Origin of the sequence: Anaerococcus vaginimassiliensis (assembly GCF_900626155.1) — a bacterium.
In the GTDB taxonomy this organism is placed as follows: domain Bacteria; phylum Bacillota; class Clostridia; order Tissierellales; family Peptoniphilaceae; genus Anaerococcus; species Anaerococcus vaginimassiliensis.
On sequence record NZ_LR130844.1, the window covers coordinates 1,567,623 to 1,625,293 of the forward strand.

Genomic DNA, 57,671 nt, shown 5'->3' on the forward strand with positions numbered 1-57,671 from the left:
CCGCCTGTAGATGAACCGTTATAGAAAACTATAGCCAATCCTAAACTCATTGTTATCGCACCAAATATAATATTGATTATTTTATCATTAGTTAAAATAACATTAGGAAAAACTCTCTCGAAGATAATTATAAACACGGATAAAATTAAGGAGGCAAATATGGATTTTTTAGCAAAATCAAACCCTAAAATTACAACACCCAAAGACATTATAAGGACGTTTAAAACTGCATTTGCAACACCTACCGAAAGCACTGGAAAGATATTTGATAGGACTACAGAAAATCCAGATACACCACCTGCTGCTATATCATGCTGTATCAAGAAAAAATATAAACCAGCAGAAATTAAAAAGGATCCGAAAAAAATCCATATATATTTCTTCATTTTATTCCTCCACTATCTATAGTAAAATGTTATCATAAATTAACTAGATATTCAATTTTAATAATATAAAAAGATGCCTAAGGAATCCTTAAGCATCTTTCGTACTATTGAGCCCAGCTAGGTATCAATTGATTAAAGTTATCATACATCTGCATGATAGCATCAATTTCATTTTCTTCTAGATTATGATCCTTTTCATGATCCTTCAAAACCTTATTGTAAAGTAAAATATAAGCTTGATATAAGCTTAAAAGTCTATAAAACTTTCTAGTTGGCTTATTATAATCAAAATATCCTTCTAGTACGCCTCTAGCAAAATCCGGATATTTTATTGCTAACTTATTTATATCTACAAAATCAAATACTCCATCTCCGTATATAATCTCTTTTACGGCTCTCAAATCGAGTTTATTTTCATCATATACTCTGATATTTTTTTCATTTATCTTGCCATAGATAAGATTTATTGGTGTATTTTTTGTAAGATGAATATTAGCTTCAATATAATCTATTAGGATATAGTCAGAATCTCCTATATTTTCAGATAAGCCATGGATATAGAAAAGATAGTTAGCTTTAGTTAAAAATTTCTTCTCCCAATCTACTGGTTCAGTTATTCTAGTTTGGTGTATATTTTTTAATATCTTACCAAAGCTTTCACCTATCCTAAAAGAATTTTCACAATTTGCTTTATCTAAAAACTCTTCTAACGATATTTCTTTTCTATATTCAAAAATTTTATAAGACTTATTTATATCTGGTAGTATCCCCTCTTCATAAATTAATAGAGGATCTAGACCAATTTTATCCAGACGATCTTGGATAAATTTCTCATTTGATATATTCTCATGATCATCCATATCATATAGTGACACAACATAATAATTTTCGTCAGTTGTTGTAACTTTTAATTTATTTTTAGAAATTTTTTCAACAGTTTTAATAATTTCTTTGTTAGAAAAAAAATCTGTATGTTTTAGGAAACCATAATCATCTTTCATTTTATTTATGCTCTTTTACAAGACTTTCTACTTCTTCAGTCGATTCGCAATCTATTGCTTTAGCAGCAAATTCAGATTCTTTATTTTGATCTGAGTTTATAATTGTATCTTTGATTTCTGCAATTTTAGCAGATGAACCAGAAAACTCATCTAAACCTAATCCCAATAATAGCTTAGTAGCTTCTGTATCTGAAGCAAAGGCTCCACACATACCTGTCCATTTGCCAGCTTCATGAGAAATATCAATAATATGTTTGATTGCTCTAAGGACAGCAGGGTTGTAATTTGAATATAAATCAGCTATATTTTCATTTCCTCTATCTACTGCCAAAGTATATTGAGTTAAGTCATTTGTTCCTATAGAGAAGAAGTCAGCGTATTTGATAAACTTGTCTGCCATGATTATTGAAGCAGAAGTTTCTACCATTATTCCGACATCGAGATCTTTATTGTAAGATATGCCTTCTTGGTCAAGCTCTTTTTTAATCTCTTCGATCATGTTTCTAGCTTCTTTAAGCTCATTTATATTTACTACAAATGGAATCATTATTTTTAGATTACCAAAAGCAGACGCTCTAACCAAAGCTCTAAGTTGATCTTTAAACATTTCTTTTTTATCTAAGCAAAGTCTAATAGCTCTGTATCCTAAAAATGGATTTTCTTCTTTAGGGAAATCAAAGTAATCAAGACCCTTATCTCCACCAATATCAAGAGTTCTAATAATTAGCGGTTTATCTCCAAGCATTTGTGTGGCTTCTTTATATACTTCGAATTGTTTTTCTTCGCTAGGAAATTCCGAACTTTGCATATATAAAAATTCAGTTCTAAATAATCCTACCCCATCACAACCATTTTCTATGGCAATTTTAAGGTCTTCTAAGTTACCAATATTAGCTGAAACTTCTATTTTCTTTCCATCTTTTGTAACAGCTTCTTTATCTTTTATTAGTTTAAGTCTTTCTTTCTTTTCTTTTTGTTCCTTGATTAGGGCAGTGTAATTGTCAATCTCTTCTTGGCTAGGATTTACAATTAATAAACCTTCATTTCCGTCAAGAATAGCTTTTTCTCCACCTTTGATTTTTGTAGAAATATCTCCAATACCAACAAGCGCAGGCATATCAAGGGTTTGAGCTATTATTGATGTGTGGCTAGTTTTACCACCTAGATCTGTTGCAAACCCAACTACGGCTTCTTTGTCCATATTTGAAGTATCTGATGGAGTCAATTCTTTTGAAATAACAATACTATTTTTATCAAGGTGAGCTAAATCTTTTGGTGTGATTTTCTTTAGCTTATACATTACTTGTAAGCCAATATCTTTATAATCGCTTGCACGCTCTCTAAGATAATCATCATCGATTTGACTCATTATCTCAACCATTTCTTTGATTGTTTCATCCAAAGCTAATTCAGAATTTTTAAGTTCATTTTTTATTTTTGATTCTATTGTATCTGTAAAATATGGGTCAGACAATAATTCAGTGTGAGCAGCTGCTATATTTTTTTGAGCTTCGCTTGCTCCTTCATTATTTGAAAGTTGGTCTATATAGGCATTTATAGAATCTTTTACCTTCTTAAACTCATCATCTGCTTCTTCTTCCCTTATTTTCCTATCATCAACTACTACTTCTTCTCTAGAAAATAGATATAAATTACCAATGGCAAGTCCTCCACTAGCTTTTATTCCTTCATATCTTTCAGTCATTATTAATTACTCCTTATTTTAAAAAAAGGATACTGTTAAGTATCCTTCTATTCAATCGTATTATTCAGATAAGTTATTGACAAATTCAACAAGTTCATCTGCAAATTTTTCTTCATCTTCACCTTCAACAACTAAAGTTATTTCAGTTCCTTTAGCTATTCCTAGGCTCATTACGTTGAAGATTGATTTAGCATTTGCTTCTTTGCCGTCTTTTATTATCTTAACCTCACCTGGGTAATTTTTAACGAATTGTACTAATGATGCAGCTGGTCTTGCGTGTAGGCCAGTTTCATTAGCTACTACTACTTTTCTTTCTGCCATATTCATGCCTCCTATTTTATTCTTATACTATTATTTTACTATATTTTTATAAATAAACAATAAGCTCTTAGCCTGCTATTATTTGATAGCCTTTGTAGATTCCCTTTTAATAATTTGACCGTCTATTATCCAATCATCTTCGAGAATATCCTCTTCTTCCTTGATTCTTTTAATCAAAGCTCTAATTGAAATTGCACCAATATCGTAATAAGGTATTGAAACTGTGCTTAGTTTTGGTCTATAAATACTTGCTATACTAGAATCACCAAATCCTGCTACAGATAAATCATCTGGTACAGAAATATTATTATCAATACAATAATTGATAAATCCGATAGCGACATTATCATTTACACAAGTTACAGCTGTTATGCCTTCTTTTTTGACGAAATGATACACTTTCTCACCAATATTATAGCCATCATCTGAACTAATGCCATCTGTTTCAATGATATAAGATTTTTTTTCATTATTAGAAATAGCTTCTCTATATCCATTTAGCATATTTTCATTTAAAATGTTATTTTCAGAATGGTTTATATATAAGATCTTTTCGTGTCCATCATCTATCAAACTCTCGACAAGTCTTTTAGCTTCTTCCTTGTAATCAACTTTTACGGATTTAACATTCTTGTATGTATGGTATTTATCAAGAAGTACAAAAGGAATTCTTCTATCCCTAAGTTTAACTAAAACTTCAGGAGAAATATTTTCAGTTATGATAACTAGACCTTCTACTTGCTTAGTAGCTAAAAAATCTATTGAATTTTCTAAAGCTTCTTCATCACCATATGAGCTAGATAGTAAAATATCGTACTTGTAAACTCTTCCTATTTCCTCTATACCTCTTATAAGTTGAGCCATATATTCTATACCTATGTCTTCAACTATAACACCCACTAGGTTTGACTTTCTCATTACAAGAGATCTAGCAAGTTCATTAGGTTTAAAGTCAAGTTTATTAATCGCATCAAGAACTTTTTTTCTAGCTTCTGGGCTAACTGGCTTTGAATTGTTCATAACTCTTGATACAGTTGATATAGATACTCCAGCAAGTTTTGCTACATCCTTTATTGTTGGTTGACCCATTTTCCCTCCTTTATCAATTATTATATTTTTATAAAATAATTAAGGCCATCAAATGATGACCTTAATCTTATCTACCTGATATTACATTTCTAGCTATATCAATTACATCCATAATTAATGTTGAGTAATCTGTAATAGAGGCAACTCCTGCTCCTAATGTATCAACACTATCAACAGCTGTTACTCCGACATAGTTTACAGTATCTCTAATATCGTCTGTTATGCTATTTACATTTGTCATAGTGTCATTAGCCTTAGCTATTGCCATCTTCAAATTAGGATCAGATGCTATTGTATTAACATTTGCTACAAGTGTATTTGCTTGATCTGCAAGCTCAGGCAACTTGTTTATTACTTGATCAAGATTAGTTGAATTCTTATCAAGTACTCCTTGGATTTTTTGTATTAGTGAATTTACATTCTTTAGTAGAAGAATCAAAAACACTAAAGCTACAATCCCTAGGATTGTTAATATTACATTTCCAAGAAGATTAAAGTTAATGGTTACCATTTAAATCTCCTTAGTTTTTCTTAGCTTTTTTATCTTCTTCTTTTACTTCTTTAGCTGTTTCTTTTGCTTCTTTTTTAGCTTCCTTAGCGCCTTCTTTTACATCATCAGCAGCTTTTTCAGCATCTTTCTTTACATCTTTTCCTGTTTCTTCAGCAACCTTTTTAGTTTCTTTAGCACCTTCTTTTACGATATCTTTTACATCGCTTGCTCCATCTTTTAAATTAGTTGCTGCAGATTTTGTAGCTTCTTTTACATTTTCTCCAGTTTCTTTAACAATCTCTGTTCCGTATTCGAAACCGTCTTTGATTGGTTGTAGATCTGTGTATGCTCTATACCTTAAATCTTCATAGCCATCTTTAGCAGTATCTACGGCATTGATAGCTCCATCTTTTACAGTATCTACTGTATCATTGAAAGCATCAACTATATCTTCTCTAGTTTCTTTTCCTGATTTTGGTGCTAATAATACTCCTGCAGTCACACCTAGTAGTGTTCCAAGAATTGCTCCTTGAGCTCTCATTCTGCTATCGTGATTTTTAGCTTTCCAAATTTCATATTTTACTTCTCTTTTTTTAGCTTTTGCTCTTTCTTCAATGTAATCTGATATTGACATATATACTCCTTTGTTATTTTTATCTTAGATTATTTATACCCATAACAACTAAAATAAAACTTATTTAAAAATAAATCCCAAGGGGGCCCTATTTTTAATACCTTCCCGTATGTGAAGGTGGGCAAGCTGTCTAAAATCTCTGACTTCCACTCTTTGGAGGCTTGTCATCGAAGTTAGAACTCCGCAATCCCTTATAGTAGTTGTAGGTTTAAATTTGGACCAAACACCTTAGGATGATTTTATTATATAATATGAAAAGGATTTATGCAAATTATATTGTTTTCATCATTCATCCCTAAAGCTTATGAAATTAGGATAATCAACTAGTTTGATGTTTTCCTCATCCTTGAAATTCCTAAATGATAACTTATATGAGTGAAGTAAAAATCTATCAAGATTTTTGTCTGACCCATAAAGTTTATCTCCAAATATTGGGTAGCCTAATGATGATAAACTTGCTCTTATTTGATGAGTCTTTCCTGTTAAAATTTGGCATTCCACAATAGTTCTATATTCAAGCAATTTCAATGATTTAAATATTGTTTTTGCTGTTTTGCCATCTTCACTAACTACATAAGATTTCGACTTTTCGTCATAGGCAAATTTTTCTTCGTACAACATATCTAAATCAGCATTAGGACCTACTATAGCAATATATTTCTTAATCATTTCATTATTTTCAATCTGTTTTTGATAAAAGGCATGAGCGTATTTATTTTTAGCTACTAGTATTAGCCCCGATGTATCCATATCTAACCTATTCACAAATCTAACTTTAGAATTTATGTTATTACTTTTAAAATAATAAGCTATATAATTTGCAAGACTTATTTGTCCTTTGGAGTTTACCGTAATATTTGGATCTTTACTGATAACCAAAGTATCCCTATCTTCATATATTATTTTCAAATTCCCTCTGACAGGCTCGTAGTCAATATTTTCATCTCTTATTATTACGAAAAGTTTATCTCCCGTCTTTAAATTTTTAGATTTTTCAGATAATTGATTATTTAATAAAAAACCTTCAGATAATATCTCTTCTATGCTTCTTTTAGAATATCCTTTGCTAAGAAGAAATTTTCTTACGGTTGTTTTTTCTGATAATTCATATTTTATATATCTCATTTTGAAACCTCTATGTTATAATATAGATATTATATGAGAGGTGGATTAAATGACAAATAAAGTTAATGTTTTTAAAAATAAATCAAAATTTTCTAAATCAGTATTTCAAAAATCTAAGAAGATAATGCAAAAATACGGATATACTTTTACTAATTCCTATGAAGATGATGCTGTATTAAACTTAGTTATAGGCGGCGATGGAACTTTTTTAAATGCAGTTCATTTGTCTAATTTTTCTGATATACCTTTTATTGGCATCAATACAGGACATTTGGGTTTTTACCAAGAAGTAGAAGTTAATATGATTGAAAATTTTATAAAATCTTTTGATAATAAAGACTATAGAATAGAAAATCTATCTATTTTAGAAGCTAGAATTAACAATAAAATCATTAATTCTATAAATGAAGTTGTAGTAAAGAGTGATAGAAATCAAATTATTAGATTAAAAGTATTTATTGATGGCAATTTCATAGAGGCATATTCTGGAGATGGATTAATTATATCAACCCCTCATGGTTCAACTGCTTACAACTTATCTGCAGGAGGCGCTATTCTCCACCAATCTTTAAACGGTTTTCAATTAACTCCAATAGCACCTGTATATTCAAATATGAATAAGTCTCTAAGGTGTCCTGTAGTACTTCCGAATGATGCTACAATTGATATAAATATTTCTAAAAGAGATAATTACCATACAGTTTTTATCTTTGATGGAAAAGAATATTCGAGCAAGGACTATAAGATAAGAATTGGTGTTTCTGATAGGAAAATAAAAAAACTTATTCTCAATAAAAATCACTACTGGACTAATATCAAGAATAAGTTAATGTAGTTTAATCTAAATTTACGTTTTCGTAAATGTCACTTATAATATCTCTCGCTATTGGAGCAGCTGTTTCTCCACCTGTATCATCACTATCTTCAACTACAAGTGCAATAGCAAGCTTTGGATTATATGCTGGCGCAAAACCTACAAACCATGCATCTAAGAGGCCATTGTTCTTGTCAGCTGTTCCAGTTTTTCCGGCAACTTGGATAGAATCCAAGTAAGCCTTGCTGCCAGTTCCTTCATTAACAACTGCAACCATTAGATCTCTAATATAGTTAGCATCTTCTGTGCTTGTAACTTCAGATAAAACTTCACTCTTTTTCTCTTCAATGATTTTACCATCCTCATCTACGACTTTTCTAACAAGTCTTGGCTTCATCATCTTTCCTTCATTTGCAATACTTGATGCAATCATTGCCATATGAAGTGGTGTAATTTCTGTCTTACCATAGCCAAAACCAGTCATAGCTAAGTCAACTTTATTAAGATCATCAAATGGTATTTTGGCATTATTTTTATCTAAATCAAAAGGATAATCCTTGTTTATCATAAACTTTTCTGCTAATTTTTTGAATTCTTCTTTTCCTAAATTATTTGTTTTAGATGCAAAATAAGTATTTACTGAATTTACAAAGGCCGACCTTAGATTAACCATTCCATACACTTGATCAGCAAAGTTTTTTATATCATAACCTTGTATTGTTTCAACTCCAGTATCATTATAAGAAGTATCCATTCCACTGGAAAGAATCCCTGTAGCTGTAACTATCTTAAAAGTGGATCCTGGTCTATATGAACCAGAGGTTGCCCTATTTACAAGAGGAGCATCTTCATTTTCTATCAGATATCCCCAATCTTCATCTAGTGAATTAGGATCAAAAGTAGGATTTGAAACTAGCGCTAATATATCTCCTGTGGTTGGGTCAATAACAACACAAGAACCTTTTATATCTTTCATATGATTATAAACAATATCTTGGATATTTTGATCCATCGTAAGTTCAACATCATAACCAGTATCATTCTTGACTACCATTTTTCTAAAATTAGAAAAGCCATCACCACTTAAGGCAAGTAGTTGTTTGTTATAAGTTTTTTCTATACCTGTTTTTCCATAAGTCTTAGATGAATAGCCTGTAATAGATGATGATACTGCGCCATAATTATAAACCCTGTATTGGGTTCCATCATAATCAGTTTCATTATAAGCTAGGATATTTCCGTTTCTATCTAATATATCTCCTCTTTTGATATGATCTTCATTAACCCAAAGTCTCCTGTTATGAGAGTCATTTTCTATATCTGCTCTTCTAAAAAGTTGGAAATAGACTAGATACAAGGCAAGTGTCATAAATAACGCTACAAAAAACACCATAACGAAAACCAATCTTTTATTAATTGTCGTCTTTGATAGAATATTTAATTGGTTATTTTCCTCAAGCCTGTTCTTTTCTTCAAGCTTTTTTATCCTATCTATTAGGCTTTCTCCATCTTTTCTTTTCTTACTAGTATCTTTATCATTCTTCATTTATTTCATCACCATATTTAACTTCCTCACCACAATATTGTAGGCAACCTAACAAGATAAATCCCGCTATCATGGATGATCCTCCTTGGCTTATGAAAGGTAAAGTAACACCTGTTAGGGGAATTAACTTTAAAACTCCACCCAAAATAATAAATGTTTGTAGAGCAAATAATATACCAATCACAAAAGCTAAGATAGAATAAAATTTATCTTTTTGTATCAAAGAGATTTTAATAGCCCTATAAACAAGGATCATAAACAAGAGTACAACAGCAATACCCATAAATATACCCATTTCCTCGCAAATAGCTGAGAATATAAAGTCTGATTCTGCTACTGGGATATAGTCTGGTCTGCCTAAACCTATACCGCTGCCAAATAATCCACCGCTTGCCATAGCAAACAAGGCTTGAGTTATCTGATATCCTGTAACATCTATATCTGACCAAGGATCCTTCCATGTTGCTACTCTTACCCTTACGTGACTAAATAGAAAATATGCCACTATTGAGCCTAATATCATGGCAAGCATATTTAATATTATGAGTTTTCTATCCTTATCATAAACAAATTGACTAAGAATCATTGTTCCAAAAAATATTAGAGCAGTTCCCAAATCTTTTTGTAAGAATAAGAATCCTATAAATATATACACTACTAAATTCATGTAATACTTACCAAATGGCTTTTTCGCATATTCGTTATAATGAGTATAAAAGCTTGCTATATAAAATGCTAGTGGTACTTTTATAAACTCTGAAGGTTGGATACTAATATTACCTATAAATATCCAGTTCTTGGCTCCTCCAAGGTATGACCCAAATACTAAAGTTATAAGAAATAGCAAGACAGAAATTCCAAAATATACTTTTGACAATTTATGCCAAGATTGATTTGACCTAAGAATTAAATATGTTACAAAAAACATAAGTAATCCAAACAAATAATACTGTAATTGCCTCTTTCCTAGAGCTGGATCAAGCCTATATATAATAGCTACCCCTATTGAAAATAGCATATTTACAATCATTAATAAAATAACGTCTGACTTACTAATCTTTCTTAGAATCATTGTTGAAACAATAGTTGATACTAAAAGTACCAAATAAGTTATAAAATCTGTTGTTTCTATACTTTCTATATTATAAATCAGTGCTAGAGATAAAGACAAAAACTCGAACATCAAAAGCAAAAATACTGCCTTTCTTTGAGATCTTTGTCTATTTACCACTAAATTTTTGAGCCTATTCATCTTCATCACCTTGGATAAACAGGAACTTCAAAGTTCCTATATTTATTAAGTCGTTTGACTTTAGCTCTATCGCATCTTCTATCTTTTCCCTATTAAGAAAAGTTCCATTAGCTGACTTTAAATCTTCTATAAAATATATCCCTTCATCTTCCACAATTCTCGCATGAAACTTTGATAGAAATTTATCTTTGATACAAATGCTATTCCTATCATCTCTGCCTATTGTATTGTCTGATGCTAGAAAATAGAATTCTTGCACATCAAAGGAAAATTTGTCGTCAACATTCAATAATTTTAGATATGTATCTGATTTTGATTCTTTTTTGAGGGTTGTTCTTACATCATAATATATTATTCTAATTATAGAATATATAAAGTAAAATACTATAAATACAAAAATATACTTTAATATTGTTGATAATAATTGATATAAAGTTAAACTTCCAAATACATTAACTGAAAATATTTTATCTATAACATTAAAAAAACCTTCCATTTTTTACTCCTTTTGATATATGTTATTTCATTTTTAGTAAAAGTGCAAGTATTTTAGAAAAGTAAAGAAAAAAGCTGCCAAATGGCAGCTTTAGAAAATAACTTTATTCGATAGAATCAATTATATCTTGCATAAATTTATTTATTTTTACAAGTTTGTCTTTAGATTCATCCATATCTTTGCCTATAGCATTGATATAAATTTTGATTTTTGGCTCTGTACCAGAAGGTCTAATAGCAAACCAAGAATCATCTTCTAAATAATATTTCAAAACATTAGATTTTGGAAGACCTGTATCATCATCTTGATAGTCTATTATATTTTTAACATTATAGTCGCATACTTCCTTGATAGGATTATTTCTAACTTGAGTCATGATTCTAGAAATTCTTTCTTGACCATCAAGTCCTTCAAGAACTATAGAAACAACCTCATTAGAATAGTAGCCATATTCATTAAATAACTCATCTATAACATCTAATAGACTCTTTCCTTGAGATTTATAATAAGCAGCCATTTCTGTAATCATCATTGCAGAGTTAACTGCGTCTTTATCTCTAACAAAATCTTTATAGTTGTAACCTATACTTTCCTCAAAGCCAAAAACAAATTTTCCGCTCTTATTTTCATCTAATTCGTTTGCAACAGCATAAATGTTTTTAAATCCTGTTAGTACATCATAAACCTTAACACCATATTTGTTAGCTATTGGTTTTACAAGGTCTGTTGATACTAGCGATTTAACAACCGCTGCATTTTCTGGAAGCTCTCCATTATCTTTTAGAGCTCCTAATATATAGTTTGTTAACAATGATCCAATTAGGTTTCCTGTCAAGAACTTATAATTTCCATCTTTATCTCTGACTTCTACAGCACATCTATCTGAGTCTGGATCAGTAGCAAGAAGCAGATCTGCTCCTACTTCTTTTCCTAAATTTTCAGAATATTTAAAGGCTTTTGGATCTTCTGGGTTAGGATATCCAACTGTTGTGAAGTCTGGATCTGGATTTTCTTGTTCTTTAACTACATTAATATTCTTAAATCCTCTTTCATCAAGAATTCTTCTTACCAATTTATTTCCTGCACCATTTAAAGGAGTATAAACTACGTTTATATCTTTATCAATTCCTTCATCATTTATAGTGCAGTCTAGTATTTCTTTGATGTAATCTTCTATTAGCTTGTCATCTACATATTCTATAATGCCATCTTTGAGACCTTCTTCAAAGTCAACTCTTGGAATTTCGAAAAAGTCTGGGTGCTCAGCAATGTGACCTAATATTTTATCAGCTGTTTCATCTAGAATTTGACTTCCTTCGTGATTGTATGCTTTGTAACCATTGTATTCTCTTGGATTGTGGCTTGCTGTTACCATTACACCAGCAACATTTCCTAGTTTTCTTATAGTGTAAGAACAAACTGGTGTTGGTTGGATTTCTTTATGAATGTAGACTTTGATTCCATTAGCTGCAAATACTTCAGCAGCAATTTTTGCAAATTCTTCTGACATATGTCTAACATCATAAGCTATGGCAACGCCTTTATTTTTAGCTTCTTCGCCACCTTCAGCTATAGTATCAGCAAAACCTTGAGTTGCTTGAGCTACATTGTAGATATTCATTCTGTTTGTACCTGCGCCAAGCTTACCACGTAGTCCTGCTGTACCAAATTTAAGGGATTGGTGGAATCTATCTTTTATCTCTTCCTCATCATCCTTAATGCTTAATAGATCTTTCTTAGTTTCTTCGTCGAATCTATCATCTTCAAGCCACTTTTTATAAGTATCTTTATAGTCCATTTCTTTCTCCTAACTTATACACATTTACCGATCTTTCTTCTAAAATTAATCCTTGATCATTATCTACTTCTACTTCATTTATACCCTTTTTAGAGAATATATTTATTAATTTATAAGCCTTCTTTGAAAAGAGCTTATCTAATTTATTTTTGTCTATATTTGATCTATGACTATTGGCATTAATCGCCACCAAGTAAATTTGGTCTTCATCTTCTAATTTATATAGTATTTTGCTATCATCAATATCATCCATAAAAGTCAACGCTCTCCTAATATCTTTAGGATGTATATATCTTAATACTTTCATGGATTTTCTAAGTTCTATAAGGTCTCTAGTGTATGTGAAAATATCGTAATTTTCAAGTTTTTTATCCCATTTTATAGAATTGATTTTTAGGGGTGATCTATATGAATTTGCTTCATTATTCTTTGTTTGGTTAAACTCATTTCCCTCGTAAATAAAAGGCTTTCCAAAAGATAGAAATATTATACTAAGAGCCATTTTCACATAATCATCTATATTTGTTTCTCGATTTAAAGAAATAGCAAGTTTGTCGTATAAAATCAAGTTATCGTGACAGTTGAAATAATTAATTGATTCACTCGCCTTATCAGCAAAGCCATATCTTTTATTGTCATAAGCTATTGATCCAGCTATTCCTGTTTCAATAGCAGTTTTTTTAGAAAATACTCCTTGGATATATCCTCTTTCATAACCATTGACATCTCCTTTTATAGCATCTCTAAAATCGTCATTGAAAACACCAAAACCGTTTGATCTTTGTGATCCTTTTAAAATTTGCTTATCCAAAGGCAAAGGAGATGAAAAAGCCATCCAAGGTTCCCCATAGATTATTATGTTAGGATTTATTTTACTTAGCTCTTTTAGGGCGATTTTTATAGTATCAATATCTACCAAGGCCATTAAATCAAATCTAAATCCATCTATCTTGTATTCTTTCACCCAATGGATCAAAGAATCTACTATCAATTTCCTTACAAATGCTTTTTCGCTACATACTTCATTGCCAACTCCAGATCCATTAGCAAAACTACCGTCCTCATTTCTTCTATGATAATATCCTTTGGCAAGGGTATCCAAATTAGAATCATATGATTTAAAGGTATGATTATAGACCACATCCATTATTACAGAAATATTATTTTCATGAAATGATTTAACCATTTCTTTAACTTCCACTATTCTTGATAGTGGATTGTAGGGATCTGTTGAATATGAGCCTTCTGGGGCGAAGTACAGTTCTGGATCGTAACCCCAATTATAGTTATCATCATCGAAGAAGTGGCCATTATCTTCATCAACAGAGATAAAATCATAAATTGGCAAAAGCTGAACATGAGTTACACCCAATTCTTTTATATTATCTAGTCCAGTCTTTCTTTCTTTATACTTTGTTCCACCTTCTGTCAGTCCTAAGAATTTACCTCTATTTACGACACCACTTGTTTGATCAGCGGTGTAATTTTTAACTGACATTTCATATATTATAGCATCTTCTTCTTTATTTTCTGTAAGAGCTTGCTCTCTAAAGCCAACAGGGTCTGTCTTTGTCATATCAACTACGACAGAACTTATACTGTTAATTGACGATGTAAATGAATACGGATCTGTAACTTCATATTTACCATCTACCAGATAATTATAGAAATATCCTTCATAATCGCCTTGAAGAGTTATCTCACAAATTCCTATATCATTCCTTATCATTTCGTAGGAATCTTTTCTTGTTTTTTTATAATTATCAGTTATCAATAGCTCTACTGTATCAGCATATGGAGCAAAAACTCTAAATGTTGTCTTATCCTTGCTATAGATAGCTCCTAGTTTTTCATTTTTTATTTCATCATAACTGAGTGTTTCTATTCTTTTTCTATAGGATATTTTTGTATCAGTCATCTATACCATTCCTTATAATTTTATTATCTAATCTAAAATTATTAGCCCATAGTATATTATCGATTTCATTTCTGACCCAATTTTCTTTATCTAAATAATCAAGTTCTCTCTTATTTCTCGTTTCTATTAGATTATTAAGATCTTTAAATATTCTAAACGAGTCATTATACATCATTATTTGGTCATACATCTGTTTAAAATCGTATGGGAAATTTTCATAACTTTCTCTTATTAGATTTTCTACTGTGTATTTTACCATATCATTTGAATAGTAGAAATCATTCGCATTGTATAAATCATTTACATTAGATTTTACAATATCATCATAAGACTCACCTATGGTGTAGAATGAATTATCTCCTTCAATATTCTGACTTATGCCGCCCCTACTCGTTACAATATTTGACATATTGAAAGCTGCATTTAACATATTAAAATCCTGATTATCTAAAGTAGATAATGTTAGGTTGTTATATACGTCTAAAGATTTAAGGATTATTTTTGACTTATGAATATCTATATCTTCAATAAATACTATTTTTATCTTTTCTCTGATTATTTTATCCTTATCTATCATTTTCTTTAATGCTAAAATGAATTTGATAGTTTCCTTTGCCATGAAATATCCTTCATTGGCTTTTCCAGAGAAAATGTATGTGGTAGAAACATCTCTTAGGTTAGCATTTGTTTTAAGTAAATAATATCTGTAGGCAATTGCTAAAGCATTTAGAATTTGCCTTTTTCCTTCATGAAAGATTGATAACTGAACATCAAAGATTGAATATGGATTAATAGGTTCATTAGAAAGCTCAATTAGTTTCTTTTTATTAATAAATTTAGCTTCTTCTACTTTATCTATAAAGTAATTATTATCTTTTAGGTCATTTAACTTATTTATCTGATCATAAGAACTAGAATCAATTCCAAATTCCTTAAATACTTCCATTAATTGAATATTGTTTTTATCTAAATATAACAACCTATCAGTTCCAAAATTTGTATACGATAGAGTTCTCTTAGATGATCTATTATTTTTCAGAATTTTGGATAGATAAATGTATTCATTAGACAAGGCCATATTGATGTTTTTAAACATAACATAGCCATTTTTTATAAGAACTGAATCAATATTATCTAATTTCAATGCTTCTTGAATATTTAGTATAGTATCTAATATATCAGGATTTACCCTCTTTACCATTTCTACAGGGTAGGCTTCTAGGCTATCATCAGTTATAGAAAATGCAATGTGTTCGAATACACTTCTAGTAATATCTATAGACTTTCTAATATCTAAATTAAAGTCTCTAGTTAAAATTCTTATAAATTCAATTAGAGCAAGAGTAGGATGGATATCATTTACTATTATCTTTATCCTCTTATCAATTTTATCTATAGAACAATATCTATTCTTATATCTTTTGAAAATATCCCTAACAGCACTAGCTGAATAAAAATATTCTTGCTTTAATCTCAAAAGTTTTCCATCATAGGAAGAATCATCTAAATATAAAAATTGGTTTATAGAACTTGTAGAAATATATTCGTCGTAGGCTTTTAAAATATCTCCCCTAGCAAAGTCACTATAGCTAACGGCCTTTGTAGGTTCTGATTGGAACAGTCTAAGGCTAGTGACAAAATCAGCTTTATTACTTAAAATTGGGATATCATAAGCTATTGACTTATGTTTTCGTCCATCTATATTTATTTCATAAGAAAATCCCTTTTTGTGCTCCCAATTGTTACCTTCTTCAAGCCAATATTCTGAATATTCAACTTGCCTACCATCTACAATCTTCTGCTTCAAATCTCCATTTTCGTAGCGTAGAGCATAGGCAACAGATCTAATATTTTTATTAGCAAGCTCACTTATTAAATAACTTGAACCTATACCAATATCTCCAAGCCCTAAATTAGCTTCTTTTTCAAAATCAATTATCTCATCATAGGAAAATCCAATCTTATCTAAAGTTTCCCTAACTTCTTTCTCTTTTCCTAATCTAGCTATATTCCTTTCGATAAATTTACCTGGCAAGTATTCAAAGCTTAATACGTATACTTCAAAATCATCATCGTTTGACTTGCTATAAACCCACTTCTTGCCGATATCTTCCATCAAGGCTCTACAGAGACAATCATATACTTCGTTTATTCTTGCATTTTTTATATCTTTAGCATAAAAAGAATACAAAAATATTTGTATTCTTTCTAGTAAATTTGTTTCATTATTAGTTTGCTTTAATTTCATTGTATAAATCTAAATATCTTTCGCCTGATTTTTCCCAATCATTGTTCTCATTCATTGCATTTACAACGAGTTTTTCGTAAGCATCTTTGTCTTCTTTGTAAATCTTAAGAGCATTTTTGATGCAGAATAGAAGCTCATGGGCATTTATATTGGCAAAAGAAAATCCAGTTCCTTCTCCTGTAAATTCATTATAGGCTGTAACGGTATCTTTTAGTCCTCCAGCCTCTCTTACTATAGGTAAAGATCCATATCTCATTGCGATTAGCTGACTTATACCACAAGGCTCTGACACACTAGGCATCAAGTAAAAGTCGCTTGCTGCGTATATCTTGTGGCTTTCTTCTCCACTATAGTACATTCTTGCAGCTAATTTGTCAGGATATTTCCATTCAAAATACTTAAACATCTCCTCGTAAGTATAATCGCCAGTTCCTAATACAACGAATTGTATATCTTCTTGTAATAATTCATCTAAGATATATCTAACTAAGTCAAGACCTTTCATTTCTGTAAGTCTTGAACATATTCCAATTAATGGAACATCACTTCTTTCTGGTAGACCATAAGCTTTTTGTAATTCTAACTTATTATCTTTTTTCTTATCTATAGAATTGACATCGTAATTTTCCACTAACAACCCATCTGTTTTAGGATTCCATATATCAAAATCAATACCATTTACTATCCCTGAAAGTTTATTAGAATACTTTCTAATAATACCATCTAACCCTTCTCCATAGAATGGATATTGTATTTCTCTAGCATAATTCTCAGAGACTGTATTTACAGCGGTTGCATGAATAATTCCACCTTTAACAAAGTTAATTGCTTCATAGTATTTTAAGTCATTTTCGTTAAAGTAAGATCCATCAAGTCCTGCAAGTCTTAGGTTGTCCGCACCAAATACTCCTTGATATTTTAGGTTATGGATGGTAAACAAGGTTCTGATATCTTCGAAATATGAGTCGCCTTTTCTAAAATCATTGACAAAAACATTTACCATTGCAGTATGCCAATCATTAGAATGAATAATATCTGGCTTAAAATTAATTTCTTTACCTAATAGGGTACAAGCCTTGGAGAAAAATATAAATCTTTCGGCATCGTCGTCGAATCCATATGATCCATCACGATTAAAATATTCCATATTATCTATAAAATAGAAAATAACTCCGTCCCATTTTAAGTAATAGACACCAGCATACTGATGCTTCCAATCCAAGTCCACATAAAACTCGGTGACTTTTTCCATTTTTTGTTTATATTTATCATCAATTGATTTATACAAAGGTAAAACAACTCTACAGTCAACTCCCTTTTTTACAAGTTCTTTAGGTAAGGCCCCAGCAACATCTGCAAGACCTCCTGTTTTTATAAATGGAACTGCTTCACCAGTTAGAAAAAGAACGTTCATTCTAAATTCCTTTCTCTAGTTTTTCATTCTTGCTTGTTACAAATGGATGAGATCTATTACCAAACAATCTGGTATCCTTGTCTATAAATGTTCTCTTGTCTGTTATTGCATAGTTTAAGATTGCTCCATCAGATATAACTGTATCTTGAAAAACTATTGAATTTTTGACAACAGCACCTTTTCCTATGGAAACTCCTCTAAATATGATAGAGTTTTCTACTTCACCTCTGATGATAGAACCGTTCGCAATCAAAGAATTTTTTACGTTAGATTCTTTTGTATATGATGTTGAAGGCTCATCTTTTGATTTAGTATAAACTAGACCGTCTTCATAAAACAGTTGATTGAAGTCATCCTTTTTAAGTAATTTCATATTAGCTTCAAAGAAAGAATTGATATCAGAAATAATTTCAAATTCTTTGTTATGTCTATAAAAGTCAATATTCATGTCTCCTGCAAATGAGAAGATTGCATTTAGTAAAGACATTTGGGAGTTCTTTTCCATGGCAGTTCTTAAGATTCTCAAGAACATATCCCTTTTAATCATGATTGATCCTAAAAATAGGTCAATCTCATTTGATAAGCCTAAGTTTAGACCAACTGAGCATGGCTTACCATTTTCATCTGAAGATATAATTCTTCTATTTAGATAATATCCATCTCTATCTTCTGTCTTTGTTGAAAATATTAAACAATCAAGATCATTTGATTCCATTGTTTCCTTAGCATCAGTTATATCAACTTTATTGATATACATAGGATTTTTGATATAGATATAATCTGAAGGATGATCTTCAAAGTATCTGATAGTATCATAATATGTTTCTATTTCACTTAGATTTCCCTTAGAATTATAACTTGGAGAGTTGATTAAAAGTCCGCCATTTCTTCTATTTAGCTCCCAACTTTTTCCATTACCAATATGGTCTAAGGTTGATCTTAACATTCTATCTGCATACAAGACCACTCTTGATATATCATGGTTTGAAATATTTGATAAAGAAAAATCGATTAACCTATATCTTCCACCAAATGGTAACATATAGTCTGGTCTATTCTTGCATAAAGCTCCATAATTTCTTTCTTCAAATTCTGAACTATATATTAAAGCTACAATACTAGGCATATTATTCCTCCTCGATACCTTCAGTACTTACTAGATAAACCTTGCTATCATCCTCTTTACCAATACTTTCAGTAATCTCCATATCAGATGCAACTACACAGTTGTATAGTTTTACTCCGCTTTTTACCTTAACTCCATTTAGTAAAACAGAATTATAAACTTCTGCACCTTCTTCTATCTCGACACTTGAAAATAGTACAGAGTTAGATACTGATCCATCAATAACGCACGCTTCATTTACCAATGAATCACTTAATTGACCAGTCTTACTTACTCTGTGAGGTGGAAGATTTAAAGAAGCTGTATAGATTTTCCAATTTTCATCATAAATATTAAGCTCGTTTGATGGATCTATCAAGTCAAGATTTGCTTGCCAGAAACTTCTTACAGTTCCAACATCCTTCCAATAACCATCAAACTTATAAACAAAGAGTTTTAAATCTTCAGCTAGCATTTTAGGAATAATGTCCTTACCAAAATCGTTAGAAGAATCTTTATTCTTGCTATCTTCAATCAACTCTCTTCTTAGAACTTGCCAGTTAAATATATATATTCCCATTGAAGCTAGGTTAGACTTTGGATGTTCTGGTTTTTCTTCAAATTCTACTATTTTGCCATTTTCATCGGTATTCATAATTCCAAACCTAGATGCTTCGTCCCAATCTACTTCCATTACAGCAATTGTAGCATCAGCTCCATTTTTCTTATGAACATCCAATAGTTCCCTATAGTCCATTTTATAGATATGATCTCCTGAAAGGATAAGAACATATTCAGGATTTACTTCATCGAGGTAATTAATATTTTCGTAGATAGCTGAAGCAGTTCCTTCAAACCATCTTCCACCTTCTTCTGTATAATATGGGGTAAGAATTCTAAGTCCACCAAAGTTTCTGTCATAATCCCAAGGTGCTCCTATACCAAGGTGTTGATTTAGTAATTGAGGTTTATATTGAGTTAGAACTCCTATATCTTTGATATCTGAATTTGTCGCATTACTCAAAGCAAAATCTATTATTTTATACTTTCCACCGAAAGGCACAACAGGTTTTGCCATATCTCTAGTTAAGGCTTTAAGTCTTGACCCTTGTCCTCCAGCTAATAACATAGCTGCAATTTTATTAGAATTTCTCATAATTCCTCCTTAAATAAGAAATTTATTACTTACTAAATGTATACCCATTTATATATACAGAAACCTTTTCTTGTATATATTTTATCTAATATTTATAATTTTGACAAGCTAATCAATAGAAGTATAATGCATGAGCGGGGATGACTTGGTTTCGACGTGGTTGAGGAGTCTTTAGCTGCAAGTCGTATGCAAAAACGTAAATTGGCAATTAAATATAAACGCAAACAACAATAGCGAAGCAAACTTCGCACTAGCTGCCTAAGAATAGGCCAGCAATGAATATCGGGCTCGTCGCAAGTTTGATATTCGTTTCATAATCAAGCGACAACTATTGTATGTAAGCTTTGCCATACAATCAGTAGAATGAAGCTAGCATAAAAATTTTTCGTTAGATTTTTATTTTTTATGTGAAAACTTAAATCTAAATAAACTTGTAGATGCTATTGGGAAATCTTCCACGGACAAGGGTTCAAATCCCTTCATCTCCACCAGATAGCTTATAAGCCTTGATATTTCAAGGCTTTATTTTTTTGCATTAATAAAAAGGTACCAATAATATAAAACACTACATATTATTACTAATTATCATTATCTGATAAATAAAATTAATGAATAAACTTACTTGCTAGGCTTTATAAAGCCATATTAATTAATATAAAAAATAGGAGATGATTATTTTTATATAATCTATCTCCTAAAGTAACTACAGTTAATTATCTATTAGTTTTTCTTTTATTAAATATTCCCTTGCAACTTCATTTGCTGATTTTCCTTCTACGTCAACTGCATAGTTCATTTTTGTCATTTCTTCAGATGTGATTTTCCCTGCTAGTTCTTCTAATATTTCCTCAAGCTCCGGATATTCTTTTAGTGTTTCTTCTCTAAGAAGTGGAGCTGCTTGATATGGCGGAAATAGTTTTTTATCATCTTCTAAGATTTTCAAATTATTTGCTATTATTTGACTATCAGTTGAGTAAACATCTGTTAAGTCTATGGATTTGTTGGAAATTGCTGTGTATCTTAGGGCGGGTTCCATAGTTTTTACATCAAAGTTTAAACCATATAAGCTTTTAAGACCTAAATTTCCATCTTCCCTATCGTTAAATTCTAGAGTAAATCCAGCATTTACATCATTTTCTATGTTTTTTAAATCTGATATTTTTTCTAAATTGTTCTTGCTGGCATAGTCTTCTCTTACAGCCAAGGCATAGGTGTTTTGAAATTTGCTTGGTTTTAAATATACTAATGAATCCTGAGCTAATATTTTATCTCTAGCTAAATTGTAGACTTCTTCTGGATCATTTGATACTTTCCCGATATCTTCTTTTAATAGGCTTGATGTTATGGTTCCAGTAAATTCCGGATAGATATCGATACTTCCTGCTTTTAAAGCCTCATATAAGAAACTTGTTTTTCCAAAGTTTGGCTTTAGTTCTACTTTTATATCAGTCTCATCCTCAATTAATTCCTTGTACATATTTATCAAAATCTCTGGCTCTGCTCCTAACTTACCAGCTAGTACTAATTTTTTATTTGTCTTAGATTTAAAAGGAACAAGACTTACTAATATTATACAAACTGTTAATATCAATGAAATCAATATAGTTCTTGGCTTTTTATTTTGTAATAATTTTATTAAGCCTCCAAATAATATTGCCAACAAGGCTGATGATATTGCTCCAATTAATATAAGAGAGGAATTATTCCTATCTATACCTAAAAGGATAAATGAGCCCAAACCACCAGCACCTACAAGCGCTGCAAGAGTCGCTGTTCCTATAATCATTATTGCAGATGTTCTCACACCAGACATTATAATAGGCATAGCTAAACTAAGTCTATATTTTCTAAGCTTCTCCCACTTTGTCATTCCAAATGCAGTCGCCGCTTCTTCTAGTGATGGATCTATCTCAGAAAACCCTGTAACTGCTCCTTGATAAATTGGAAATATGGCATAGATAACCAACGCTGTAATTGCTGGTATTTTGCCAATGCCCATAAATGGTATGAATAGTCCTAGAAGTGCAAGTGATGGAATAGTTTGAAATACACCTGTTACTTGTAGGACTCCCTCGTTTACTTTTTTCCTTTCTGACAATAATATAGCCAAAGGAACGGCAATAAATATTGCCAAAATCAATGCCACTAAAGATATTTGCAAATGTTCATATAGAGCTGTTACTAGATCTGTCTTTCTTTCAATAAGTGTTCTTACTAAATCATTCATAAATTATATCACTTTCGTTTTTGAAAAACTCACTTACAAAATCATTTTCTGGGTTGTCCATGATTTCACTAGGCTTTGCGATTTGAATAATCTTTCCTTCTTTCATAACGCAAATCCTATCAGCCAGTTTCAAGGCTTCATCCATATCATGAGTTACAAAGACTGTTGTAATCTTATACTCATCATGAATATTCTTAATTAAATCTTGTAATTGAGTTTTACTAATAGGATCTAGAGCTGAAAATGGTTCATCCATAAGTAGAATCTCTGGATTTGCTGCTATCGCTCTTAAAATTCCTATCCTTTGTTTTTCTCCACCTGATAAATCTTCTGGTAATCTATTTCTATATTTATCTGGATCAAGTCCTACCTGTTTTAGCAATTCATCAGTTCTCCTAGCTATGACTTTCTTATCCATCTTTTTCATTTCTGGAATGAGGGAAATATTCTCAGCAACTGTAAGGTTTGGAAATAGGGCTATTTGCTGAAGAACATAGCCTATATTTAGCCTAAGATCTCTTAGTGGATAATCTTTTAGTTTTTTATCTTTAAAATATATATCCCCTTCAGTTTGCTCGATAAGTCTATTTATAAGCTTTAGCGAGGTAGTTTTTCCACTACCGCTTGGACCTACTATTACAAAAAACTCACCTTTTTTTATATTAAAATTTAAATCATCTAAAACTTTTCCACTGTCAGTATAAGCCATAGATACATTTTTATAGGTAATCAAATTAACTCCTTTTCTATTTTTTATATAAAAAATCAACAATTAAAGTCTTGTTTTCATTTATACCCAATATTATTAAAATAGATTTAAAAAACCTCTAAATTTTATATATTTAGAGGTTTTAATAATTCATTCTATATAGTTATTTGATACCATGTTTTTCCATTCTTTCCTTAAATAAATTTGTAATTATTTTTTTAAGCTCCTCTTTTTCTTTTTCAGGTAAATCGCCTGGTTTTTTTGCTACTTCATAAAGATCAGGATGCTCCTTAGCTATTTTTTCAATTGCTTTAGTGGTTGAATGTTTTCTAACAAATATAGGTATTTTCTTAATCCAACCTTCAGGTAGCAAATCAAGTATTTTTTCAGCAGTTTCTTTGTCACTAATTTCTGATATTGACAATCTTTTATCGATATCTTTTTGATCTTTTTCGTTAAAATCTAATAATTTCATAGTTCCCTCCAAAAATAAATTCTGTAATTCTTAATCTTATTTAATTTTTCTTTTAATCACTACATTAATTTATACACTTTATTATTAAAAGTATTTATTTTTATTTATTATTTATTTTTAGTTATAAAGTCATAATAAATTTAAAAAACCTTACAATCTCATTAATAGAAATTGTAAGGCTGATTTTTTATAATACTATATCTTTGCCTTCAAGTATTAAGTTCATATTTTTCATAGAACACATACTACCGCACATAGTACAAGTTCCTTCATCTTCTGGATTGGATGCGTCTCTATATTCCCTGCATTTTTCAGGATCAAGGGCAAGCTCAAACATACCTTCCCAGTCTAGTTTTTGTCTTCTTTTACTCATTTCAAGGTCGATATTTCTAGCATCCTTTAATTTTGCAATATCCCCTGCATGAGCGGCTATTTTTGCAGCAACAATTCCTTCTTTTACATCATTTACATCAGGTAGTCTCAAATGTTCAGCAGGCGTTACATAACATAGGAAATCTGCTCCATGGCTTGCTGCAATTGCTCCACCAATAGCACTTGTAATATGGTCATATCCAGGTGCGATATCAGTTACCAAAGGTCCTAGTACATAGAAAGGTGCGTTGCGGCAAAGTTTTTTCTCAAGCTTCATGTTCATTTCTATATCATCAATTGGAACATGGCCTGGTCCTTCTATAATAACTTGAACATCTTTTTCCCAAGCTCTTTTTGTCAATTCTCCCAAGGTTATAAGCTCTGCTATTTGGGCAGGGTCTGTAGCATCATGGATACCACCTGGTCTTAAAGAATCTCCTAGGGAAAGTGTAACATCATATTCTCTTAATATATCTAATAGTTCGTCATAATATTCATAGAAAGGATTTTCTTGATTGTTCATCTTCATCCAACCAAAAAGAAGTGATCCACCACGAGATACAATCTCATTTACCCTTCTATTTCTCATGAAGATCTCAGCATTTGCTCTGTTTATTCCACAATGAATAGTTACAAAATCAACTCCATTTTCTGCATGGTTTCTAACAACATCCAAAAACTCGTGAGCTTTTATATAGCTTAATCCCTTATCTAAAAATCCTACTGCATCATACATTGGTACAGTACCAATCATAGCAGTAGATTTTTCTATAAGCTTCTCTCTAAATTCTTGGGTCTTGCCATAATTTGAAAGGTCCATTATAGATTCTGCTCCCATTTTTAGAGCCATATCTACCTTTTCCATCTCAAGATCAAGATCGTTTAAATCTTTTGATATACCAAGATTTACGTTAATCTTAGTCTTAAGTCCTGAGCCAATTCCTTCTGGAGATATAGACTTATGATTCCTATTTCTAGGAATAACAATCTCTCCTTTGGCAATCTTTTCTAAAAGAAATTGTTCACTAACATTTTCTTTCTTAGCAACGATTTTCATCTCTTCTGTAACAAAACCATGCTTTGCAGCTTCCATCTGTGTCTTATATTTCATAAATTAAAAAAACCTCCTAAAATTATTTATAGGAGAATAAATATGCTTCATCCCACGCAGGCATTATCCTGACCGGTTTGATGGTCGAAGTCGAACTTCCTCTCAGCACATAGCTCCCATAGATCATTAATTTACATATATTATTATAATAGAAAAAGGAGATTAAGTAAAATTTTTATACCAAATCTCCTTATTAAAACAAAATTATTAAAAGATAAAACTACTTGTCTGAATTAATTTTTGTAACAAACCTACACTTAGGAAAGTTAGAAGAACCTATGAATTTCCCATATTTTCCCTCACTCTCAATCAACTTAGCTCCACATTTAGGACAAATATTTTCTTTTATTTTTTCTTTATTTGATTTTTTAAGTCTTTTAATATCTCTTGCATGGTTAAAGTCAGTTTCTCTTGATTTATTTGAATTAATTAGTTGAATTATTTTCTGAATATCCTCTTTCTCACATATCTCACTAACAGATAATTCATTTATTACATCCTCTAAGTCCTTTATCTTGCAAACTTTTGCATTCTGAGTTTCAACTTTATCTAAATTTGCTTCTCCTGAGAAAGCTATTATAGAATAATATGTCATATTAGGATAATCATTTTTTAAAATTGTCTCAATAGCTTTTATATGTCCATAGTCTTGATAAACAGGATTCATGAAGTAATTCTTGTGCTTTGGCAAATATTGACACCATTGTCTGTAAGATTCTTTTCCATATATTTTCCCTTTGTATCCCTTAGTCTCAATGCAGAAAATACCAAAAGTAGAAACAATTATATGGTCAATCTGGCTTGTTTTTGTCAAAGTTTCTGGATTTTCTATTTTTAAATCATGGAGAATTTTGTACTTTTCCTTATCTAAATCCTTTAAAACAACCGCTACTGCAAGCTCCCCGATATCTCCTTTAAACTTCGATTTATATACAGTAACTAATAAAATACAACCTATAAAAAATCCTAAACTTAGCTTAATAGCCATAATTCCACCTCAAATTTTAATTCTAATATTTTCCTTACATAAATTTTATCACTTATAAGATATAATTAAAACAATATAAAAATAATATTCTAGTATTTACTTATAGTTTTCAATTGGTCATAATTTTTAATAAAATTTTAGAAAATTTGTTTAATTGTCCTAAATTCAATATCCTTTGAATAAATTTTCCCCTTTTGGGTTATACATAGACTAGGAGGACAATATGAAATTTTTACACACAATGATTAGAGTTAAAGACCTTGATAAGTCTTTTAAATTTTATACTGAAGAGTTAGGTTTCGTAGAATCTAGAAGAAAGGAATTTCCAGATAAGAAATTTGATCTTGTTTATTTGAAACTTCCAAAAAGTCCAGATTACGAACTTGAGTTAACCTATAATTATGACCAAGAAGAGGCTTACGAACTAGGAGAAGGATACGGCCATATTGCTATTTCCCACCCAGATATCAAATCTCTAAGGGAAGAATTTTTAGAAAAAGGTTTTGAAGTAACTGAACTTAGAGGCCTAAGTGATAATTCTGATAAATATTTTTTCGTAACAGATCCAGATGGTTACAAGATTGAAATCATTCAAAAAGAAGACTAGGAAATAAAAATATTATAACGTGATAATACCAACAATAAATAGGTAAAACTAGTTGTTTGGTCACACGCAAGAAAAAAACTGCTATGTTAGCAGTTTTTTTCTTATATATTTATCAATTATTATATTTTGACCCAGCACTAATTAACAAAGTTATTCCAGCAATAATTCCCACAACAAAAGCTATAAAACTATACATAGAATGTGTTTTAGAAATGGCTATTCCAGTAATTAGAAGGCCACTACCTATTAAAATCAAACCTTGCCCTGTCATTTTGCAAAAAACTTTTTTATTATCTGGAGAAACATTTCTGTAATGATAGCTATGTAGTATATTGATTTTCTCTCTTTTCCAAACTAAATAGCCTAATATAATAAATACAACACCAACACCTATAACAATTATTTCACCTAGCATAAAATATACCTCCCGAATTAATCTTCTATTCTGCAATTTTCTCCAGAATCCTAACGTTTCATTTACTTGCTACTATAATATCACAATATAGTAGGCTACAATCTTAAATCCATTATTAAATCTTTTATATTTTTGATACCTTTTATACTAATCTACTAACATTATATACTACAAATCGGTTTCTTATTATAGGTTAAATAATTATCATTATAAAATCTATTAATCTATTCTATATTTGTATCTTTGATAACTGCTTTAATTATATCCTGATCTATCAACCTTTTAGAAGTATATGTATAATCTGTTTCTACCTTTATATCAGGAACTGTTTTGTCCAACTCATTTATGGATCCTGATTCTGTAATCGTCAAATTATTAGCAAATCTAAGCACATATCCAGTGTTTGGGAGATTTATCTGCATTGGGTCAAAACCTAATCCTTCTCCTCCAGTTATTGAACCAACTAATTTTGCTAGTTTTGTTTCTTTACAGAATGATGCCAGACTTTCCGAAGACGAACATACATCATCATCAACTAAAAGATAAATATCACCCTTATATCTAATGGAATCTTTAGATGGACTGATGTTAATAGTAGAAGATGCATAATAGTTAAAATCTTTTATTATTGATTTTACTTCATCTTCACATTCCACTTTAGATAAATATTTGTTTATATCCTTACTAACCCCTTTTTGATTTATTATTTTTCTATTAAGTTTTCCGCCCTTAAAAAAACTGTGCACTGTAGTCTCATAGTCTTTATCAATAATTTGAGGTAATAAAAAGTCTTGCCAGTACCTTGTATCTCCACCACCATTACCTCTAATATCAACAATTAAATAAGGATAGGATTTTATTTTATCTAAGAAATTTCTTAATATTTCTTTATCATTATTTATAAACAGTTCTCTAAGGAGAGAATTAATTTTTATATAAGCAATCTTATCTTTTATTAAAATATCTGTAGTTAAATTTTGATAATTTGGATCATTTAATAATTTTTTGTTATAATTTACATTATTAAATTTATTTATATTATCCTGATTTATCTTATATCTACTTCTAACCTTATCCTTTTCATAAATCTTAGAAATATCATATCTCCAGTCACTATAAGAAAAATTCCTATAGATTATGTACATAAAGATTCCATTACTTTGTGGAATTAAATTTGTATGCGAATTATTTAAATCAGACAAAACATCATTCATTCTATTGAAAAAATCTTCATCACTTATTGACTCCGAAATATATTTTTCATATTTTTTTCTATTTGAAAGCCAATCAAATCCATTTTTCTTTTCATTAATTTTGAAAAAAGGATAATAAGTTTTCAGAGTATTATAGACAAAATTAAAATCCTCTATATAATTTTGGGTGCTTATTTTAGAATCTTCTATTCTGTTATCATTTAACTTAATTGAATCAATATCAATTGAATCGTTACTGTTAAAAATAGAAATTACATACCAAAAAGTTAACGCTATCGCAGAAATCATTATCAAATATTTCACTTTTTTCATTCGATTATTCCTCTTATAATTAACTTAAGATTTATTTCTTATTAATTAATTTATATTATATTTGAAGTATTTATCCAAACTTATAATTAAATAATAAGACATTATATATTTCTTAATATAATTCTTAAGAATCTATTTTATATACATATATCTCTATCAAAAAACCGACATAGTCAGCTTTCATATAAAAATATATCAGATGTTGTAAAATTTAATAAATACTTGATACTTATGTATTAATCTAGCCACTTAACTTTGTCAATAAAAGTACTTGAGTCTTGATAGCCAATTTTCCCATAAAAGTTGTCGTGCATTTTGTCATTCACCGCTTTAAGCTCTACACATGAAGCTCCCATATCCTTTACATAATTCTCAAGTCTTTTAACTAATGCTGTACCATATCCTCTGTTTTGGAACTTGTAATCAATTACTATCTCCTCTAAAGTATAACCTATAATATCATCATATTGTTTAAAATACCCCATAGCAAAACCTACGATTTTAGTCATATCTGCAATAATCAAAGAAAATGAATCCTCCATGCTTATAACTTGATGTATTCTTTTGTAAGCTGTTTTCTCATTCCAGCTGGATCCTTCTATTTTGTTATAGTAATTAACATATAAGTCAAGTACTTTATAGATATCTTCTACGTTCATAACTTGTATTTTCATAAGTCACTCCAAAATCTAATAATCCAAATTCTGTATAAATCATGTTATTACTATTTATAATTTAATAATCGCCCTTATTTTCCGTCAGATTTTGAAAACTTCCGAATTAATATTCCTTCTTATATCTATAAACTGATTCAAGCTTCTAAAAACTTGAAAAATAGCTGAGCGTATAAGAAAGTCTTCATGAGTTTCAGGTAGTTCCATCATATTAAAATGCTCTTTTAAAAATTCAATTCTATTTTTGACCGTAACCATATCTCCATCTTCTGTAAGGTTATTTGAAGTATCAATTATTATATCAGATATCAATTTTCCATCAGCATATTCTACGGGAATTTCCTTCAAGTCGTCATACATCTCCTTTAAAAGGTCCATCTCTCTTTCCCTTTGGTTAAGTTTAATAAGCAAATTCTTACTATTTTCTATACGGTTGTCTTTTTCAATAATCGCAAGATCAAGTGCCTTATCTATGTCATATTCAAGCTTTTTGATCTTCCCCTCATAAACTTCTACATCAATATGTTTCACAAGAATATTTCCATAAAAATTTAAGATATCCTTTATATCACCATCAATATCTTCTATCCAATCTATCAACTCATCCTGACTTTCTGGTGCATACAAGTTGGTCAACATAGCAAATCCAGTTCCAATAAGTACAAGGCCCAGTTCATTTATAATAATTTGAGAATTAATCGTTCCATAGCTTAATAAATGTGTAACTATTACGCTTGAAGGACCCAGGCCTAGTTCAATTTTTAATAGGAAAGATATAGGGACAAATAAGAGTAAATATAGGCCAAAGGCCCAAGTTTTGTAGTCAAAAATTTCAAATACCAAAATCCCTAAAACAAGAGCTATTATTGCAGATAATGCCCTTTTAAATCCACCCTTCAGTGTATCTTGTCTAGTCTCAAATATATCAAGGATGGTAATAATTCCTGCTGAAGATGAAAATTCAAGTCCTAAATATTTAGCTACAATAAGTGACAAGGTGGCTGCTATAGCTGTTTTTATAGTTGTGCTGAGTAATGTTTTATTCATAGTTATTCCTTTGATGTAATTTTTATTTTTATAAATGTATTTCTTTTTAGTTGATTCTTTGATTTTTGATTGTATTTATTTTATACAATTTCCTATTTTAAGCTCAATCATAAACCTTAGAAGTACAAATGCTTCTTGTAACATGCTTGAAACTATTTACTCATGTCTTCTTAATCATTTTATAATATAAATTTCTAAGAACCTCTATATAATAGGCACATAATTACCGAAATACTTATATTCACCTTTTATGATTTTTACAACCAATAAATTATATATTCTCAGCTAATCCATATTATAAAATACAAAATTGTATAATTCAATATTACGATATTACATTAAAAATATCAATATGAATAGCAATTTAAAATTTTGTAATAGTTTAGTAAATTTTTACAACAAAAAAGCGACTAGTTCGTCGCTTATAATTTGTATACATATACTTCTTCGTCGATTTGCTTAAAACCTACAGCTTCAAACATTTTTCTGCTTTGATGATTAAAAGCGTAAATTTTTGCCATGACAGATTTTGATCCCTTTTCTTTTGCTAATTCCAAAATCTTTTTGACACAATTTCGTCCTATGTATTTGTTTTGAAATTCTTTACACACAACTATTGCTACTTCATTGTCATTACTCAAGGAGATATCTCCAACTAATTCATTTTTATATTCAATGTAGTATAATGTCCCGTGTGTATTCAAATAATTGTACATTTTTTTAAGTCTTTCAATATCGTATAAGAAATCTATGTTGTCGACTTGTTTGCATACATCTTTATCTTCGTACCACTTCAAAGTTGTTTCATAGTTTTCAAAATATGGTACAAGTTTTATATTTTCATTAACGATAATTTTATTCATGTTATTTTCCTTAATTTTATACCGTAATCTTATTAAAAATATCTATGATAATATTGTTATTTATCTGATTAATTATGTATTTATTTCAAGCATATAAGAGTTTTTAAGCGTTCTTAATTGTCAAAAACACTACAGCTTCCACATGAGTCGACTGCTCATTAAGAACTTCGAGCATTCATATCCGTATTTTGGAACATATCCATAAGCCTTTTATCAATAACATAAGGTTAAATTTAAAAGTTATCAGATGAGCAAACTTAGAATTGTAATTATTAACTCTTATAAAATATAAATTAAGTTATTATCCTCTACTATATATTTTATACTAAAGCTTAATATAAAGATTAACTATGTAGTTATTTCCAAACTTTGAAAGTCTGTTTCTTTCACCACAAGATTCGTAAAAAATCTATCATAGCAATACCTTTTTAGTTGTCCTCTAATTTGAGATTCTAAGGTATGAATAAATTCATATCTATATTCTGGATTAATTTTTATCTTACTTTCTTCCTCAAATTTTCTAGAATTAAATGGTAATGAATACTTTTAAAATAATTCTTCATTAAGTTTATTCTACACAATATCGGAATCATATATATAAATTCATTAATTCATGAACCTAGCATTAATAAATCACATTTTTAATACCCATGAAACCTCTTTATACATATTTTCTAAATCCTCAATGCAAACATTTGAAACTAGATTAAAAACTGTATCAAAGCTTTCATTCTCAAATGAAAATTTTCATTAAGCAAAAAAAGACCTACTAAAAATTTCCTTTAATAGGTCTGAAATATAAAAATAGACTACTAACTTGTGATTAGGGATATGAGATAATTAATAGTTCCATTTTCAAGCAATATATAGAGACCAAGTCCAATAAACACGACTGGTACTATTATTTTTTCGTACTTCTCTACAGTCTCTCCTATAGCAGATATTGAAGCGAGACTTTGAGATAATTTGCAAAGGATCAAAATCCCTAATGCAAATATTAGTAAACTTATACTAATCTCAATCAAACTCTTTCCTGTAAAATAGGGTATATAAATTCCTAAATTATCTCCACCCATTGCCACTGTTAAACTTGTAAATGCTAAGATTTTTGATCCATTTCCGGCAAATTTTCCTTCGATGTCCTCTTCATCAACATCTTCATCCACAAAAATTGCTCTTATACCAAGACCTAGTGGAATTAGACCAAGGAGTCCGATAATCCAATCTTGTGGAATAAAGTTTAAAAAATAAGCGACAATAAGACTGACCAGTACAAGAATTCCTGTACCTAAATACTGTCCTGCATAAATTGATTTCAAGCCTTTCTTGCCTTGACTGGCGAATAAAATAGTCAAAACAACTAAGTAGTCAATGGATGTAGAGACAAAAACTAATAAAGCGGATATTATTGTTTTCATTATTTCTCCTTTCAAAATGTTTAATTTTTATATCCAATAAAAAATTGACTGCACACACATTGTGCCTTGGCAGTTGCCAATGGAGTCATTTGAAGAAATAATTTCACAATCTTCCCACCTTTCCTTTAAATATTGGCTAAAGTATACTATAATAGTAGGATTTTTTCAAGTGCGTTGACAGAAATACAAAATGATAGATATTCTTATCATTGTTCCATTACCTTTAATTAAATTTACATCACATAGGATATTATAGTCATTTTAAAGTAACTAGATATTTGTAAAAAAAGATACAATATTATTAACTGATCTCTAAAAGTTAGACTTAAAACCAACTAATAGTTGATAATTTATTTAGTTTAATTTATTTTAATATATTATATATGATTATGCTGTATATACACCCCTAAGATTTTTACTATTGATATGTTCTCATAAGGTATTTTCCAAAAAGAAAAATGGCTTTTAAGATTTCTTTTATAATCCTAACCTCCCGTTTTAACACTTTTATAGCCTCTTATCTTATTTTCTTGACATTAATACTACCGCCTCGACATGGATAATGTAAAGCAATGATAACCTTATAAATCGTACTGTGAAGAAATTGGAAAAAAACGTAATAATAGTTGATTACATTTATTAAAAATACTTGACAAGATAAGTTTACAAGAGTAAACTTATTTTAAGTATTAAGTCTACAATTGTAAACTCAAAGGAGGGTAAGAAAATGGATGCAATAGTATATAATACTCATATCACAGATGCTGAATGGGAAGTCATGCGTGTAGTTTGGGCAAATGATCGAGTAACTAGTAAAAAAGTCATTTCCATATTGCAAGAAAAAATGGACTGGACACAATCCACTATCAAAACGATCTTAGGTCGATTAGTTGGAAAAGGCGTACTAAATACAGAGCAAGAAGGTAGAAAGTTTATTTACACTGCTAATATTGAAGAGACAGAAGCCGTAAGGGATTATGCAGAAGATATTTTTAACCGTATTTGCAATAAGAAAGTCGGAAATGTAATAGGAAGCATCATTGAAGATCATGTTTTAAGCTTCGATGATATAGATCGACTAGAAAAAATATTAGAGATGAAAAAATCTTTCGCAGTAGAAGAAGTGGATTGCAATTGTCCAGAAGGACAATGCAAATGTCATTTACATCATCATTAAGAATAAGGAGGAATTTAAAATGAACAATAACAACAAACATTCATCCCACAGTCACCATAATCATGGCGACATGGATCATTCAAAACATAAGCACGTAAGCACGGAAGAACATGGAGACCATAAGAATCAACATCACGACCATCATGCTGGGCATGATCACAGCGGACACAGTGGGCATGACCACCATCATCACGGGAACTTTAAGGAACTTTTCTTAAAATCATTGCCAATAGGAATCATTATTATGCTCTTATCCCCTATGGCTGGGTTTGACCTACCATTCCAGTTTACTTTTCCATATTCTGATATTGTAGTAGCTATTTTATCTACTATATTAATTATTTATGGTGGACGTCCATTCTATCAAGGGGCAGTTGACGAATTTAAACAAAAAGAACCTGGAATGATGGCTCTCGTTTCTTTAGGTTTAAGTGTTTCATATTTATATAGTATTTATACTGTAATAGCAAGCTACCTAACAGGTGAACAAATTATGGATTTTTTCTTTGAATTTGCTTCATTACTATTAATCATGTTATTAGGTCACTGGATTGAGATGAAAGCTATTGGAGAAGCAGGAGATGCACAAGAAGAACTGGCTAAGCTAGTACCAAAAGATGCTCATGTAGTATTAGATGACGATTCAATAGAAACACGACCAGTTGCTGACTTAAAGGTAGGTGATTTAATTCGTGTTCAAGCAGGAGAAAATGTGCCAGCAGACGGAACTATCGAGCGTGGCGAATCACGTGTAAATGAAGCTCTTTTGACTGGAGAATCAAAAGCAGTTAAAAAAGGTCCTGGCGATGAAGTAATCGGAGGCTCAACAAATGGAGAAGGGGTTCTTTATATTAAAGTACTTGAGACAGGTGACAAGTCCTTTATCTCTCAAGTACAGGATTTAATTAGCCAAGCTCAAAGTCAACCTTCTCGTGCAGAAAATATTGCTCAAAAAGTTGCAGGGTGGCTGTTCTATATTGCAGTAACTGCCGCACTAATAGCTTTTGTAGTATGGACGCTTATAGCGGACATCCCAACGGCAGTAAAATTTGCTATCACAACATTAGTTATAGCTTGTCCTCACGCTTTGGGTCTAGCTATTCCATTGGTCACCGCTCGTAGCACAAGCTTAGGGGCAAGCCGTGGCTTACTAGTAAAAGACCGAGAATCTTTAGAAATAGCTCAAGATGCAGATGTGATGATTTTAGATAAAACGGGTACTTTAACAACTGGTGAGTTTAAAGTATTAGATGTAAAACTTCTTAATGACAAATATACAAAAGAGGAAATCATTTCACTATTGGCAGGTATTGAAGGAGGGTCTAGTCATCCTATTGCTCAATCAATTATAAGTTTCGCCGAGCAGCAAGATATACGTCCAGCATCTTTTGATTCTATTGATGTTATTTCCGGTGCTGGCGTAGAAGGTAAATCCAATGGACACCAATACCAATTAATCAGTCAAAAAGCATACGGACGTAATCTAGATATGGATATTCCAAAAGGAGCAACTCTCAGTGTCTTAGTAGAAAACGATGATGCCATTGGTGCTGTAGCTTTGGGGGATGAATTAAAAGCAACCAGTAAAGAGTTAATAGAAGCTCTTAAAAATAACAATATAGAGCCAATTATGGCAACAGGTGATAATGAAAAAGCAGCTCAAGGCGCGGCAGAAGACTTAGGGATTGAATATAGATCAAATCAATCTCCACAAGACAAGTATGAATTAGTAAAAGAACTTAAAGATGAAGGAAAAAAAGTTATCATGGTAGGTGACGGTGTCAATGATGCCCCTTCTCTTGCCATGGCAGACGTTGGTATAGCTGTCGGTGCTGGAACTCAAGTTGCACTTGATTCAGCTGATGTCATCTTGACTCAATCCGATCCAGGAGATATTGAATCATTCATTGAATTATCACACAAAACAACTCGTAAAATGAAACAAAACCTCTTTTGGGGAGCCGGCTATAACTTTATAGCTATCCCTCTAGCTGCGGGAATTTTGGCCCCTATTGACTTCACATTAAGTCCAGCAGTAGGAGCAATCCTAATGTCTGTGTCAACAGTCATCGTCGCCATTAATGCTATTTTATTAAGTTTAGATCCAAAAAATAACGGTTAACAGATCTAATGATTGAAACTCCTTAAAGTATCAAGATACAATAGTTTTATAGGAGAAAAAGAGATGTAAGTACTGGCTCTTTGTAAAATCGTGTTGGTAGAAGTAGATGATTTTTCTACCAACACGATTTTTAATTTATTATAGAACTGATTTCTATTAAAATCCTAAAAGTACCTATTTCAACAGTTTATAGCTTGTTATTCTATTTTCTTGACATCAATACTACAGTCTCCACATGCGTTATCTTTTGCTTGGGAACATAATTTTTTATCCTCGTCATTCTTGTGGGAGCACAATTTATCAATATCATTATCTTTGGCATTTTTTCTTTTATCCTTGAAGTTATTAGAATCTTGACTATATTTAACTCCTGTTTTGAAATAGAATGTTAAGTCATAAGGATGAACGATTCCGTCTTTGTCGATTCTGCCAACCACGACTTTATCAACTATGCTTTCAAATACTGTTCTATTAAATTCCTCTATAATTTCTTTGTTCTCTAAGATATTTTTAAATTGCTTTAGTCTTTCTTTAATGGAGTTTTCATCTTTGATAGTTAGCTCTAGTGTTTTCTTTTCATCAAGTAATTCTTCTTTTTGTTTTGTAAGTTTTTTATACTTTTTAGCATAAACTTCTTCGTCTATACTATCTTCTAAATGAAGATCAACTAACTTTCTTTCTTGACTAATGATTCTATTTAATTGATTTTCTAACTTTTTCAAATCTTTGACTAAAGTATTATCATTTATTTCTTCTTCTACAATTTTTAAAAAGTCATCAATTACTGTTGAATCTGCATGGCATAATTGCCTATAGCTTTCAACAAAAGCTTTTTCTATTGCTGCTTCTTGTATTCCTTTTGAATGAGGGCAATATTTTTTACCTTTTTTTGTTGACCTTACACATTGCCAGTTAATTTTTTTGTAAGTTGAACTTGTGTGCCAAGTTCTTCTTGAAAGTATTTCTCCACAAAATCCACATTCCAGCATACTTGAAAAAGCGTATTGTCTTGATAGTTTCTCTCTTTTTCTATCCTTATTAGCAATGGTGTTTCTATTTTGTGCTCTCCTGAGTCTAATCTCTTGTGCCTTTTCAAAGTCTTCTTTTGATATAATTGGCTCGTGATGATTTTCAATGTGATATTTATCAGATTCACCAAAGTTTGCTAGTCTTCTTTTTGTTATGGGATCAACTGTGAAGGTCTTTCCCATTAGAATATCTCCAATATACTTTTCATTTTTAATTATTCCTAACACTGTAGTATCAGACCATTTTGTTTTACCTCTAGGGGTAAGATATCCTTGTTCTTCTAGTTCCCTACCAATGACTGAGCCACCATTGCCCTCTAAATATCTTTTAAAGATATATCTAACAATTTTGGCTTCTTCTTCATTTATAGAGATAGTTTTTGTTATAGGGTCATAGTCGTATCCAAGGCAACCTTGAAAACCAATAAGTTCCCCTTTTTCCATTTTCATTTTCAGTCCTTTTTTCACATGGGCTGAGGTATTTTCTACTTCTTGTTGAGCTACTGAACTTAATATTGTTAGTAATAGCTCTCCATCCATTGTCAAAGTATCTATATTTTCTTCTTCAAATACTACACCAACATTATTTTCCTTTAAAAGCCTTACATATTTCAAAGTATCTAATGTGTTTCTAGCAAATCTTGATATAGATTTAGTAATTATCATATCTATATCTCCATTTTGGCAATCGCTAATTAGTCTCATGAAATCTGCTCTTTTAGTTGCAGTTGTTCCTGTTGTTGCTTCATCTGCATATATACCAGCCAAAGTCCAGTTCTTATTATTTTTTATTAGATTTGTGTAATAATCAACTTGCGATTTATATGATTCAAGTTGGTCTTTACTATCTGTACTTACTCGACAATATGCTGCAACACGTTTTAATTCTAAATCTAGTGCATTTCTATTTCTTGCTCCTGTATTTGAAGCTTTTATTAATTTTACTTTAGTATTCATTTTACCTCCTTCCCATTTTGTGTCTTTCTACAGTGTTATTATATCACAAGATTAATTACTTTCTATTCATCTTTTTATAATCTTTTTCTAATCTGTTTTTAATTTTTGTATATTCCTTATCATTAATTAATTTAAGATCATAAAGTCTACATAACATAGCAACTCTCATACTGTAAATCTTTATTGCTTGCATTTTAACCTCCTATGTAAGTTGATTTTTTTATCTTGGTTAGTGGATTAAATTTGATATATTCTAATCTCACATAATCAATTTCAAGAATCTTCACACTTCAAAGTATTTTGATTTTTATAAAAAGATGATAAAACACCCCTCACTTTATAAAGTGAAATTTGCCCTCTTTGGTAACCAGAATTTTTATTTTTCTATAGTATTTTTGAGTTTTAATGTTAAATTGAACATAAAAAATGAGGACTTATGCACATAGGCATAAATCCTCTAATCTAAATTTTTCTATTCAAAGACTTTAAATCTTTCTTCCTATCAATTATTTAATTTCCATGATTCTGCCTTAGCTTTTGCATTTATAAGGTCTGAATAAAGTCCATCATTCTTAATCAGTTCTTCGTGATTTCCACGTTCTACTATTTCCCCATCTTTTAAGACTAAAATCTGGTCAGCATTTCTAATTGTCTTTAGTCTGTGGGCAATCATAATTACCGTCTTATTTTTTGTTAATGATTCTATTGCTTCTTTAAGTTTATCTTCATTTTCTGGATCTATATTTGCAGTTGCCTCATCAAAGATAATTATGTCTGCATCTTTTAGCATAGCTCTTGCAATGGAAATTCTTTGTTTTTCTCCACCAGATAGACTTGCTCCACCTTCTCCGATGATAGTGTCATAGCCTTCTGGTAAAGCTTCTATAAATTCATGACATCTTGCTTTTTTTGCAGCTTCTACAACTTCTTCATGGCTTGCATTTTGTTTTCCAAATTTTATATTGTTCTCAATCGTATCTTCAAAGAGATATACATCTTGAAATACCATGGAAATAGAATTCATTAAGTTTTCTATCTTATAGTCCTTTATATTTTTTCCACCAATTAAAATCTCGCCAGAATTTACATCCCAAAATCTTGCTATGAGATTACAAAATGTAGTCTTACCAGATCCAGATGGACCAACTATGGCAGTCATGGTATTTTCTTTTATCTCTGCTGATACATTTTTTAAAATTGGTCTATCATCATAGGAAAATGATACATTTTTAAAGTCTATGTTGTGATTTTTTATAGACTCTGTAATACTTCCTTCTCTCATATCAGGCATTGAGTCTATAAAACCTACAGAATCTATGGCATTTTCGCAAGCTCTTAGGATTGCCATGTTTGATCCTGCCCCGATTAAGCCTTCAAAGATAATAAATGATGCTATAATCATAAGAATTGTTTCAGCAAGTGGAAGTTCACCAGATAAATTTAATTTTAATGATACATAGACCATAGCTACTGTTGTTATTCCCATTACAATTCTTTGAATAACTGTGTATGGTGCTACAGATTTTTCTAGGTCTAAGAGTATTCTTGATGTATCTTTTATAGACTTTCTTAAAGCTCTGTTATTTTCTCCACCAAGATTATAGGATTTTATAACCTGCATTCCTTGTAAAGTTGCTAATACTTCTTTTGTAAGTCTTGTTTGTGTTTCTGTCATTTTGTCTGCATTAGCTGATGATTTTTTCTCCATCATTGATGTAACGATGAAAAATACTATCACACCTGCTACAGCAACCAGTCCTACTTTTACGTTAAAAATTAAAGTTCCAAGGACAAAGACTAAAGTATTTAAAACTCCACCAAGTACAAGAACCAAAAGCATAGGCACCCACATTTCTGCTTGGGAAAGTGAAGATGTAGCAATAGTAGTTAATCTTCCTAGTGAAAAGCTTGAAAAGAAACCCATAGGAACTCTTTTTATTTTTTCTCCTATTTCTATTCTCTTATGGGCTGCCATAAAATATCCAGCGTGTGTTTGTGCCATTTGTGATGATTTTTGTGTCATTATCTTTCCAACAAGGGATATAACTAATATTCCAAGACAAATAAAGATAGCCTTATAGTCTAAAGTTTTAGAGAGTATATTTACCAACATATAGTAAATTGCACCAAATTGTAGAGCATTAAATACTGCATGAAAGAATCCAGCCAGAATAGATTTTTTAATATTTGCTTGTTCTTCCTTAGAAAAATTCCATATCTTTTTAAACACCTTAAGCATTTTCATCACCCCTTACATTGGCATCAACCATTTCCTTATAAAGCTCTGATGACTTTAATAGTTCTTTATGATTTCCATAAGAATCCAATTTACCATCTTTAATAACAAATATCCTATCTGCATCAACAATTGTCTTTAACCTATGAGCAATTATGATTAAAGTTTTACCCTTAACTAGATTTGCCAAGGCGTTTTGTATGAGAGCTTCATTTTCAGGATCTATATAAGAAGTTGCTTCATCTAAAATTACGATTGGTGCATTTTTTAGCATGGCACGAGCAATAGATATTCTTTGTCTTTCTCCTCCAGATAGATGACCTCCACCTTCGCCAACTCTTGTATCATAACCATTAGATAGATTCATAATAAAATCATGGCAGGCAGATTTTTTACATACATCTATAATTTCTTCGTCAGAGGCATTCTTATTTCCAAGCCTAATATTTTCCTTTATAGTCATATCAAAGAGGAAATTGTCTTGGGATACAAAAGAAATAAGTGAAGACAAGTTTTCGAGCGACACATCTTTTGTTTCTACTCCGCCAATTTTAATAGATCCCTTATCTACATTCCAAAATCCAGCAATAAGTTTTGCTATTGTGGACTTGCCTGACCCAGAAGGACCAACGAGGGCTGAAACATTAGATTCTTTTATTTCCATAGAAAGATTATCAATAACTTTCTTTTTCCCATCGTAAGAAAAGTCTACGTCTTGAAGTTCTATATTATAGGATTCTATTTTTTCTCCCTTGTCAACATTTTCTAACTCTCTTGAATTTAAAATTTTTCCTATTTCAGAAGTTATAGTTGATATTCTTGACATGTCGTCCATATAGTTCATGATTTTTAAAATGCTAGAAACCGTAGCAAAGGATAAGACGATTAAGGTAATTAAATTTCCTAAATCAATACTTCCATTTATATAAAATAAAATCCCAAAGGGTATGATGGTAATAATTCCCATAGGAGAAAGTAATCTACCTATGGCAACCCTATTCATAGATTCACCCATCCAGTTATAATAAAAGCTTGCATTGTCATAAACTGCATCAGTGTATTTTTTATAAGATGATTCGCTTTGATTAAAGGTCTTGATTACTTCAATACCGTTTATATACTCGACAATAGAATTATTCATGTGTTGACCAATAGCAACTGACTTTCCAAACATTTCCTTATAATGAGCATTCATAACAGACATCATAATAGACATTCCTACCACAAATGGAATTAGTGATAATAAAGTTAAACGCCAATCTAGTGTAAACATGTAAATAAACAATAGAATAGGTCCTACTAAATTTGCCGTAAATTCTGGCACTAAGTGGGCAAGGGATGTTTCCATAGAATCAACTTGCTCAACTATAATATTTTTTAATTCTCCAGATGATCTTGATAGTACATCTCCCAGCGGCATCTTAAAAAGTTTTTTAGAAATATCATTTCTAATTTCTCCTAATGAATTAAAGGTTGCAGTATGAGATATAGTTGTTGATATTCCTGCTGCCACTTCTTTAATAACAAATGTTATGAAAATACTTATACAAAGTGAAGTGTATAAGCTCATATCCCTTATGCCATTAATCAAATTTACAATGATTTTTGCCATGTATATATATGAAAAAAGCCCAGCCACTACTCCAATTATTGCCAATAAGATTGACATAAAATATGAGCCTTTTCTCTTTTTTACATATTGTTTTATTAGATCCATCAAATCCCCTCCTAAATATTAAATTTTTTTCCCATTAATATAGCTAATATTTTTTCTTTATCCTCCTTTGTAGAAAATTCCTCAAAAGAGTATCCGTCTAAATAAAGAATTTTATTGCAGGAATTACACAAAAATTCATAATCATGGGAAATTATAAGTATAATTTTTTCTTTTTCTTGTAATATCTTCATTCTTTCTGAAATAATTTGCATATTATGTCCATCTAAACCACTTGTTGGCTCATCAAATAAATAAACATCTCTTTCTAAAAGTTCTGCTGAAGCGATAGTTAATCTTTGTTTTTGTCCGCCTGACATGATTTGTGGATGGATGTCTTTTATATTTTCTAAGTTAAAATCAGCTAATATTTTATCTGTATCTGCATCTTTATTATTTAGTTTTAACTCGTCTTCTGCTGAAACTTCAAAAAGATTACTATCAGGATTATTTGACAGGTAGTATATTCTTTTTTGCCTATTTCTTTTGTTTAATTTTTCTCCATTTATAGATATAAAACCACTATCTTTTTTCATAAGTCCACTTAAAATTTTAAACAGAGTAGATTTGCCTATGCCATTATCCCCAATAATTCCATAAATATTTCCACTTTTAAATTCGTAGGTCAAATCTTTTATAAGGACATTCTTATTATAGGAAAAAGAAATTTTTTCTAAGTTCATAGAATTTATCTCTTTTAACTTATTTAGTTTAGGAGATATTTTATTTAAAGAAAAGAATCTTAATCCTAACCTATTGAAAAAATCTTCACTTTTTGATAATAGTTCTTTCTCTGTAAAAACATTGCTAATTTCTCCATTTTCAAGATAATAATATTTATCCACTACTCCTCTAAGGTAGTATAGCCTATGCTCTGAAATGATTATTGTCTTTTTATTTTTCTTTAATAAAAGCATAAGTTTTCTTAAAGCTTCTACACTTTTCATATCTAGGTTAGCAGACGGTTCATCAAAAACATAAATAGGCGGATTAAGTGCATTTATTGAAGCAATTGCTATTTTTTGTCTTTCTCCACTTGAAAGATGAAATAAGTTTTTATCTTTTAAATCTTCTCCATTAATAGATTTTAAGGAATTATTGATTATTTCATCTATTTTTTCTCTTTCTATCCCATAATTTTCAAGCCCGAAGGCAATTTCATCTTCTACATTTTCTGCAAAAAATTGACTCTTGGGATTTTGAAAAATAGATCCTACTTTCCTCCCTATTTCATATAATTCTTTTTCCAGGGGATTTATTCCATCTATGGAAATTTCTCCCTTTAATTTCCCTCCATAGAATTTATAAGCAAGACCATTTATAAGTCTTGTAAGGGTAGTTTTACCACAACCACTCGCCCCTATAAAGGCAACACATTCCCCATCATTAATTTCCAAATTAATATTTTTTAAGATGTTTGCTGAATCTTTACTGTAGGCAAATCTTACATTCTTTAACTTGATCATCTTAATAACTCCTCTCCAGGAAAATCATGCTCATTGTGATAAAGATGGTGATTAAACAAACAATAACATCAAGATTTCTAAATTTTATTTCTCTTCTTGAGCTATGTTTTCCAGATGCAGAAATTCCTCTTACTTCCGATGCGGCGGCAAGTTCTTCAGATATTTTTGAAGATGAAAACATCATAGGAACAAATAAATATTCCATCGTTAAAAATGGTTTTTTAATAGAAATTAATCCCCTTAATCTCAACGATTCGATAATTTCTTTAAACTCACTTTTAACTACTGGGAAAAATCTCATCATGAAAATAAGTGGCAAAGCAACATTTCTATGAATTTTCATTTTTTTCATTATTGCCATTATCTCTCCTGGAGGTGTTTTTAAAATTGGTATTACTGATAGAACTATAACTAACGTTCTTATAACCATAAACAGAAACATATCTGGAATCAAAATGCCAAAACCTTCACCATTTGAGACAAATCTCAAAAAACTTAAAACGCCCATTGCAATAATTAGTTTTATAGTAGATTTGCTATATCCTTGCAGTGATACATAAATAACTAGAATGGCGGCTAATAAAAAAAATACAGTATCTTTGGACAATACTGAAACCAAAAATACTGTACTTAAAAATACTACTAATTTGGAACGTAAGTCCAAATGCATCATTTTATTATGCCTGTCTTTTTAAAATGCTTTTCTGTCATCTTATTTCCTAAATAGCAACCAATAATTGCCGCCACAATAGTACATGCTAAAGAAATAAGAATCCATTTAGGATTTGTATAATACTGAGTTTGTATTTGAACTTGTTCTGGAGATACGCCAGACTTAATGAAAGCATCTTTAAAAAACCATATTTCGCTCATACCATGAGCCGCTCTAGTTAATGATGTAATTATCCAAGCAATAGTAATTCTTTTTATATTCCTATAGCTATCTGTACCAATCATAGATAACTCTGCAATTATCCCGCCACCTACAAACCATGGAATCATAAAAGGACCCATAAAGACAGTTGCTAATATAGCTTGTATAATATTATAAATTAGTGCAACTCCCGGTTTGCCTACTTTCATAGCCATATAAACAAAAAATGGTCCTAAAATTAGCGCAGTAAACACAGCATTAAAAATCATATTGAAAAATAATGATGCCCCTGTAATCATTGAAAAAGCAATGAATACAACAATCATGATTGCAGAAAAGATTCCTATGGTTGCTAAATCTTTTATAGTTAATTTTTTACTTTCCATAATTCAACCTCCTTATTTGATATATATTATCATTCTATAATAGACTAAGCTTATTTTCTTGACTATTTAGACTAAATGTGCTGTTTTAGATATTTTTCTATATTCTGAAGGAGTGAGATTAAACTTATTTTTAAAAGTATTTGAAAATTTAGCATGATCTGTGAAACCTACCCTAATAGCAATTTCCGTAATTGAAAATGATGTATTATTCAAAAAATCAGCTGCTACCTCCAATCTTTTACTTGTTATAGCTTCCTTAATTGTTTGCCCAAAAACACTCTTATAGCAAGATTTCATTGTGGTAGAATTTATCTTAAAGATTTCTGATAGTTTATCATAAGTTATATTTTTTTCGTAATTATTCTTTATAAATTCATCTATTTTCTTTACAATATCAACATTTGTCTTAATAAAATATTTCCTATCGCTTATCTTGTTACTGGTATCAAGGCTTGCAATATATAGGAAAAGTTCTTGAAATTTTACCCTTAGATATTCAATTAGAATTTCATCTGGAACTTTATAAACTTCATAAAAAATATGTTCAATATGCCGAGTAGCTCTTTGTACAAAAATTTTGTCCTTATTGCATAATTTTCTTAAAACAACTTCAAATTTAATCCCTAACATTTCCTCTAAAAAATATATTTCGCTATCAAATTCTTTTGGATTAATATAAAAAGTCACACCATGATAATGAGATATAGGAAAAAAAGATTCTTCAGAACTATTGCTACTTGCATTGATTGCAAAATCTCCCGATTCCATATAAGTAATAGTTCCATCGCTTAATACGCATTCAAATCTTCCTTCTCTACAATGATTAATCTCGTAGCTTTGATTTAAGTTTTTTGATAATTTTTTCTTTATAACGGAAGTGTGTATATCATTATAAAAAACTGTTACCCCTTTGAAAATTTCGTACTTTGAAACTATATATTTTCCATTTTCCAAATTATGAAATTCGCAAATTCTCCCTTTAGAATTTTCTATTATTTTTTCTAAATTTCTTCCATAAAGATGACACATTAACTCCTTACCCATAAAAATCTCCTAATTAATAAGTTTTTCTCTCAAATAACCTTCCAACATTTTTTTGATTGTTTTTCTATTTTCAATAAAAATTTCTTTTTGATTTAAACTTTCATATCCTAAAATCAAAGTATTTACAAATGTCAATAAAAACTCATCTTCAAAAATAGATGAGAGCTTATCGTTTGGAGGAAATGTAGACGATAAAATTTCTGTGTTTGTTTCTTTTAAATTTTCAAACATTTCACACAATCTTTTATCTTCATTTTGTAGTTTCAAAAAAATTGCATATATGCTTTTAAATTCATTTTCATCATAAATTCTTTCCATCATCATCTCAGTAATTGCGTCTAAAGTCGTTAACTTAGATGTGTCGATAGTTTTGTTTTTTTCTCCTCTATATTTGATGCCTAATTTCATAAAATCATAAATCATTTCATAGGTTGAGCCATAATGATAGTAAACACCACCTTTACTTAAACTGACTTTTTCTATAACATCTTCCATAGTTGTATTTTGGAAACCCTTTTCTAAAAAACATGTCTTTGCCGCTTCCAGAATTTCTAACTTCCTTTTTTCTCCTACTTTCAATTTTTTATCATTCAAAACTTTATCTCCTGTCAATAAATAATTCCGACGCTACCGTCAGTTTTATTGTAACTCATTTGATAATTAATTTCAATACATGAATTATTTTAAAATTTAGTAATCTTATTTAAGATATTTGTTTGAACGCCCTTTATAATTCTTTATTAATTTCTTTAAATGCGGTATAATCAATAAAACTTAATACAGGCTTAACGCTTATAACTTTAGTAGCAAGCACAGTAAGTGTACGGACACTTACGAAAAAATTAATGGAGCAAACGTTTACGGAATGCTCCATTTTTTTTAATTTTTACCTTGTTAGGGATAACCCTAAGACCCCGAAATATATTTTATAAAGGAGAATAAAATGGCAAATAGATTTAGAAATGAAAGAATAGAAATAAAACTAACTAAGGAAGAAAAAGAAGTTTTTGAAAAGAAAATGAGACTTGCAAATTGCAAAACTATGTCCCACTTTCTTAGGAAATGTGTATTAGAAAAAGAAATTTATGTAGTAGATTTAGAACCATTTAGAAATCTACAATGGCTACTTTCAAATGCAACAAATAATATAAACCAGATTGCAAAAGCTACTAATACAACTGGTGTTATTTACAAAAATGAAATTGAAGCAATGAATAAGCAGATAGAAAAATTATCAAGAGAAATATGGCAGATCCATTCTCTACTTCTTAATAAAGCAAAATAAATCATGCAATATAAAATCAAGATTCAAGTGTTATGTATCTCCAAATCATACAAAATCTAATTCCTATATAAGTCATTAAATATCAGATGAGCAATACTAAAAACTAGGTACATCAAATATAGCATTTTTAATGAGTATAATTATATTTTTATTTTTCAAATCAATCTATCAGATTAAAAAATAACCTTCCAAACTTACATATAATATTCTAAGTAAATACAATAAAAAAAGAATACTCTAATGCTAGAATATCCTTTAAATAAATAACTTAGATAATACTTTTATATAAATAAATGCTTAAAATTTTTGTTGAATTAAACAAAAAAGTCATCTATATAACTTTATATCTTTCAGAAAAATTTCTATAGCTCTGTCTATCTTGCTGGTATACAAATACTTCCGCTATGTTACCTCTATCTGCTAACTTTAGCGACTGCTCAACAATTTCATAATTGTGTTGTGCGTGTGTTGTAGCAAAAATATTAATTAATACTCCTTTAGGTAACGCCCTAATTTCTTTTACTACAAACTCTACAAATTTCGGATTATACTTTCTAACTCCTTCACTTTTTGTCTCGGAATTTATAACTTTAATTGTTGGTAATTGTTTCTTTTCTGGCGGGATTTGAAAATCATTTATTGAATAAGTATCTTCTAAAATTAAATTATATTCTAAAGAATCCTTATTATCGCAATTGATATATATAATTTTAGAAGATGTTTTTTCTTCGGAGATATTGTTTGTTACTATAAACTCACTGAATACATCATTAATAACTAGTTTAAATTGCATATAAATAGGAACTAATACTAAGTTACACTTTTCATATCCTAAAATTTTAGAGCATAACAAAAACCATAAATAACTATGATCATGATATATATTTCCATTGTTTAAAATCTTATTCTTATTCATTTTTCGTATAGTAAATATAGCTATTCCTGCAAAGAAAATACCTATTCCTAGATTTCCCAATTTTGACAAAAAATAATATATTATATCGATAATATCAAATGAAATATCCTTAGGTTTTGTATTTATAACACTCTCAATATTCGATATTTTAGGTAAAAATAATGCTAAAAATATAAAGAAAAACTGACATAATTGAGTTTTACAATCTTTAAACTTTCTAATAATTTCTTTCATGTCTATCTCCCCAATAAATTGTTTCTAACAACTCGATAATACCCGACTTTTCATATTTCCAAATTCTATATGCTTCATATCCTACTATAATGTGGAAATATAAACTTATTTCATCAGAACCTTTTGCTATTTTCCCCCAGTTTTTTAAGTCTATATCTGAATATTGGGGAATAGCTTCAGGATGAGTATGCCATTCACCTACATACCTATAAATTTTACCACTTCTTAAATATATTGAGTTACAGGTCTCTATATGTTTAGTATCTAACCTCTTAAATCTATTTCTTTTTCTCTTGTCATTTTTATATGGTTCTGTTGCATAACCTATAGTATAATCATTATTTTGTAAGTTTTCTTTACCTATAATTATTCCACCAGATTCTAAACCATTTTGTTTATATTGTATATATTTCTTAAATAAATCAATAACTGAATCCTTAATTTTAACCCTTTGAATATTTTCACTTATTGTCATAATTCACCACAAATACTACAAGTTTTATTATAAATATTATCAAATTCTATGATTTCAGAATCATACTTTTGTGATACAAATCGTTTAGAAAAATTTAATCCTGCTAATTTGAAATAATAATCGTCACCTTTTGAAGAAAATATAAGATTACTGTGTATCCTATTAAGTGCGTGCTTCTTTAATAAATCCATAAACATTAGACTTGTTTTTATAGATATTAATGAACCATAAGAAATAAAAGAACCCTGACATCCAGAGTTAGATTTAGCAATGACTTGTCCTTTTTGCGTATAAGCTAATGAATTATATAAATTTCCTCCATCGTCCCTTGTAAACATACATTCATAACACCCTTTATAATTTATATCAAAAAATGCTACATGTGAGCCAATATCTAATGGCTCATTCCATAAATAAAAAACAGGTGTCTGTATTTTATTAGTAACAATATATTTATTTAACCAACGGTTAAGAATTTCATTTCCAGTTGCTGATATTATATAATCATAATCTTCAAATTCTATAGAACAATCTTCAATTGCATCCTCAATTTTGTTATCAACAGTTTTTATATTTAAATTTTGTAAGTTTTTCTCTCCATATATTCTCAAAGCTTCTGCCTTATAGTTGTAAAGATATTCAATGCCAAGTAAATGTCTATATATATTTTCAGCATTCAGATGATCTGAATCAACAAGAGTAATATCCTCTACTCCCGATTTGATCAAATTGCTAAATGTATATCCCCCGATAGAACCACATCCTATTAAAAGATATTTTTTATTAGCAAGTATATTTTTATCGAATGATGTTCTATTCATTAGATAACTCTTATCTAATCTATTTACACTGAGAGGAATGATTCTATCAGTATTACTAATTTTTAGCTTATCAAACTCAATATCATACTCTCCATTTTCAATTAAAAATCCTATTACATTATTAATTTCTTCAGGTTGTTTAATTTCAAATATAAAAAGCATATCTTTTGTTTTTAAATATCTCTTATCTTTAATGTTAAAAGAGCAATAGCTCAAGATATTATTTAAATATGATAAATCTATAGATTTTCTGAAATCAGGAGGATATATTGCTTTATTTGGAGCTAAGAAGAAATATAAACCATTGAATTGTGTTCTATCCCTATATCCCCATAAATCAAAATCTGATGATAAGGTACTTGCAAAATAAGATGTTATAGTAGTTCTCTTTAGATATTCAGCATCCGTCTCATTTTTCTTTCTTACTTTAGATATCTTATTTTTTGCACAATAATTAATTTTTTGGTTTTTCTTTTCTTTGGGAATAGCAACATCAATATCTTTATAATCATCTCTGTTGTATATATATGAATTAAACTCTTCCAACAAATCTCTCTTGTTTTTACCATTTATGCCATCATCTAAAATTTTAATAGCTTGATCTATGCATTGATTAAAAATCCCATCAAAATTCCAATCTATTAAAGCACCTTCTAAATCAAATAAACAGAGTTTCCCATTTTTTTCAACATGTGGGATAAAAGGGAGCTTATTTATATCACAATATATATCTATTAAACTTAGCTCCCAATTTAACGGCAATCCAATTTTAACTGGAATCAAATTACTCTTTGTTGATAAATAGCAGCTGATTAAAAAACTATATTTTATTTTTTTAAAGCTTGCATTCTCTTCAATCATAATATCTGAGATAAATTTATTATCTAATAAGATATCCCTTAATTGATTTGCGTCCAATTAATATATCTCCAATCCAGATGAACTTGATGATGGAATATAGTTGATTTGATTTTTAGCTGTGTTTTTCTCTTCAGGAATTTCGAAATCATCTCCAAAAATCTTATTCAATTTTTTATATTGGTCATACTCATCAATTTAATTTCTAGCTTCTTTTAAATCGTTAGATAACTTTGTAATCTTATCTTTAAAATCTGTCATTTGACTATCTGTCATTTTTTCAAAGACATCATTTGGAAAATCAAATGAAAGTTTATATGGTAAAGATAACTCTATTCTGTAAAGATCTCTACCATTTTCTGTTTTTGTATAATGAAATTTATTCTTTATATAATTAACGACATCTATTAATACAATCAAATCATCATCAGAATAATAAGAAAAGTTGTCAATAGCCATTAATGTTAATCCTATACTTGCTGGGGAAATATGTCCAAAGTTACTAAATCTCATGTTCCTCCATTTTTTTATATAACGTATTATTCTTCTAAATTGATCTCTTTGTTCTCCTTTAACAATTGTATTATTAATATAATCTACGAGTCCTTTTGGATCAGCTTTTTCCCATTTTATAGAATCTTCATTGCCTGAAATTCCTTTGGCAATATACAATTGACTTTCTTTATTCTCATTATCCTCATAAGCATAAACTACTAAATCAACATGAAACGCAGCTTTATTATTTTTTTTATAAGTTACTGTTACACAAGGCTTTTTTATCTTAGCACCATAGTCTGTATGGTTCTCTAGTATAGAACAAATTTTTTCCTTTAATTCCAACGGTTTGTAATCATTTTTATTTACATTAAATATTAATCCAACGTCTATATCATATTCTTGATCTTCTTCAGGTTTTATTCCTGTTTTTAGAATGTAGCTGCCTTGATTTATGACCTCAAATGATGGCAAGTCATCAGAATTTCTTAAAATGTTGACTAATATTTCACGTTTCTCTTGTAATTCATGATTCGTATCAAAGTCAACCCTTATATTATCATTGAATTTTTCAAATTGTTTTTGAACAGTCATTAGTTGTACTCTCCTTTTTCTATTAAATTGAATTACTTTTATACATAGATATAACATCATTAAAGTCTACATCTAACTCTTTACAAATTCTATATAAAACTTGCATACTAACAAATTCTCCCTTTGTCATTTTTGCCACTGTTGCAGTTGATATACCTACTCTATCCATCAAGTCTTTTTTGTTCATATTTTTATCAATTAATACTTTCCAGAGTCCATTATAATTAATCTTCATAATTATCATCCTTATTCTATTTTTTATTATGCAAACAAAACTTAAGTGTTTGCAAATTTTTACTTTACTATATTATACTTTATATTCGTTGTAATTACAAAGCTTTGCATTAATAGAATTATTTAGGTAGAAAATTATAGGCATTTGAGATATCATCGATATTTATATATCAGTACATTTGTTATATAATATCCCATTGTTATAAATACTTGTTTTACAAGTCCAAAGATTTTGAAAAAATTTCCTATCTTTAAGTTCTATAATTCTCTTATACTATCTACAAGACTAAGCAATTGGCATAAAATTTATTTAATTTTAAATCCTCTAATGTAAAATAAAAAAGAAGTAGATTAATTCCACTTCTCTAATACTTAATATTTTCTTGTCTACAATTTGCCATAAAGCGTCCGTTAAATTACATCTCATTAATTCTATCTGAAATAATTCTCACTACACCAACAACCTTATCAAACTTCAGATCCCCAATGTACTTATTTTCACTAAGATATACTTCCCACAAGGATCTTTGGTATGAATCTTCTTTTATGTCCTCGATTATTTCTTCATAGTCTTTCATTATCTCCTGACTTCCTCTTTTGTCGGAAGTTCTTTCTACTGCTTCTTTTAAAATTTCATAGTTTATCTCATCTTTTTTCAATTTGTAGAGAGTGTATATGTCGTAAAAGTCTCTCATTCGTGTTGTTGTTATATTTCTTCTGATTATGGTTTCATATTTTTCAGCTAAAATTGTTTCTAATGGATATGCCATTATTTTTATATCTTCTTTGGTAAATATACATGGATAGGTATATCCTATTTCCCTTGGTGTTATTGCATCTCCTGTTGTTATGTCTAGTTTCATCGGGTTTTTGGTCTTTCCAACATTTGCTATTAGTGATATTCTAAAGTTCTCGTACTCGTCCTCTTCCCTAATATAACTAATGTCTTTTATTTCAAATTTTATTCCATCTTCTACATTGATATTTATAATTTCATCTACGACTTCTTTTATTTTCTCTTCTTTTAGGGCTATGCCTTTTATGGTTGTATCCATGTCCATAGTTGTTCTATTTTCAATACCAATTAGAGATGATATCAGGAATCCTCCTTTTATTACAAAATTATTTTTGTAATTTGATTTGGATAGCCTTTCTAAAAATCTTTCGAAGAAATATATTTGCAGAACTTCTTGTGATTTCAGATTTTTCTTCTCTGCAAGACTTCTTATCTTGCCCTTTATACTCTCGATATTAATCACGATAATACCTCCATGTATTTTCTAATTTCATTTTCTATTTTAAATAATCTACTGTATTTTATGAGTCGTCTTAGATTTTTATTTGATGATTTAAAGTATCTTTTTATGGCTTCTGTAAAAATTTGCTTATCTATTTTTTCTCTGTCGATTATGATGTCACAAATTGTTCGATCTATATCGTAAACTGGAATAAGGTTGCCTTGTGGTGATTTTATTTCTGTCTTTCCTAGTTCGTATAAATCTCTTTTTACATAGTGAACTTGTAGATCTTCGTACCTCTTTTTGATATGGCTGGCATTGTAGCCTTGGGGTACAGATATATGAAATACATTTGGGGTCCTATCTGATAGGTCATGTAGATATAGGGCTGTTTGATGGGAAAATATAATTCGATTGCTATTTGATGATATTAAAACAAAATCGTCTATTACTTTTCCTTTTAATTGATATAGTCCTGGTCTTAATCTTTCTAATTGTCCGATTTTTGTTAATTCTGATAGATTATGCCTAGTATATCCAAGGTCTTCTGCTTCTTTGTTGGTTATTACTAAATTTTCTTGTATATATTCTTTAAGTGTATTCATAGTCCGCCTCCTCTCGTTTACGCTTTTATTATATGTTATAAAAGCGAATATGTAAAGTTGCTTATGAGTTTTCCATTTTTTGAAAAAGGATGTAACGAAATATTACTACCTTTAATAAAAAAGAGCAGTCTTTTAAGCTACTCTTGTAGAAAGTACAAAATGAGTTATTATATTTTTTGTGTTTCCTCATACTAGTCTCAAAACTACTCTTACATCCATGTAGTCTTTTTGAGTCTTTTTTACATATCCTTCTTCATCTTTTTCAAATACAAAATGCTTATAAAACTGCTTAAAATGCAGGATTTCTAAGTTTACATCTTTTGTATCAACGCTATAGCTTCGACATTATCTTTATTGTCCAAACCAAAGTCAATCTCATTATCTATAAGCGGAAGCTTGAAAACAACCGATTTTATCCAAGTGTCCTTTTCTGTTTTTTCGTCATAAATTTGAATTTCTTCTATCATTTCGTTAAGTAATCTCTTCTTGTCGATATCTGAAAGAACTGTATAAAGGCTATTAAAATTTACAAGAATCTTATAAATATTATCCGAGGTTATTTTTTCTTCAAGAATTGCCTCTTTCCTTTTTCTGCTATCATTTAACTGCATTTCTGCATATTCTAACTGGTCATATATAGCATCAAGTCTAAGATTTAAATCGGTGTATTTTCTATCATAATGTTTATCTTCAAAATTTAAAGAATCTATTTGATTAATTAGTGATGCTTTTGTACCTGTTAATTGCCTAATCTTCGCTAAGTGCTTATTAATAACTTCATCAATTTCTTTTGTGTCTATTTGAATATTGATTTTTTCTTCAATTTTTTTGGCAAAAGTAGGATTACTAACTACTTGAGTAATTATTGTTTCAACTTCTTTTTCAATTAATTCAGCTCTAATTTGTTTATTAAAAGTACATTTATGTCCATTCATCATTTGTCTATGTTTACAACCGTAATAGTAATAATCTTTGTAATGCTCTCCTTCTTTGTTTTTATTACGTTTACGGCTTTTGTTTCCATACAAACCAGCACCACAATATGGGCATTTTATTAGATTTGATAAGATATGAACTCTCTCATCTTTTCCTCTATTTATCTTCTCATACTTTTTAGCTTGAGATTTTCTTTTTTCCTGTACTGTATTCCACAACTCATCATCAATTAAAGCTTCATGATTTCCTTGAGCTATAATATAATGATCAGATTTTTCTAATTTAATTTTACCAGTAGTTTTATCTTTAATTGTTTTTCTTCTTCCATATGCAATTTTCCCATTATATACAGGATTATCCAATATTTGTCTTATTAAACTAGCTGAAAAATATGGATTCTTGCCATTTTGTCTTATAGGTTTATTAATACCTAAAGAAACTAAATACTTAGATACTCCATTGGCTCCCATATCTGAATTAGCATATAAATCAAAAATCATCCTTACTGCTTTAGCTTCATCTTCATTAACAACTAATTCTCCATTATCTAATGAATAGCCAATTGGAGCAAAACCACCATTCCATTTTCCTTCTCTTGCCTTTTGTTTCCTTCCTTCCATAGTTTGAGAAAGTATATTTTCACGTTCCATTTCTGCTACTGCCGATAGAATTGTTATAACAAGCTTTCCAGAATCTTTAGAACTATCTAAACTATCATCAACACAAATCAGATTTACATTATGATTTTCCATGACTTGCAATGACTGCAATACATCCGCTGCATTTCTTCCAAATCTAGATAATTTAAAAACCATTACATAATCAACTTTATCTTTTTCAGCTTCTATATCATTAAGCATAGCTATGAATTCATTTCTACCTGAAATAGATGTTCCTGATTTTCCAGCATCTTTATAGGTTTCTATTATTTCTATACCATAAGCTTTTGCATACTGTTTTATTCTTTCTTCCTGAGCATCAAGTGAGTAACCGTCAATTTGCATAGATGTTGACACTCTTGTATATACATACGCCTTTTTATTTTTCATTTTTCCACCTTTAGTTTGGACATATTTTCACGTTATAGTTATACCTATATTTTACATAAATCATAATATAAAAGTCAATACAATAACCTAATCCGATGAATTAATATTATCCTCATTTTTATTTTTTTCTGAACATCTTGGCGGTACTTCCAATTTTTCAAAATCTAACTGATCTGCATACTTTTCTATTAATTCTTGTAAGAGACGTGCCAACCCATCTAATTCATAAGAACAATCTTTTACGCTATTTTTATTATACAAGGTAAATTGCCTCCTAATTTTGATTTCACCTTGTATATGTCAGAAAAAAGTATTGATTCGTGTTTTTCTCCACACAGACTTTTTTATTGAAAATCTTTTAATGCATATATTCAATAGTTAATTGAAGAAAGGAGTAAAAAATGAAAAAAGATAGGAAAATTCCACTATTAAACGAGTTTTATTGCCGCGGAAGGATTGTAGGAAAAGGAGGTTTTAAGGAAAGAAATCCATACTTAACAATCTTTATTAATGGGAAAAGAGAGCCAAATTATATGAAAGTATACTTTGAATCTATAGATATTCATGATTTTAAAATGAATCAAACTGTTTATATTACAGGTTTTGTGAAAAGCCCTGTCATTCCCTATTTATATGAAGGTAGAAAAGAACAGTATTTTCTTGGTGAAAAAATAGTCTTAGAGAACACTTTGTTATCAGAAGCCTTTGAAATAGAAAATATAGGTTTTTCTTTTAAAAACCCATTTTCACGAGTTTTTCTTAGCGGTTCTATCTTAAGCATCAAAGAGTTCAATAATTGGATTACGATTCAAGTGCGAGACTATAGAGAGCAAGTAATTACACTTCAATACTCTAAAAACATGCGTGTAAATGATGTTTCGCTCGAAATAAATGACTTTGTTTTCGTATCGGCAATACTAGTCTCTGCAAGGAAAAATTATGATGAAATTACAGTTGACTATGAGGATTTAATAGTGGATGATTTAGCTGTGAATTAAAAAATAAAAGCTTGAGGTTAGACAATCTCAAGCTTTTATTTTTACTAGATTTAATTATAATTTTTTAGTCACTCTCTTTGGATCTCATACACAAAGCTATGCCAGTTATTAAAGAATTTTTCATTAAACAAATGGGACAACTTTATGAAGTTTTTAAAGCCTATACTCTCTAAATCAAGCTCTATATCAAAACTTCCATAAACTTCTGCATAGCATCTTATGGTTACTATCATATCGCTTAAAAAGTACTGAAGTGACTCACCTTCTCTTTCTAGTAAAATATCTCTGACGCCATCTACACAATAATAGTGTCCTCCAACATCTAGCCACACTTCTTCACTTAAAATAGATTTTTCTACCGACATAATATTCATGACTACACTTTTAAAAACCTTATCCAACAATTCTTCTTTTTCTAATATCATAATAATTTCCTTTCCTAATATATATAGTTACTTCTTACAGTCTTTATATGTCAGAATTAATATCCAATAACAAACTTGTCGTCATTGAAAATTCTTCCTATTATTATAAGAGATTGCTACTTATCTTTTACACTAACTAAAGAGAGTAATACTTTCTTTAAATTCTACTACTTACACCAATCGAATATCTATCCTTTTTCACAATACATATCACTTCTATCCTCATTTAATGAGGTCATGAAATTGACTTTTTATACTATAAACTAAATTTTCAACTTTCTCTTTTTTATTTTTAGAATAATAAAGATACGGCTCCTTGCATAACAGTCTTTTTATATATCCTAAAATGCGCCCTTTGTTTTTATCTTTTAAAAAAACTTCACTAACAATTTCTAACAAATCATCTGAATCAAAAAGTATTTGATAACCTAATTGCCTTTCTTGAATTAGGATATCGCTAATCATTAAGCTTCCCCACTCTTTTCCTCTTCGATCCTTTTCCCTATATTTTTTAACGGCTTTCACAAGAAGGTCTCTACACATTAATTTTTGCTTTTCATATGGCTTAAAAAGA

Annotated in this window: 54 protein-coding genes, 1 other RNA gene and 1 pseudogene (2 of these 56 cut by a window edge); 7 read left to right on the plus strand and 49 right to left on the minus strand. The window is 29.8% G+C overall.

Annotation, left to right across the window (positions count from 1 at the left end):
* From E0D87_RS07685 to E0D87_RS07720, 8 genes are all read right to left on the minus strand, one after another.
* Positions 1-386, minus strand: the start of a protein-coding gene (locus E0D87_RS07685) for a YitT family protein (protein ID WP_130820012.1). Its footprint begins 460 nt before the window's first position; the window shows 386 of its 846 coding nt (coding positions 1-386); its start codon is at positions 384-386; its stop codon lies off the left edge, out of view.
* Between the two features lie 104 nt (positions 387-490).
* A complete protein-coding gene (locus E0D87_RS07690) occupies positions 491-1,387 on the minus strand; it encodes a kanamycin kinase (RefSeq protein WP_130820013.1) in 897 nt (298 codons plus the stop codon).
* 1 nt (position 1,388) lies between these two features.
* Entirely contained in the window at positions 1,389-3,092 is a 1,704-nt protein-coding gene (ptsP, locus tag E0D87_RS07695) for a phosphoenolpyruvate--protein phosphotransferase (RefSeq protein WP_130820014.1), read from the minus strand.
* Positions 3,093-3,152: 60 nt separating this feature from the next.
* Entirely contained in the window at positions 3,153-3,413 is a 261-nt protein-coding gene (locus E0D87_RS07700) for an HPr family phosphocarrier protein (protein WP_004834366.1), read from the minus strand.
* 78 nt (positions 3,414-3,491) lie between these two features.
* Complete coding sequence (locus tag E0D87_RS07705) at positions 3,492-4,502, minus strand: LacI family DNA-binding transcriptional regulator (protein ID WP_130820015.1); 1,011 nt, start codon at positions 4,500-4,502, stop codon at positions 3,492-3,494.
* 67 nt (positions 4,503-4,569) lie between these two features.
* Complete coding sequence (locus E0D87_RS07710; RefSeq protein WP_130820016.1) at positions 4,570-5,013, minus strand: hypothetical protein; 444 nt, start codon at positions 5,011-5,013, stop codon at positions 4,570-4,572.
* A gap of 10 nt (positions 5,014-5,023) precedes the next feature.
* Complete coding sequence (locus E0D87_RS07715; protein WP_130820017.1) at positions 5,024-5,626, minus strand: YtxH domain-containing protein; 603 nt, start codon at positions 5,624-5,626, stop codon at positions 5,024-5,026.
* A 285-nt stretch (positions 5,627-5,911) separates the two neighbouring features.
* The gene (locus E0D87_RS07720) at positions 5,912-6,751 is read right to left on the minus strand and encodes an RluA family pseudouridine synthase (protein WP_130820018.1); all 840 of its coding nucleotides are present in this window, start codon (positions 6,749-6,751) and stop codon (positions 5,912-5,914) included.
* Positions 6,752-6,800: 49 nt separating this feature from the next.
* Between E0D87_RS07720 and E0D87_RS07725 the strand changes: the two genes are divergently transcribed.
* Positions 6,801-7,586: an NAD(+)/NADH kinase gene (locus tag E0D87_RS07725; protein WP_130820019.1), complete on the plus strand. Its 786-nt coding sequence runs from the start codon at positions 6,801-6,803 to the stop codon at positions 7,584-7,586.
* A 1-nt stretch (position 7,587) separates the two neighbouring features.
* Here E0D87_RS07725 and E0D87_RS07730 read toward each other — a convergent pair whose 3' ends face one another.
* From E0D87_RS07730 to E0D87_RS07770, 9 genes are all read right to left on the minus strand, one after another.
* Positions 7,588-9,111, minus strand: coding sequence for a peptidoglycan D,D-transpeptidase FtsI family protein (locus E0D87_RS07730; protein ID WP_130820020.1), 1,524 nt, complete (start codon positions 9,109-9,111; stop codon positions 7,588-7,590).
* Positions 9,101-10,363, minus strand: coding sequence for an FtsW/RodA/SpoVE family cell cycle protein (locus E0D87_RS07735; protein ID WP_130820021.1), 1,263 nt, complete (start codon positions 10,361-10,363; stop codon positions 9,101-9,103). The genes E0D87_RS07730 and E0D87_RS07735 overlap by 11 nt, the downstream gene beginning before the upstream one ends.
* Entirely contained in the window at positions 10,356-10,859 is a 504-nt protein-coding gene (locus tag E0D87_RS07740; protein WP_130820022.1) for an FHA domain-containing protein, read from the minus strand. The genes E0D87_RS07735 and E0D87_RS07740 overlap by 8 nt, the downstream gene beginning before the upstream one ends.
* Before the next feature lie 103 nt (positions 10,860-10,962).
* Positions 10,963-12,657, minus strand: a complete 1,695-nt coding sequence (locus tag E0D87_RS07745; RefSeq protein ID WP_130820023.1) for a phospho-sugar mutase — start codon at positions 12,655-12,657, stop codon at positions 10,963-10,965.
* Entirely contained in the window at positions 12,647-14,575 is a 1,929-nt protein-coding gene (pulA, locus tag E0D87_RS07750) for a type I pullulanase (RefSeq protein WP_130820024.1), read from the minus strand. Before pulA ends, E0D87_RS07745 begins: the two co-directional genes overlap by 11 nt.
* Positions 14,568-16,823, minus strand: a complete 2,256-nt coding sequence (locus E0D87_RS07755) for a glycogen/starch/alpha-glucan phosphorylase (RefSeq protein WP_130820025.1) — start codon at positions 16,821-16,823, stop codon at positions 14,568-14,570. Before E0D87_RS07755 ends, pulA begins: the two co-directional genes overlap by 8 nt.
* Entirely contained in the window at positions 16,804-18,237 is a 1,434-nt protein-coding gene (glgA, locus tag E0D87_RS07760; protein ID WP_004834528.1) for a glycogen synthase GlgA, read from the minus strand. The genes E0D87_RS07755 and glgA overlap by 20 nt, the downstream gene beginning before the upstream one ends.
* Before the next feature lies 1 nt (position 18,238).
* Positions 18,239-19,363 (minus strand): glucose-1-phosphate adenylyltransferase subunit GlgD, encoded by a 1,125-nt coding sequence (gene glgD, locus E0D87_RS07765; protein ID WP_130820026.1) that lies wholly within the window; start codon positions 19,361-19,363, stop codon positions 18,239-18,241.
* 1 nt (position 19,364) lies between these two features.
* Entirely contained in the window at positions 19,365-20,498 is a 1,134-nt protein-coding gene (locus tag E0D87_RS07770) for a glucose-1-phosphate adenylyltransferase (RefSeq protein ID WP_130820027.1), read from the minus strand.
* Positions 20,499-20,634: 136 nt separating this feature from the next.
* On the opposite strand from E0D87_RS07770, the gene ssrA reads away from it, so the two are divergent.
* Positions 20,635-20,989, plus strand: a transfer-messenger RNA (tmRNA) gene (gene ssrA, locus E0D87_RS07775).
* A gap of 218 nt (positions 20,990-21,207) precedes the next feature.
* On the opposite strand, the gene E0D87_RS07780 is transcribed toward ssrA, so the two are convergent.
* The 5 genes from E0D87_RS07780 to E0D87_RS07800 all read right to left on the minus strand — a co-directional run bounded on the left by E0D87_RS07780 (position 21,208) and on the right by E0D87_RS07800 (position 26,380).
* Positions 21,208-22,725, minus strand: coding sequence for an ABC transporter permease/substrate-binding protein (locus E0D87_RS07780; protein WP_130820028.1), 1,518 nt, complete (start codon positions 22,723-22,725; stop codon positions 21,208-21,210).
* A complete protein-coding gene (locus tag E0D87_RS07785; RefSeq protein WP_130820029.1) occupies positions 22,718-23,458 on the minus strand; it encodes an ABC transporter ATP-binding protein in 741 nt (246 codons plus the stop codon). Before E0D87_RS07785 ends, E0D87_RS07780 begins: the two co-directional genes overlap by 8 nt.
* Positions 23,459-23,597: 139 nt before the next feature.
* The gene (locus tag E0D87_RS07790) at positions 23,598-23,909 is read right to left on the minus strand and encodes a hypothetical protein (protein ID WP_130820030.1); all 312 of its coding nucleotides are present in this window, start codon (positions 23,907-23,909) and stop codon (positions 23,598-23,600) included.
* A gap of 187 nt (positions 23,910-24,096) precedes the next feature.
* Positions 24,097-25,392: a phosphomethylpyrimidine synthase ThiC gene (gene thiC, locus E0D87_RS07795; protein ID WP_130820031.1), complete on the minus strand. Its 1,296-nt coding sequence runs from the start codon at positions 25,390-25,392 to the stop codon at positions 24,097-24,099.
* 220 nt (positions 25,393-25,612) lie between these two features.
* Entirely contained in the window at positions 25,613-26,380 is a 768-nt protein-coding gene (locus E0D87_RS07800) for an NERD domain-containing protein (RefSeq protein WP_130820032.1), read from the minus strand.
* Between the two features lie 223 nt (positions 26,381-26,603).
* Between E0D87_RS07800 and gloA the strand changes: the two genes are divergently transcribed.
* A complete protein-coding gene (gene gloA, locus E0D87_RS07805; RefSeq protein ID WP_130820033.1) occupies positions 26,604-26,987 on the plus strand; it encodes a lactoylglutathione lyase in 384 nt (127 codons plus the stop codon).
* Positions 26,988-27,099: 112 nt separating this feature from the next.
* On the opposite strand, the gene E0D87_RS07810 is transcribed toward gloA, so the two are convergent.
* From E0D87_RS07810 to E0D87_RS07840, 7 genes and pseudogenes are all read right to left on the minus strand, one after another.
* Entirely contained in the window at positions 27,100-27,402 is a 303-nt protein-coding gene (locus E0D87_RS07810; RefSeq protein WP_130820034.1) for a DUF3784 domain-containing protein, read from the minus strand.
* 224 nt (positions 27,403-27,626) lie between these two features.
* Positions 27,627-28,928, minus strand: a complete 1,302-nt coding sequence (locus E0D87_RS07815; RefSeq protein WP_130820035.1) for a S41 family peptidase — start codon at positions 28,926-28,928, stop codon at positions 27,627-27,629.
* A gap of 236 nt (positions 28,929-29,164) precedes the next feature.
* Complete coding sequence (locus E0D87_RS07820) at positions 29,165-29,602, minus strand: GNAT family N-acetyltransferase (protein ID WP_130820036.1); 438 nt, start codon at positions 29,600-29,602, stop codon at positions 29,165-29,167.
* Between the two features lie 84 nt (positions 29,603-29,686).
* Positions 29,687-30,649: an aromatic acid exporter family protein gene (locus E0D87_RS07825; RefSeq protein WP_130820037.1), complete on the minus strand. Its 963-nt coding sequence runs from the start codon at positions 30,647-30,649 to the stop codon at positions 29,687-29,689.
* Positions 30,650-31,071: 422 nt separating this feature from the next.
* Positions 31,072-31,512 carry a GNAT family N-acetyltransferase gene (locus tag E0D87_RS07830; RefSeq protein WP_130820038.1) on the minus strand — a complete coding sequence of 147 codons (441 nt, stop codon included), beginning with the start codon at positions 31,510-31,512 and terminating at the stop codon, positions 31,072-31,074.
* Positions 31,513-31,837: 325 nt separating this feature from the next.
* Positions 31,838-32,256, minus strand: a pseudogene (locus tag E0D87_RS09270) (class I SAM-dependent methyltransferase); the annotation flags it as partial.
* A 68-nt stretch (positions 32,257-32,324) separates the two neighbouring features.
* Positions 32,325-32,930 carry a CadD family cadmium resistance transporter gene (locus E0D87_RS07840; protein WP_130820039.1) on the minus strand — a complete coding sequence of 202 codons (606 nt, stop codon included), beginning with the start codon at positions 32,928-32,930 and terminating at the stop codon, positions 32,325-32,327.
* Positions 32,931-33,657: 727 nt separating this feature from the next.
* Between E0D87_RS07840 and E0D87_RS07845 the strand changes: the two genes are divergently transcribed.
* On the plus strand, positions 33,658-34,107 hold the full coding sequence (locus E0D87_RS07845; protein WP_130820040.1) for a CopY/TcrY family copper transport repressor: 450 nt from the start codon (positions 33,658-33,660) through the stop codon (positions 34,105-34,107).
* Positions 34,108-34,126: 19 nt separating this feature from the next.
* Positions 34,127-36,229: a heavy metal translocating P-type ATPase gene (locus tag E0D87_RS07850; RefSeq protein ID WP_130820041.1), complete on the plus strand. Its 2,103-nt coding sequence runs from the start codon at positions 34,127-34,129 to the stop codon at positions 36,227-36,229.
* Between the two features lie 197 nt (positions 36,230-36,426).
* Here the strand turns inward: E0D87_RS07850 and E0D87_RS07855 are convergent, their stop codons facing one another.
* The 9 genes from E0D87_RS07855 to E0D87_RS07890 form a co-directional block, all read right to left on the minus strand.
* Entirely contained in the window at positions 36,427-38,214 is a 1,788-nt protein-coding gene (locus E0D87_RS07855) for a recombinase family protein (protein ID WP_130820042.1), read from the minus strand.
* 55 nt (positions 38,215-38,269) lie between these two features.
* The gene (locus E0D87_RS09130) at positions 38,270-38,407 is read right to left on the minus strand and encodes a hypothetical protein (protein ID WP_165442733.1); all 138 of its coding nucleotides are present in this window, start codon (positions 38,405-38,407) and stop codon (positions 38,270-38,272) included.
* Positions 38,408-38,716: 309 nt separating this feature from the next.
* Positions 38,717-40,453, minus strand: coding sequence for an ABC transporter ATP-binding protein (locus E0D87_RS07860; protein WP_130820195.1), 1,737 nt, complete (start codon positions 40,451-40,453; stop codon positions 38,717-38,719).
* Positions 40,446-42,167 (minus strand): ABC transporter ATP-binding protein, encoded by a 1,722-nt coding sequence (locus E0D87_RS07865; protein WP_130820043.1) that lies wholly within the window; start codon positions 42,165-42,167, stop codon positions 40,446-40,448. Before E0D87_RS07865 ends, E0D87_RS07860 begins: the two co-directional genes overlap by 8 nt.
* Before the next feature lie 11 nt (positions 42,168-42,178).
* The gene (locus E0D87_RS07870; RefSeq protein WP_130820044.1) at positions 42,179-43,630 is read right to left on the minus strand and encodes an ABC transporter ATP-binding protein; all 1,452 of its coding nucleotides are present in this window, start codon (positions 43,628-43,630) and stop codon (positions 42,179-42,181) included.
* 1 nt (position 43,631) lies between these two features.
* Entirely contained in the window at positions 43,632-44,303 is a 672-nt protein-coding gene (locus E0D87_RS07875; protein WP_130820045.1) for an energy-coupling factor transporter transmembrane component T family protein, read from the minus strand.
* Positions 44,300-44,890 carry an MptD family putative ECF transporter S component gene (locus tag E0D87_RS07880; protein WP_019115691.1) on the minus strand — a complete coding sequence of 197 codons (591 nt, stop codon included), beginning with the start codon at positions 44,888-44,890 and terminating at the stop codon, positions 44,300-44,302. Before E0D87_RS07880 ends, E0D87_RS07875 begins: the two co-directional genes overlap by 4 nt.
* Before the next feature lie 66 nt (positions 44,891-44,956).
* Entirely contained in the window at positions 44,957-45,934 is a 978-nt protein-coding gene (locus E0D87_RS07885) for a helix-turn-helix domain-containing protein (protein WP_130820046.1), read from the minus strand.
* Positions 45,935-45,943: 9 nt separating this feature from the next.
* Complete coding sequence (locus E0D87_RS07890) at positions 45,944-46,528, minus strand: TetR/AcrR family transcriptional regulator (RefSeq protein WP_130820047.1); 585 nt, start codon at positions 46,526-46,528, stop codon at positions 45,944-45,946.
* 349 nt (positions 46,529-46,877) lie between these two features.
* Between E0D87_RS07890 and E0D87_RS07895 the strand changes: the two genes are divergently transcribed.
* A complete protein-coding gene (locus E0D87_RS07895; protein WP_130820048.1) occupies positions 46,878-47,219 on the plus strand; it encodes a plasmid mobilization protein in 342 nt (113 codons plus the stop codon).
* 331 nt (positions 47,220-47,550) lie between these two features.
* On the opposite strand, the gene E0D87_RS07900 is transcribed toward E0D87_RS07895, so the two are convergent.
* From E0D87_RS07900 to E0D87_RS07940, 9 genes are all read right to left on the minus strand, one after another.
* Entirely contained in the window at positions 47,551-48,369 is an 819-nt protein-coding gene (locus E0D87_RS07900; protein WP_130820049.1) for a hypothetical protein, read from the minus strand.
* The gene (locus tag E0D87_RS07905) at positions 48,353-48,844 is read right to left on the minus strand and encodes a Mov34/MPN/PAD-1 family protein (protein ID WP_019192368.1); all 492 of its coding nucleotides are present in this window, start codon (positions 48,842-48,844) and stop codon (positions 48,353-48,355) included. Before E0D87_RS07905 ends, E0D87_RS07900 begins: the two co-directional genes overlap by 17 nt.
* Positions 48,841-50,583 (minus strand): ThiF family adenylyltransferase, encoded by a 1,743-nt coding sequence (locus E0D87_RS07910; RefSeq protein ID WP_130820050.1) that lies wholly within the window; start codon positions 50,581-50,583, stop codon positions 48,841-48,843. Before E0D87_RS07910 ends, E0D87_RS07905 begins: the two co-directional genes overlap by 4 nt.
* A gap of 138 nt (positions 50,584-50,721) precedes the next feature.
* Positions 50,722-51,612: a nucleotidyltransferase domain-containing protein gene (locus E0D87_RS07915; protein WP_242618458.1), complete on the minus strand. Its 891-nt coding sequence runs from the start codon at positions 51,610-51,612 to the stop codon at positions 50,722-50,724.
* Between the two features lie 22 nt (positions 51,613-51,634).
* Positions 51,635-51,847 carry a helix-turn-helix domain-containing protein gene (locus E0D87_RS07920; protein ID WP_004835177.1) on the minus strand — a complete coding sequence of 71 codons (213 nt, stop codon included), beginning with the start codon at positions 51,845-51,847 and terminating at the stop codon, positions 51,635-51,637.
* 415 nt (positions 51,848-52,262) lie between these two features.
* The gene (locus E0D87_RS07925) at positions 52,263-53,105 is read right to left on the minus strand and encodes a nucleotidyl transferase AbiEii/AbiGii toxin family protein (protein ID WP_130820051.1); all 843 of its coding nucleotides are present in this window, start codon (positions 53,103-53,105) and stop codon (positions 52,263-52,265) included.
* On the minus strand, positions 53,102-53,689 hold the full coding sequence (locus E0D87_RS07930; protein ID WP_130820052.1) for a type IV toxin-antitoxin system AbiEi family antitoxin domain-containing protein: 588 nt from the start codon (positions 53,687-53,689) through the stop codon (positions 53,102-53,104). Before E0D87_RS07930 ends, E0D87_RS07925 begins: the two co-directional genes overlap by 4 nt.
* Positions 53,690-54,000: 311 nt before the next feature.
* Positions 54,001-55,674, minus strand: a complete 1,674-nt coding sequence (locus tag E0D87_RS07935) for a recombinase family protein (protein ID WP_130820053.1) — start codon at positions 55,672-55,674, stop codon at positions 54,001-54,003.
* Between the two features lie 87 nt (positions 55,675-55,761).
* Positions 55,762-55,935 (minus strand): hypothetical protein, encoded by a 174-nt coding sequence (locus E0D87_RS07940; protein ID WP_000282420.1) that lies wholly within the window; start codon positions 55,933-55,935, stop codon positions 55,762-55,764.
* 140 nt (positions 55,936-56,075) lie between these two features.
* On the opposite strand from E0D87_RS07940, the gene E0D87_RS07945 reads away from it, so the two are divergent.
* Positions 56,076-56,672: a hypothetical protein gene (locus E0D87_RS07945; protein WP_000711069.1), complete on the plus strand. Its 597-nt coding sequence runs from the start codon at positions 56,076-56,078 to the stop codon at positions 56,670-56,672.
* Between the two features lie 68 nt (positions 56,673-56,740).
* Here the strand turns inward: E0D87_RS07945 and E0D87_RS07950 are convergent, their stop codons facing one another.
* The gene (locus E0D87_RS07950; protein WP_000599722.1) at positions 56,741-57,097 is read right to left on the minus strand and encodes a hypothetical protein; all 357 of its coding nucleotides are present in this window, start codon (positions 57,095-57,097) and stop codon (positions 56,741-56,743) included.
* 222 nt (positions 57,098-57,319) lie between these two features.
* Positions 57,320-57,671 carry the 3' end of a hypothetical protein gene (locus tag E0D87_RS07955; RefSeq protein ID WP_000687657.1) on the minus strand. The gene runs 803 nt beyond the window's last position, so only the last 352 of its 1,155 coding nucleotides appear in the window; its start codon lies off the right edge, out of view; its stop codon occupies positions 57,320-57,322.

Bases quoted from the DNA above. Each gene is read 5' to 3' on its own strand.
- E0D87_RS07690 (WP_130820013.1), bottom strand. From the start codon at position 1,387: ATGAAAGATGATTATGGTTTCCTAAAACATACAGATTTTTTTTCTAAC.
- ptsP (WP_130820014.1), bottom strand. From the start codon at position 3,092: ATGACTGAAAGATATGAAGGAATAAAAGCTAGTGGAGGACTTGCCATT.
- E0D87_RS07700 (WP_004834366.1), bottom strand. From the start codon at position 3,413: ATGGCAGAAAGAAAAGTAGTAGTAGCTAATGAAACTGGCCTACACGCA.
- E0D87_RS07705 (WP_130820015.1), bottom strand. From the start codon at position 4,502: ATGGGTCAACCAACAATAAAGGATGTAGCAAAACTTGCTGGAGTATCT.
- E0D87_RS07710 (WP_130820016.1), bottom strand. From the start codon at position 5,013: ATGGTAACCATTAACTTTAATCTTCTTGGAAATGTAATATTAACAATC.
- E0D87_RS07715 (WP_130820017.1), bottom strand. From the start codon at position 5,626: ATGTCAATATCAGATTACATTGAAGAAAGAGCAAAAGCTAAAAAAAGA.
- E0D87_RS07720 (WP_130820018.1), bottom strand. From the start codon at position 6,751: ATGAGATATATAAAATATGAATTATCAGAAAAAACAACCGTAAGAAAA.
- E0D87_RS07725 (WP_130820019.1), top strand. From the start codon at position 6,801: ATGACAAATAAAGTTAATGTTTTTAAAAATAAATCAAAATTTTCTAAA.
- E0D87_RS07730 (WP_130820020.1), bottom strand. From the start codon at position 9,111: ATGAAGAATGATAAAGATACTAGTAAGAAAAGAAAAGATGGAGAAAGC.
- E0D87_RS07735 (WP_130820021.1), bottom strand. From the start codon at position 10,363: ATGAATAGGCTCAAAAATTTAGTGGTAAATAGACAAAGATCTCAAAGA.
- E0D87_RS07740 (WP_130820022.1), bottom strand. From the start codon at position 10,859: ATGGAAGGTTTTTTTAATGTTATAGATAAAATATTTTCAGTTAATGTA.
- E0D87_RS07745 (WP_130820023.1), bottom strand. From the start codon at position 12,657: ATGGACTATAAAGATACTTATAAAAAGTGGCTTGAAGATGATAGATTC.
- pulA (WP_130820024.1), bottom strand. From the start codon at position 14,575: ATGACTGATACAAAAATATCCTATAGAAAAAGAATAGAAACACTCAGT.
- E0D87_RS07755 (WP_130820025.1), bottom strand. From the start codon at position 16,823: ATGAAATTAAAGCAAACTAATAATGAAACAAATTTACTAGAAAGAATA.
- glgA (WP_004834528.1), bottom strand. From the start codon at position 18,237: ATGAACGTTCTTTTTCTAACTGGTGAAGCAGTTCCATTTATAAAAACA.
- glgD (WP_130820026.1), bottom strand. From the start codon at position 19,363: ATGCCTAGTATTGTAGCTTTAATATATAGTTCAGAATTTGAAGAAAGA.
- E0D87_RS07770 (WP_130820027.1), bottom strand. From the start codon at position 20,498: ATGAGAAATTCTAATAAAATTGCAGCTATGTTATTAGCTGGAGGACAA.
- E0D87_RS07780 (WP_130820028.1), bottom strand. From the start codon at position 22,725: ATGAATGATTTAGTAAGAACACTTATTGAAAGAAAGACAGATCTAGTA.
- E0D87_RS07790 (WP_130820030.1), bottom strand. From the start codon at position 23,909: ATGAAATTATTAGATTTTAACGAAAAAGATCAAAAAGATATCGATAAA.
- thiC (WP_130820031.1), bottom strand. From the start codon at position 25,392: ATGAAATATAAGACACAGATGGAAGCTGCAAAGCATGGTTTTGTTACA.
- E0D87_RS07800 (WP_130820032.1), bottom strand. From the start codon at position 26,380: ATGGCTATTAAGCTAAGTTTAGGATTTTTTATAGGTTGTATTTTATTA.
- gloA (WP_130820033.1), top strand. From the start codon at position 26,604: ATGAAATTTTTACACACAATGATTAGAGTTAAAGACCTTGATAAGTCT.
- E0D87_RS07810 (WP_130820034.1), bottom strand. From the start codon at position 27,402: ATGCTAGGTGAAATAATTGTTATAGGTGTTGGTGTTGTATTTATTATA.
- E0D87_RS07815 (WP_130820035.1), bottom strand. From the start codon at position 28,928: ATGAAAAAAGTGAAATATTTGATAATGATTTCTGCGATAGCGTTAACT.
- E0D87_RS07820 (WP_130820036.1), bottom strand. From the start codon at position 29,602: ATGAAAATACAAGTTATGAACGTAGAAGATATCTATAAAGTACTTGAC.
- E0D87_RS07825 (WP_130820037.1), bottom strand. From the start codon at position 30,649: ATGAATAAAACATTACTCAGCACAACTATAAAAACAGCTATAGCAGCC.
- E0D87_RS07830 (WP_130820038.1), bottom strand. From the start codon at position 31,512: ATGAATAAAATTATCGTTAATGAAAATATAAAACTTGTACCATATTTT.
- E0D87_RS07840 (WP_130820039.1), bottom strand. From the start codon at position 32,930: ATGAAAACAATAATATCCGCTTTATTAGTTTTTGTCTCTACATCCATT.
- E0D87_RS07845 (WP_130820040.1), top strand. From the start codon at position 33,658: ATGGATGCAATAGTATATAATACTCATATCACAGATGCTGAATGGGAA.
- E0D87_RS07850 (WP_130820041.1), top strand. From the start codon at position 34,127: ATGAACAATAACAACAAACATTCATCCCACAGTCACCATAATCATGGC.
- E0D87_RS07855 (WP_130820042.1), bottom strand. From the start codon at position 38,214: ATGAATACTAAAGTAAAATTAATAAAAGCTTCAAATACAGGAGCAAGA.
- E0D87_RS09130 (WP_165442733.1), bottom strand. From the start codon at position 38,407: ATGCAAGCAATAAAGATTTACAGTATGAGAGTTGCTATGTTATGTAGA.
- E0D87_RS07860 (WP_130820195.1), bottom strand. From the start codon at position 40,453: ATGCTTAAGGTGTTTAAAAAGATATGGAATTTTTCTAAGGAAGAACAA.
- E0D87_RS07865 (WP_130820043.1), bottom strand. From the start codon at position 42,167: ATGGATCTAATAAAACAATATGTAAAAAAGAGAAAAGGCTCATATTTT.
- E0D87_RS07870 (WP_130820044.1), bottom strand. From the start codon at position 43,630: ATGATCAAGTTAAAGAATGTAAGATTTGCCTACAGTAAAGATTCAGCA.
- E0D87_RS07875 (WP_130820045.1), bottom strand. From the start codon at position 44,303: ATGATGCATTTGGACTTACGTTCCAAATTAGTAGTATTTTTAAGTACA.
- E0D87_RS07880 (WP_019115691.1), bottom strand. From the start codon at position 44,890: ATGGAAAGTAAAAAATTAACTATAAAAGATTTAGCAACCATAGGAATC.
- E0D87_RS07885 (WP_130820046.1), bottom strand. From the start codon at position 45,934: ATGGGTAAGGAGTTAATGTGTCATCTTTATGGAAGAAATTTAGAAAAA.
- E0D87_RS07895 (WP_130820048.1), top strand. From the start codon at position 46,878: ATGGCAAATAGATTTAGAAATGAAAGAATAGAAATAAAACTAACTAAG.
- E0D87_RS07900 (WP_130820049.1), bottom strand. From the start codon at position 48,369: ATGAAAGAAATTATTAGAAAGTTTAAAGATTGTAAAACTCAATTATGT.
- E0D87_RS07905 (WP_019192368.1), bottom strand. From the start codon at position 48,844: ATGACAATAAGTGAAAATATTCAAAGGGTTAAAATTAAGGATTCAGTT.
- E0D87_RS07915 (WP_242618458.1), bottom strand. From the start codon at position 51,612: ATGACTGTTCAAAAACAATTTGAAAAATTCAATGATAATATAAGGGTT.
- E0D87_RS07920 (WP_004835177.1), bottom strand. From the start codon at position 51,847: ATGAAGATTAATTATAATGGACTCTGGAAAGTATTAATTGATAAAAAT.
- E0D87_RS07930 (WP_130820052.1), bottom strand. From the start codon at position 53,689: ATGAATACACTTAAAGAATATATACAAGAAAATTTAGTAATAACCAAC.
- E0D87_RS07935 (WP_130820053.1), bottom strand. From the start codon at position 55,674: ATGAAAAATAAAAAGGCGTATGTATATACAAGAGTGTCAACATCTATG.
- E0D87_RS07945 (WP_000711069.1), top strand. From the start codon at position 56,076: ATGAAAAAAGATAGGAAAATTCCACTATTAAACGAGTTTTATTGCCGC.
- E0D87_RS07950 (WP_000599722.1), bottom strand. From the start codon at position 57,097: ATGATATTAGAAAAAGAAGAATTGTTGGATAAGGTTTTTAAAAGTGTA.